This window comes from Variovorax saccharolyticus (genome assembly GCF_030316765.1).
In the GTDB taxonomy this organism is placed as follows: Bacteria; Pseudomonadota; Gammaproteobacteria; order Burkholderiales; family Burkholderiaceae_C; genus Variovorax; species Variovorax saccharolyticus.
In genome coordinates, this window is sequence record NZ_JASZYT010000006.1 from 55421 (window position 1) to 113091 (window position 57671).

Here is a 57671-nt window from a genome sequence, read left to right on the forward strand (position 1 = left end):
ACACGCCAGCGTGTGGCTCCACGGATGCCGGCGCAGCCGTGTCGGCCTCCGCCGCGCGCGCCAGCACGAACTCCAGCTGCCGCACCAGCGCGGCGTCGAGCGTTGCATAGGCCTGCAAGGCGAGCGAGCGCAGCCGCACCAGCCGGTTGTAGGCACCGACGAACCAGAACAGCGCGAGAGCGCCGCCGATCCAGAACGGCAGTGAATCGGGCATTCCGCTCATCGCGCGGGCCTCAATGAAAAAGCCCCCGATCCGCAGGCGGAAAGGGGGCTTTGCAATCCGGTCATGGCCGGAATGCTAACCAGTTATTCGCTGGCTGCACCTTCGCTGGCATCGACCGTGGTCGTGGTGGCTTCCTCGGTCGTGCTGCCGGCACCGGCCAGCTCGGCCGCTTCCGACTCGGCGATCGCGCGGCGCTCGGCCTCGTCCATCGCGTCCTTGACCTTGCGTGCCTGGTGGTACGCCATGCCGGTGCCCGCGGGAATCAGGCGGCCGACGATGACGTTTTCCTTCAGGCCGCGCAGTTCGTCGCGCTTGCCCATGATCGCGGCTTCGGTCAGCACGCGCGTCGTTTCCTGGAACGATGCGGCGCTGATGAAGCTGTCGGTCGAGAGCGATGCCTTCGTGATACCCAGCAGCAGGTTGGTGAACGTGGCGGGGATCTTGCCAGCGGCGCGCAGGGCGTCGTTGGTGTTGAGCATCTCGCTGCGTTCGACCTGTTCACCGGCGATGTAGTTGGTGTCGCCGACGTTCTCGACCACGACCCGGCGCAGCATCTGGCGAACGATCACCTCGATGTGCTTGTCGTTGATCTTCACGCCTTGCAAGCGGTACACGTCCTGCACTTCGTCCACGATGTAGCGCGCCAGTTCTTCCGAACCCAGCAGACGAAGGATGTCCTGCGGGTCCGCCGGACCGTCGACCACGCTCTCGCCCTTGTTCACCACCTGGCCTTCGTGCACCAGGATGTTCTTTTCCTTCGGCACGAGGTCTTCCCAGACGGTGCCTTCGGGGTCGGTGATCTGCAGGCGGATCTTGCCCTTGGTCTCCTTGCCGAACGACACGGTACCGGTCATCTCGGCCAGCATGCCCTTGTCCTTCGGCGAACGGGCTTCGAACAGCTCGGCCACGCGCGGCAGACCGCCGGTGATGTCGCGGGTCTTCTGGCCTTCGACCGGAATCCGCGCCAGCACTTCGCCGGGGCCCACGTCCTGGCCGTCACGCACCTGCACCAGCGCGCCGATCGGGAAGCCGATCGTCACCGAGTGATCGGTGCCGGGGATCTTGACCTCGGCGCCCGAGGCGTCGATCAGCTTCACTTGCGGACGCACGACCTTGGCAGCGCCGCGGCGCTTCGGGTCGATCACGACCAGGGTCGACAGGCCGGTGACTTCGTCCACCTGCTTGGCGACCGTGAGGCCTTCCTCGACGTTCTCGAACTTCGTCTTGCCGGCGAATTCCGTGATGATCGGGCGGGTCAGCGGGTCCCAGTTGGCGAGCACGTGGCCGGCCTTGATGGTCTGGTCGGCCTTCACTGCCAGGATGGCGCCGTACGGCACCTTGTGGCGTTCGCGCTCGCGGCCGTGCTCGTCATGGATGACGATTTCGCCCGAACGCGAGATCACGACCAGCTCGCCCTTGCTGTTGGTCACGTAGCGCATCGTGGCGTTGAAGCCGATCGAACCGTTCGACTTGGCTTCGACGCTCGAGGCCACCGCCGCACGCGACGCCGCACCACCGATGTGGAAGGTCCGCATCGTCAGCTGCGTGCCGGGTTCGCCGATCGACTGGGCGGCGATCACGCCGACCGCTTCGCCGTTGTTGACCAGGCCGCCGCGGCCGAGGTCGCGGCCGTAGCACTTGGCGCAGATGCCGAAGCGCGTGGCGCAGGTCAGCGCCGTGCGCACCTTGACTTCGTCGACGCCGTCGGCTTCGAGCGATTCGATCAGGTCTTCGTCGAGCATGTCGCCGGCGTTGGCCAGCACCGCACGCGTTTCCGGATGCAGCACGTCCTCGGCCGCGGTACGGCCCAGGATGCGGTCGCGCAGCGATTCGATCACTTCACCGCCTTCGACGATCGCGCGCATCACGGCACCGTCGTGGGTTCCGCAATCCTGCTCGATCACGACCAGATCCTGCGTCACGTCGACCAGGCGGCGCGTCAGGTAACCCGAGTTCGCGGTCTTCAGCGCCGTGTCGGCCAGACCCTTTCGGGCACCGTGGGTGGAGATGAAGTACTCCAGCACGTTCAGGCCTTCGCGGAAGTTCGCCGTGATGGGCGTCTCGATGATCGAGCCGTCCGGCTTGGCCATCAGGCCCCGCATGCCGGCCACCTGGCGGATCTGCGCGGCGGAACCGCGAGCGCCCGAGTCGGCCATCATGTAGATCGAGTTGAACGACTCCTGCTCGACTTCCTTGCCGTGGCGGTCGGTGACGGTCTGCTTCGACAGCTTGGCCATCATGACCTTCGACACTTCGTCGCCGGCCTTGCCCCAGATGTCGACCACCTTGTTGTAGCGCTCGCCGGAGGTCACGAGACCGGAGACGTACTGCTGCTCGATCTCCTTCACTTCCTTGGCCGAGCGGTCGATGATGCCGTGCTTTTCAGCGGGCACCAGCATGTCGTCGATCGCGATCGAGATACCGGCCTTGGTCGCCAGGCGGAAGCCGTTCTGCAGCAGCTTGTCGGCGAACACGACGGTCTCTTTCAGGCCGCACTTGCGGAACGAGACGTTGATGAGCTTGGAGATCTCCTTCTTCTTCAGCGCCTTGTTGATGTTCGAGAACGGCAGGCCCTTCGGCAGGATCTCGGACAGCAGCGCACGGCCCACGGTCGTGTCCACCAGCGAGGTCGACGGCGTGAACTCGCCCGTTTCCTTGTCCTTGGTGTACTCGGTGATGCGGACCGCCACCTTGGCGGTGAGCTCGACCACGTTGGCGTCGAGCGCGCGCTGGACTTCGCCGATGTCGGAGAAGACCAGGCCTTCGCCCTTGGCGTTGATGCGGTCGCGGGTCGTGTAGTACAGACCCAGCACCACGTCTTGCGACGGCACGATCGACGGTTCGCCGGAAGCCGGGAACAGCACGTTGTTGGAGGCCAGCATCAGGGTGCGGGCTTCCATCTGTGCTTCGACCGACAGCGGCACGTGGACGGCCATCTGGTCACCGTCGAAGTCGGCGTTGAAGGCCGCGCAGACCAGCGGGTGCAGCTGGATCGCCTTGCCTTCGATCAGGATCGGTTCGAAGGCCTGGATGCCCAGACGGTGCAGCGTAGGCGCACGGTTCAGCATCACCGGGTGTTCCTTGATCACTTCTTCAAGGATGTCCCAGACCACCGGCGTGCCGGATTCCACTTCCTTCTTGGCCGCCTTGATGGTGGTCGCGATGCCCATGGCTTCGAGGCGCGAGAAGATGAAGGGCTTGAACAGCTCGAGCGCCATCAGCTTCGGCAGGCCGCACTGGTGCAGCTTGAGCGTCGGGCCCACCACGATGACCGAACGGCCCGAGTAGTCGACGCGCTTGCCCAGCAGATTCTGGCGGAAGCGGCCGCTCTTGCCCTTGATCATGTCGGCCAGCGACTTCAGTGCGCGCTTGTTGGCGCCCGTCATGGCCTTGCCGCGACGGCCGTTGTCCAGCAGCGAGTCGACCGCCTCTTGCAGCATCCGCTTCTCGTTGCGCGCGATGATTTCCGGCGCCTTCAGTTCGAGCAAGCGGCGCAGGCGCGAGTTGCGGTTGATGACGCGGCGGTACAGGTCGTTCAGGTCGGAGGTCGCGAAGCGGCCGCCGTCCAGCGGCACCAGCGGACGCAGGTCCGGCGGCAGCACGGGCAGCACTTCGAGCACCATCCAGTTGGGCTTGATGCCCGACTTGCGGAAGGCTTCCAGCACCTTGAGGCGCTTGGAGTTCTTCTTGACCTTGACTTCGGAGCCGGTCAGGTCGCCGCGCAGCTTCTCGATCTCGCTGTCGATCTCGATGCCTTCGAGCAGGTCCTTGATGCCTTCGGCGCCCATCTTGGCGACGAACTCATCGCCGTATTCCTTGCGCTTCGCGTCGTAGTCGTCCTCGGACATGATGCCGAACTTCTTCAGCGGGGTCATGCCGGGGTCGGTGATCACGTAGGCTTCGAAGTACAGCACGCGTTCGATGTCGCGCAGGGTCATGTCGAGCACCAGGCCCAGACGCGACGGCAGCGACTTCAGGAACCAGATGTGGGCGCAGGGCGCGGCCAGGTCGATGTGACCCATGCGCTCGCGACGCACCTTGGTCTGCGTGACTTCGACGCCGCACTTCTCGCAGATCACGCCGCGGTGCTTCAGGCGCTTGTACTTGCCGCACAGGCACTCGTAGTCCTTGATCGGGCCGAAGATCTTGGCGCAGAAGAGACCGTCGCGCTCGGGCTTGAAGGTGCGGTAGTTGATCGTCTCGGGCTTCTTCACTTCGCCGAAGGACCACGAACGGATCTTCTCGGGCGAAGCCATGCCGATGCGGATGGCATCGAAATGCTCGTCCGGCGTGAATTGCTTGAACAGGTCGAGTAGCGATTTCATAAGACTCTTTCCCTTTTCAAATTAAGAACGCTCGAGCTCGATGTCGAGCCCCAGCGAACGAATTTCCTTGACCAGCACGTTGAACGATTCCGGCATGCCGGCTTCGATCGAGTGTTCGCCCTTGACGATGCTCTCGTAGACCTTGGTACGGCCCACCACGTCGTCGGACTTGACCGTGAGCATTTCCTGCAGCACGTAGGCGGCGCCGTAGGCTTCCAGTGCCCACACTTCCATTTCACCGAAGCGCTGGCCGCCGAACTGGGCCTTGCCGCCCAGCGGTTGCTGCGTGACCAGCGAGTACGGGCCGGTCGAGCGGGCGTGCATCTTGTCGTCCACCAGATGGTGCAGCTTCAAGAAGTGCATGTAGCCGACGGTGACCGGACGCTCGAACTGGTCGCCGGTGCGTCCGTCGTACAGGTAGGCCTGGGTGCGGGTATCGGTCAGGCCCTTCAGCTTGGCGATCTCGTCCGGGTAGGCGAGCTTCAGCATGCCGCGGATCTCGTCTTCCGAGGCGCCGTCGAACACCGGCGTGGCGAAGGTCGCGCCGCTCGACAGGTTGGCCGCCATCTCGAGCACGTCGGAGTCGCTCAGCTTGCCGAGGTCTTCCTTGCGGCCCGAGCCGTTGTACATCTCTTCGAGGAACTTGCGCAGCTCGGCCACCTTGGCCTCTTGCTGCAGCAGGTCGCCGATGCGCTGGCCGATGCCCTTGCCGGCCCAGCCCAGATGCACTTCGAGCACCTGCCCGACGTTCATCCGCGAGGGCACGCCCAGCGGGTTCAGGCAGATGTCGCAGGGCGTGCCGTCGGCCATGTGGGGCATGTCTTCGACCGGAACGATCTTCGACACCACACCCTTGTTGCCGTGGCGGCCGGCCATCTTGTCGCCGGGCTGCAGGCGGCGCTTGACGGCCAGGTAGACCTTGACCATCTTCAGCACGCCCGCGGGCAGCTCGTCGCCCTGCGTGAGCTTCTTGCGCTTTTCCTCGAACGCGAGGTCGAAGCTGTGGCGGGTCTGCTCGAGCGAGTTCTTGATCGATTCGAGCTGGGTCGCCACTTCGTCTTCCGCCGGGCGGATGTCGAACCAGTGGAACTTCTCGATCGACGACAGGTAAGCCTTGTCGAGCTTGGTGCCCTTGGCCAGCTTGTTCGGGCCGCCGTTGGCGACACGGCCGGTCAGCAGCTTCTCGATCCGGTCGAAGGCGTCGGCCTCGACGATCCGCAGCTGGTCGTTCAGGTCGAGGCGGAAGCGCTTCAGCTCATCGTCGATGATCTGCTGGGCGCGCTTGTCGCGCGTGATGCCTTCGCGGGTGAACACCTGGACGTCGATGACGGTGCCTTGCGAGCCCTGGTCGACGCGCAGCGAGGTGTCCTTCACGTCGGAAGCCTTCTCGCCGAAGATCGCGCGCAGCAGCTTCTCTTCAGGCGTCAGCGTGGTCTCGCCCTTCGGCGTGACCTTGCCCACCAGCGTGTCGCCCGGCTGCACTTCGGCGCCGACGTAGATGATCCCGGATTCGTCCAGGCGGTTGAGCTGCTGCTCGGCCAGGTTCGGGATGTCGCGCGTGATTTCCTCGGCACCCAGCTTGGTGTCGCGGGCCATCACCACCAGTTCCTCGATGTGGATCGAGGTGTAGCGGTCTTCGGCGACCACGCGTTCGGAGATCAGGATCGAGTCTTCGAAGTTGTAGCCGTTCCAGGGCATGAAGCCGATCAGCATGTTCTGGCCGAGCGCGAGCTCGCCCAGGTCGGTCGACGCACCGTCGGCCACGACGTCGCCCTTGGCGATCTTGTCGCCGCGCTTGACGATCGGACGCTGATGGATGTTCGTGTTCTGGTTCGAACGCTGATACTTGATCAGGTTGTAGATGTCGACGCCGACTTCACCGGCCGTGGCTTCGGCGTCGTTGACGCGAACCACGATGCGGGTCGCATCGACGTAGTCGACGATACCGCCGCGGGTGGCCGTGACCACGGTGCCCGAGTCGACCGCGGAGACGCGCTCGATGCCGGTACCGACGAACGGCTTTTCGGGGCGCAGCACAGGCACGGCCTGACGCTGCATGTTGGCGCCCATCAACGCGCGGTTCGCATCGTCGTGCTCCAGGAAGGGCACGAGCGAAGCAGCCACCGACACGATCTGCGCCGGCGACACGTCCATGTACTGAACGCGCTCGGCGCTCACCAGGATCGATTCGCCGGTTTCACGCGCCGACACCAGGTCGCCAGTGAGCTTGCCGTCCTTGTCCAGGGCCGCATTGGCCTGGGCGATGACGTACTTGCCTTCCTCGATGGCCGACAGGTAGTCGATGTCCATCGTGACCTTGCTGTCGACCACGCGGCGGTACGGCGTCTCGATGAAGCCGTATTCGTTCAGGCGGGCATACAGGGCCAGCGAGTTGATCAGGCCGATGTTCGGGCCTTCGGGCGTTTCGATCGGGCACACGCGGCCGTAGTGGGTGACGTGCACGTCGCGCACTTCGAAGCCGGCGCGTTCGCGGGTCAGACCGCCCGGGCCCAGGGCCGAGACGCGACGCTTGTGCGTGATCTCGGACAGCGGATTGGTCTGGTCCATGAACTGCGACAGCTGCGAGGCGCCGAAGAATTCCTTCAGGGCGGCCGAGATCGGCTTGCTGTTGATCAGGTCGTGCGGCATCAGCGGCTCTTGCTCCGCTTGACCCAGACGTTCCTTCACGGCCTTCTCGATACGGGCCAGGCCGGTGCGGTACTGGTTCTCGGCCAGTTCGCCGACGCAACGTACGCGACGGTTGCCCAGGTGGTCGATGTCATCGACTTCGCCGCGGCCGTTGCGCAGGTCGACCAGGATCTTGACCACGGCCAGGATGTCCTCGTTGGTCAGCACCATCGGGCCGGTCGATTCGTCGCGGCCGACCTTGGCGTTGAACTTCATGCGGCCGACGCGCGACAGGTCGTACGTGTCGGGGTTGTAGAACAGGCGCTGGAACAAGGCCTGCACCGCGTCTTCCGTCGGCGGCTCGCCGGGGCGCATCATGCGGTAGATGGCGACGCGGGCAGCGAATTCGTCCACCGTTTCGTCGATGCGGAGCGTCTGCGAGATGTAGGCGCCCTGGTCGAGTTCGTTGGTGTAGATCGCTTGCACGTCCTGCACGCCAGCGGTGCGCAGCTTCTTCAGCAGCGCTTCGGTCAGCTCGTCGTTGGCCTTGGCCAGGATCTCGCCCGAATCGGGGTCGATGATGTTGCGGGCCACGACACGGCCGACCAGGAAGTCTTCCGGCACGCTGATGTGCGTGGTTTCGGACTGCTCCAGCTCGCGCGTGTGGCGGGCCGTGACGCGCTTGTCCTTGGCGACCACGACCTTGCCGGCCTTGTCGGTGATGTCGAAGCGCGCGACTTCGCCGCGCAGGCGCTCGGAGACGAACTCCATCTGCGCGCCGCTGTCCATCAGGCGGAAGTTGTCGTTGACGAAGAAGTTCGCGAGGATCGATTCCGGGTTCAGGCCGATGGCCTTCAGCAGGATCGTGACCGGCATCTTGCGGCGACGGTCGACGCGGAAGTACAGCATGTCCTTCGGGTCGAACTCGAAGTCGAGCCACGAGCCGCGGTAGGGAATCACGCGGGCCGAGAACAGCAGCTTGCCCGAGCTGTGGGTCTTGCCCTTGTCGTGCTCGAAGAACACGCCCGGCGAACGGTGCAGCTGCGACACGATGACGCGCTCGGTGCCGTTGATGATGAACGAGCCCTTGTCGGTCATGAGCGGCACTTCGCCCATGTAGACCTCTTGCTCCTTGACTTCCTTGACCACCTTCGACTGCGAGGTCGACGACTCGCGGTCATAGATGATCAGCTGGACCTTGGCACGCACGGCCGAGGCGAAGGTGAGACCACGGGTCTGGCATTCGCGGACGTCGAAGGCGGGTTTCGCGAGGTTGTACTCGAGGAACTTCATCTCGACGAAACCGTTGTGCGAGACGATAGGGAACGCTGCGTCGAACGCGGCCTGGAGGCCTTCCACGGTCCGTTTCTGGGGCGCGATGCCGGCTTGCAGGAACGCGGTGTAGGCGTCCTTCTGCATCTGCAGCAGGTAGGGGATTTCGACGACGCTGTCGCGGTTACCGAAATTCTTTCGGATGCGCTTGCGTTCGGTGTAACTGTACGTGGACGTTTGGGCCATGAGAGCTCCGGAGCTTGAGATCTTCAGCGACGTGGTGAGGTGCGCGAGCACCACTCTCCTTGGCGGCTGGCCACTACCAGCCCTGGCGGACGGCGATGCGTTGCACATCGCCCGAACCAAGGGGGTCTTCTGCAGTCGGGGTCAGAAGACACTCAAAAAACCGCGCTGCTGCGGGGGCTTTTGGGTGCGCTCTGAAAGCGGCAAAGGCTGGAGGCGCCTCGCGGCACCTCCAGCCCTTCAGGGGGACTGAATTACTTCAGTTCCACCTTGGCGCCAGCTTCTTCCAGCTTCTTCTTGGCGGCTTCGGCGTCAGCCTTCGACAGGCCTTCCTTGACGGCCTTGGGAGCGGCTTCGACCAGGTCCTTGGCTTCCTTGAGGCCCAGGCCAGTGATTTCGCGCACGGCCTTGATCGCCGACACCTTGTTCGCGCCAGCTTCCATCAGCATGACGTTGAACTCGGTTTGCTCTTCGACCGCTGCAGCAGCGGCGCCACCGGCGGCTGCGGGAGCCGACATGGCTGCGGCGCTCACGCCGAACTTCTCTTCGATGGCCTTGACCAGGTCGTTGAGTTCCAGGACCGTCATGCTGTCGAGCGCGGTCAGAAATGCGTCTTTATCGAATGCCATTTTTGTTTCCTAACAATTGGGTTGAATGTTTCAAACGCAAGGCTCAGGCGGCCTGCGCTTCTGCGGCGGGAGCTTCCGCCGGTGCTTCGCCGCCACCGCGCTTCTCGGCCAGCGCCGCGAGCACGCGGGCGGTACGAGAGATCGGGGATTGCATCAAGCCCAGCAATTGCGCCAGCAGCACTTCCTTGGAAGGGATGTTGGCCAGTTGCTTCACGCCTTCGACGTCCAGGGCCTTGCCACCGAATGCGCCACCGCGAATCACCAACTTGTCGTTGGTCTTCGCGAAATCGGCCACCACCTTGGCGGCGGCCACAGCGTCTTCGGAGAAGCCATAGATCAGCGGGCCGGTCATCTGGTCGCCGACGATCTCAAACGCGCTACCAGCGACAGCACGGCGTGCCAGCGTGTTCTTCAACACGCTGAGGGTCACACCCTTGCTGCGTGCATCGGTACGCAGTTTGGTCATATCGGCCACCGTGATGCCACGGTATTCCGCCATCACGAGCGTTTGAGCTTTTGCGGCGAGGCTGGTCACATCACTGATGACCGCTTCTTTCTCACTGCGATTCAGACTCAAGGTCTACTCCTTTTCAATGCGATCCTGGGCGGGAGCCTCGGATCGCGCTTCATGCAGCGACCAACTGTTCGGAACAAAAACACAAATTCCTTGCAGTGGGGTCGCCATCTGCGCTGGCTGCCCGGCAAAGGCCGGGTGATTAAGTGCAGGCGACCTGCACACCAGCGGTCTTGGATGGCTCGAGGCAACCTGAAAAGCTGCCCCGACCCACCACATCCGCCTCACCGTTCGACCGGCGAGGCAAATCTCATATCAACGCTCTCAGCTCGCGGCGATGGTCTGCAGGTCCACGCGGACACCCACACCCATCGTCGAGGACACAGCCACCTTGCGCAGGTAGAGGCCCTTGCTCGAGGCCGGCTTGGCCTTGACCAGTGCTTCGACCAGCGCTGCCAGGTTGCCCTGCAGCTTGTCGGTGTCGAACGAACGACGGCCGATCGTGCCGTGAATGATGCCGGCCTTGTCGACGCGGAACTGGACCTGGCCAGCCTTGGCGTTCTTGACGGCGGTCGCGACGTCGGGCGTCACGGTGCCGACCTTCGGGTTGGGCATCAGGCCGCGCGGGCCGAGGATCTGGCCCAGCGTACCGACCACGCGCATCGCGTCCGGTGCGGCGATCACGACGTCGAAGGGCATGTCGCCAGCCTTCACCATCGCTGCCAGGTCGTCCATGCCGACGATGTCGGCGCCGGCGGCCTTGGCTTCTTCAGCCTTGGCGCCCTGGGCGAACACGGCCACGCGCTTGGTCTTGCCGGTGCCGTTGGGCAGCACGACGGCGCCACGCACGACCTGGTCCGACTTCTTCGCGTCGATGCCGAGCTGCACCGCGACGTCGATGGATTCATCGAACTTGGCGGTGGCGGCCTCCTTCACGAGACCGATCGCATCGGCCAGCGGGTACAGCTTGTTGCTGTCGACCTTGCCTGCGAGGGCTTTTTGCTTCTTGGTGACCTTGGTCATTTACACGCCCTCCACATTCACGCCCATCGAGCGGGCCGAGCCGGCGATGGTGCGAACTGCCGCGTCCAGATCGGCTGCGGTCAGGTCCTTCATCTTGGCCTTGGCGATTTCCTCGAGCTGTGCGCGAGTGATCTTGCCGACCTTGTCCGTGTGCGGACGTGCGGAACCCTTCTCGAGCTTGATGGCCTTCTTGATCAAGGTGATCGCCGGCGGCGTCTTGATGATGAAGGTGAAGCTCTTGTCGGCGAACGCGGTGATGACCACCGGCAGCGGCAGGCCCGGCTCGACGCCTTGGGTCTGCGCGTTGAACGCCTTGCAGAATTCCATGATGTTCAAACCGCGCTGGCCCAGAGCGGGACCGATGGGCGGTGACGGATTGGCCTTACCAGCTGGCACTTGCAGCTTGATGAAGCCGACGATTTTTTTCGCCATGCTTTTCTCCTTGCGGGTGATGACGCCTGGGCTTTTGCGGGCCTGGGCTCCCCGGGGTTAAACGACTCTTCTCAATTCAAGCCTGCACCGAGTCGAGGGGGCGCAGACCACACAAGTACAAGGCCAGGGCACCTGGCCTTGTTATCCTCTCGCCTCAGGTCTTTTCGACCTGAGCGAATTCGAGTTCGACGGGCGTCGCGCGGCCGAAGATCATGACCGACACGCGCACCTTGCTCTTCTCGTAATTGACTTCCTCGACCGTGCCGTTGAAGTCCGTAAACGGGCCTTCCTTGACGCGCACGAACTCGCCGACGATGAACTCCACCTTGTGGCGGGGCTTCTCGGTGCCTTGCTGCATCTGGCTCACGATGTCCTCGACTTCCTTCTGGGAAATCGGGGCCGGGCGGTTCTTGGCGCCACCGACGAAACCGGTCACCTTGTTGGTGTGCTTCACCAGGTGCCAGCTCTCGTCGTCCATGATCATCTCGACCAGCACGTAGCCCGGGAAGAAGCGGCGCTCGGTGGTGCGCTTCTGGCCGTTCTTGATCTCGACCACCTCTTCGGTCGGCACCAGGATGCGGCCGAACTTGCTCTGCATGCCGGCGCGGTTGATGCGCTCGAGGATGTTGCGCTCGACGGCCTTTTCCATGCCGGAATAGGCGTGCACCACGTACCAGCGCAGATCCGGGTTGGCGGCGGGCGCCAGCAGCGGATTGATTTCCGGCGTGGCTTCTGCTTCGACGGCTTCGTCAGTCATTATTTTCTCCAGCCCAGAATGAGGTCGAAAAACACCCATTCGAGCGTCTTGTCGGTGAGCCAAAGGAAGATGGACATGATCGCCACGAAGGCGAACACGTAAGCCGTCATCTGGATCGTTTCCTTGCGGGTCGGCCAGACGACCTTCTTGACCTCGCGCCACGAATCGCGGCCGAAGGCCCACAGCTGCCGGCCGCTCTCGGAGCTGGCAAAGGCACCCACGGCGGCAGCCAGGCCCACCAGCAAGGCGATCCACTGCACCACGGCGCCTTGGCGCGCGAGCAGATAGAACGCCACGATGGCGCCCACCGCCAGCACGACGGCCATCGCCAGCTTGGCTTTGTCCGCGTTGGTGCTCACGGTTTCGATTTGAGAAGTGGCCATCTTGGGCTATGTTCCTGCGGCCTTGCGGCCTTCAAATTCAATGCGTCGTCTCAGACGCCGAAGCCCGTCAGGACGTGACGGGCTTGTTTTGCGGGCCACCTAGGTGGCAGGGGCAGTAGGAATCGAACCTACAACCTTCGGTTTTGGAGACCGACGCTCTGCCAATTGAGCTATACCCCTGTGGAATCCCTGATCAGATGTCGAGGATCTTCGCCACGACGCCCGAACCCACGGTGCGGCCGCCTTCACGGATGGCGAAGCGCAGGCCTTCTTCCATCGCGATCGGGTTGATCAGCTTGACCGTGATCGACACGTTGTCGCCCGGCATGACCATTTCCTTGTCCTTGGGCAGCTCGATCGCGCCGGTGACGTCGGTCGTGCGGAAGTAGAACTGCGGACGGTAGTTGTTGAAGAACGGCGTGTGACGGCCGCCCTCGTCCTTCGACAGAACGTACACCTCGGCGGTGAAGTGCGTGTGCGGCTTGATCGAGCCCGGCTTGCACAGGACTTGGCCACGCTCGACTTCTTCGCGCTTCGTGCCGCGCAGCAGCACGCCCACGTTGTCGCCCGCTTGACCTTGGTCCAGCAGCTTGCGGAACATTTCCACGCCGGTGCAGGTGGTCTTGACCGTCGGGCGGATGCCCACGATTTCGATTTCTTCACCGACCTTGATCACGCCGCGTTCGACCGCGCCTGTCACCACCGTGCCGCGGCCCGAGATCGAGAACACATCTTCGACCGGCATCAGGAAGGTACCGTCCACGGCGCGCTCGGGCGTCGGGATGTAGGTGTCCAGCGCTTCGGCCAGCTTCATGATGGCTTGTTCGCCCAGGGGACCCTTGTCGCCTTCGAGAGCGAGCTTGGCCGAGCCATGGATGATCGGGGTGTCGTCGCCAGGGAACTCGTACTTGTCGAGGAGTTCGCGAACTTCCATTTCGACCAGCTCGAGCAGTTCGGCGTCGTCGACCATGTCGCACTTGTTCAGGAACACGATGATGTAGCCCACGCCCACCTGGCGCGCCAGCAGGATGTGCTCGCGGGTCTGGGGCATCGGGCCGTCGGCGGCCGAGCACACCAGAATCGCGCCGTCCATCTGGGCGGCGCCGGTGATCATGTTCTTCACGTAGTCGGCGTGGCCGGGGCAGTCGACGTGTGCGTAGTGGCGGTTGGCCGTTTCGTACTCGACGTGCGCGGTGTTGATCGTGATGCCGCGCGCCTTTTCTTCAGGAGCCGCGTCGATCTGGTCGTAGGCCTTCGCTTCGCCGCCGAACTTGGCCGACAGCACGGTGGCGATCGCCGCCGTCAGCGTCGTCTTGCCATGGTCCACGTGACCGATCGTGCCCACGTTGACGTGCGGCTTCGTGCGGGTGAATTTTCCTTTTGCCATTTTCTCGACTCCGAAAAATAACTAGATCAACACACTGACATGGGGTTGCAACCGGCCGGCTGCAACCCCAAAACTGGTGCCCATTGCGGGAATCGGACCCGCGACCTCTCCCTTACCAAGGGAGTGCTCTACCACTGAGCCAAATGGGCGATATCAAAAAACCTGCGCTTCACGCTGACCTGGACCTCTGGAGCGGGAGACGGGAATCGAACCCGCGTCATTAGCTTGGAAGGCTAGGGTTCTACCATTGAACTACTCCCGCATCGTGGCACCCATCCGGGATGCCGCAACGGTCACAGTCAAGCGCTCTGCAAAATCCATTTTTCGCTGGTGGAGAGGGCTGGATTCGAACCAGCGTACTCGTAAGAGGGCAGATTTACAGTCTGCTGCCATTAACCACTCGGCCACCTCTCCGGCGAACCTCGGAATATAGCACGAGTTTCGGGGTTGGTCGATCACAACCCGTCTACTCGGGCCGTTTCCCGAGAGCCTTAGATTCTCGCACGAAATCAGCCGCCTTCTGGCTCGGACCCCAACGATTCCGCCTCGCGCCAGGCGCGAGCCTGGCCGAAATGCCCGCAGCCGATGAAGGGCAGCGGGGGCCGCAGGGCCGACAACGGGGACGGATGGTTGGCGACCAGGACTTTGTGACGACTTGTATCTATCAGGGCGCGCTTGCTCTGGGCGTGAGCGCCCCACAGCATGAAGAGCACCGGGCGCTCGCGCTCCGCCACGTGGCGGATCACCGCATCGGTCAGGACTTCCCAGCCGCGGCCCGAATGGCTGGCCGCCTGCCCCTCTTCCACCGTCAGGCAGGTGTTGAGCAGCAGCACGCCGTGCGTGGCCCACTTCGCCAGGCTGCCGCCGGGGTTCGGAAAGGCCGGCGGTGGGGTGCCGAGGTCGCGCTCGAGTTCCTTGAAGATGTTGCGCAGCGAGGGCGGCAAGGGCACGCCCGGCGCGACCGAGAAAGCCAGGCCTTCGGCCTGCCCGCGGCCGTGGTACGGGTCCTGGCCGAGGATCACGACGCGGACGTCCTCGGGCGGCGTCAGTTCGAGGGCGCGCAGCGGCTTGGGCGGGAAGATGACGGCGCCGGCGTCGAGCCGCTCGCGCAGATAGCCCCGCAGCTTGGCGCCGACCGGAGCGGCGAAGAACGGGTCCACCAGCGGCTGCCAGCCCGCGGCGACCGGCCAGTCGGCAGGGTCCGCGGACAACAATTGGTCGGGCGGCCGGGCAATGCTCATCTGAATAGCTCGGCCAACGCCTCGCCCGGCTCGTCGGCCCGCATGAAGGCCTCGCCCACCAGGAAGGCATGGACACCAGCGGCGCGCAGCCTGGCGACTTCGTCGCGGGTCGAGATGCCCGATTCGGTCACCAGCAAGCGGTCGGCCGGCACTTTCGGCAGCAGGTCGAGCGTGGTCTGAACCGAGACCTCGAAGGTGCGCAGGTTGCGGTTGTTGACGCCAATCAGCGGCGTGCGCAGCTTCAACGCGCGATCGACCTCGTCGCCGTCGTGCGCCTCGACCAGCACCGCCATCCCGAGCCCGGCCGCGATCGCCTCGTAGTCGCGCATCTGGGCATCGTCGAGGCAGGAGACGATCAGCAGGATGGCGTCTGCGCCCATCGCCCGCGATTCGTAGATCTGATAGGGGTCGACGATGAAATCCTTGCGCAGCACCGGCAGGTCGCAGGAGGCGCGCGCCTGCTTCAGGTAGTCGACGCCGCCCTGGAAGAACTGGCGGTCGGTGAGTACCGACAGGCAGGCGGCGCTTACCTCGCCGTCGCCTTCGGCGTAGCTCTGGGCGATGTCGGCCGGAATGAAGTCGGCGCGCAGCACGCCCTTGCTCGGGCTGGCCTTCTTGACCTCGGCGATGACGGCGGCCGCGCCGGCGGCGATCTTGGCGCGCAGCGCGCCGACGAAGTCGCGCGTCAGCACGCGGCTCTCGGCATCGAAGCGCACCGCCTCGAGCGGACTTCGCTTCTTGGCCGCGGCGATCTCCTCGCGCTTGACGGCGACGATCTTGTCCAAAGTGTTCGACATCTGTTCTTCCTCCTCAGGCGGCCCCGGTGGCAGCGGCGAATTCGGCCAGCTTGGCCTTGGCCGCCCCGGAGTCGAGCGCGGCCCGGGCCCGCTCGACGCCGGCGGCGATCGAGTCGCTGACGTTGGCCGCGTACAGCGCCGCGGCGGCGTTCAGCACGACGATGTCGCGCGCCGGGCCCGGCTGGTTGTCGAGCACGTCCAGCAGCATCGCCTTCGACTGTTCAGGCGTCTCCACGCGCAGGCTGCGGTTGCTCGACATCGAGAAGCCGAAGTCCTCGGGGTGCAGCTCGTACTCGCGCACCTCGCCGTCCTTCAGTTCGCCGACCATGGTGGCGGCGCCGAGCGAGACCTCGTCCATGCCGTCGCGGCCATAGACCACCAGCGCATGCTCGGCGCCCAGGCGCTGCAGCGCGCGCACCTGGATGCCGACCAGGTCGGGGTGGAACACGCCCATCAGGATGTTCGGCGCGCCGGCCGGATTGGTCAGCGGACCGAGGATGTTGAAGATGGTCTTGATGCCGAGTTCCTTGCGCACCGGGGCCACGTTCTTCATCGCCGGATGGTGGTTCGGCGCGAACATGAAGCCGATGCCGACATCGGCGATGCACTTGGCGATCTGCTCGGGCTTCAGGTTGATGTTGATGCCCAGCGACTCGAGCACGTCGGCGCTGCCGGACTTGCTGCTGACGCTGCGCCCGCCATGCTTGCTGACCTTGGCGCCCGCCGCCGCGGCGACGAACATCGTGCAGGTCGAGATGTTGAAGGTGTGGGAGCCGTCGCCGCCGGTGCCGACGATGTCGACCAGGTTCGTGGTGTCCGCCACCGGCACCTTGGTCGCGACCTCGCGCATCACCTGCGCGGCAGCGGTGATCTCGCCGATGGTTTCCTTCTTGACGCGCAGGCCGGTGATCAGTGCCGCCATCATCACGGGCGAGCATTCGCCGCTCATGATGAGGCGCACGATGTGCAGCATCTCGTCGTGGAACACCTCGCGGTGCTCGACAGTGCGCTGCAGGGCTTCCTGGGGAGTGATGGCCATGGTGCTTGTCTCTCTAGTGGATGGCTGGCGGCGCCAGCGGTGAATCGGAAAGCGCGAGGCGAAGGCCGAAGCCTACGAACAGCGCGCCGGCGCCGCGCTGCAGCCAGTGCATGCCGCGCTGCACCAGGCCGACGCGGCGCGCGGTCCAGCCGGCCGCCAGCGCCCACGCAACGTTGACGAAGATCGCGTTGAAGTTGAACAGCACGCCGAGCAGGAAGAAGGCCAGCGCCTTGTCGTCGGTGCCGGGCGCGATGAACTGCGGCACGAAGGCCAGGAAGAACAGCGCCACCTTGGGGTTCAGGGCATTGGTCCAGAAGCCGCCGAGGAACACGCTCTTCGCGTTCGCCGGGACGGCCGCGGCCAGGGCCGGCGCGGCGCCCGAAGGCCGGGAAAACAGCATCCGCACGCCGACCCACAGCAGGTAGGCGGCGCCGACCCACTTGAGCACGGTGAAGGCGGTGCTGGAGGCGGCCATCAGTGCGCTCAGGCCCAGCGCCGCGGCGATGATGTGGACGAAGCAGCCGGCGGTGATGCCGAAGCCCGCCAGGATGCCGGCTCGCGCGCCCGAGCGCAGCGAATGGCTCACGATGTAGAGCACGTCGGGCCCCGGCGTGAGGTTCAGCAGCAGTCCGGCGGCGACGAACAGCAGCAGGGAATGGGCGTCAGGCACGGAAGAAGCTCCGGATCGCGCCGATCGCGCGGTCGATGCCGGCAGCGTCGACGTCCAGGTGGGTGGCGAAGCGCAGCCGGTAGAGGCCGGTGGCGAGCACGCCGTGTTCCTTCAGGTGGGCCAGCAGCTCGCCGGAGCGCGAGCGCGCCGCGCCCGTCAGGTCGACGAACAGCAGATTGGTCTGCGGCAGCTCGACCTGCAGGCCGTCGATGCCTTGCAGGCCTTGGGCCAGGCGCTGTGCCAGCGCATGGTCGTCGGCCAGGCGATCGACGTGGTGTTCGAGCGCATGGGAAGCGGCCGCGGCCAGCAGTCCGGCCTGGCGCATGCCGCCGCCCGCCATCTTGCGGATGCGGTGGGCGCGCGCAATGAACTCGCGCGAGCCGCACAGGGCCGAGCCGACCGGCGCGCCCAGGCCCTTGCTGAAGCAGACCGACACGCTGTCGAAGCAGCCGGCGATCCGCCGCGCCTCGTCGCGCACCGCCGTGCCGAGCGCGGCCGCCTGCGCGGTGGCGGCGTTGAAGAGCCGGGCGCCATCGAGGTGGCGCGCCAGCCCCTTGCCCTGCGCGAGTTGCGTGGCCTGCTCCACGTAGGCGAAAGGCAGCAGCTTGCCGCCCAGCGTGTTCTCGAGCGCCAGCAGCCGGGTGCGCGCAAAGTGGGCGTCGTCGGGCTTGATGGCGGCCTCGATCGCGTCCAGCGCCAGCGTGCCGTCGGGCTGGTTGTCGAGCGGCTGCGGCTGCACGCTGCCGAACACCGCCGCGCCGCCGCCTTCCCAGCGGTAGCAGTGCGCCTGCTGGCCGACGATGTACTCGTCGCCGCGCTGGCAGTGCGAGAGGATCGCGCACAGGTTGCTCTGCGTGCCGGTGGGCACGAACAGCGCCGCCTCGAAGCCCAGCAGCTCGGCGATCTGGCGCTGCAGCGCGTTGACGCTGGGGTCGTCGGCGAAGACGTCGTCGCCGAGCGGCGCCGCGAGCATGGCGGCGCGCATGGCGTCGGTCGGCTGGGTCACGGTGTCGCTGCGCAGGTCGACGACCTTGGACGAGGGATGGCTCATTGGCGTCACTCCAGGAAGTTCTTGAGCATCGCGTGGCCATGCTCGGTGAGGATCGATTCAGGGTGGAATTGCACGCCTTCGACGCGCACCGCATGGGCGAAGCCGGTGTGGCGCACGCCCATGATCTCGCCGTCGTCGGTCCAGGCGGTGAGCGCGAGCGTCTCGGGGCAGCTTTGGCGCTCGATCGCCAGCGAGTGATAGCGGTTGACGCTGAACTTCTCGGGCAGGCCGGCGAAGACGCCTTCACGGGTGGTCGTGATCTCGCTGGTCTTGCCGTGCATCAGCTGCTGGGCACGGATGATCTTGCCGCCGAAGGCAGCGCCGATCGCCTGGTGCCCGAGGCAGACGCCCAGAATCGGCAACTTGCCCGCGAAGGCCTGGATCGCCGCCACCGAGACGCCGGCCTCGGCCGGTGAGCACGGCCCCGGCGAGACCACCAGCCGGTCGACACCGCCGGCGATGCGCTCCTGCAGGCCCTCGAGCGTGATCTCGTCGTTGCGATGCACCTCGACCTCGGCGCCGAGCTCGCCGAAATACTGCACCAGGTTGTAGGTGAAGCTGTCGTAGTTGTCGATCATCAGGAGCTTCATGGCTTGACTCCGATCCGGTGCACGCCCTTCACCACCGGGAACACGTTGAAGTTGATCAGGAGGCCCAGCCTGAGCCCCGACAGCCGCACGGCCGCCTGGGCCTGCGCGCGGTGCAGGTCGGTCAGCGCATCGACCGCCCTGAGCTCGACCACCACCGACTGCTCGACCACGAAGGCGGCGCGGCAGACTTCGCCCAGCGAACGGCCCTTGTAGCTGGCCGCCACGGGCACGTCGCGCTGGAAACCGATCTCGCGCTCGGCGAGTTCGATCTCGAGCGCGGCCGCGTAGACCGCTTCGGGCAGGCCGGTGCCCAGCACCCGCTGCACCTCGACCGCGGCGCCGATGATCTCGTGGGAGAAGTCGTTGTTGTTCTCGTCGCTCATCATTCCAACCCTTCTTCGACCAACTCGGCAGCGCGCAGCAGCGCCCGCGCCTTGGCCTCGGTCTCTTTCCATTCGAGTTCGGGCACCGAGTCGGCCACCACGCCGGCCGCGGCCTGCACGTGCAGCATCTGGTCCTTGACGATGCCGGTGCGGATCGCGATCGCGACGTCCATGTCGCCGGCATAGCTGATGTAGCCGCAGGCGCCGCCGTAGAGGCCGCGCTTGGTCGGCTCGAGCTGGTCGATCAGCTCCATCGCATGCACCTTGGGCGCGCCCGTGAGGGTGCCGGCCGGGAAGGTGGCCTTGAGCACGTCGATCGCGGTCATGCCGTCCTTGAGCGTGCCTTCGACGTTGCTGACGATGTGCATCACGTGGCTGTAGCGCTCGACCGCGAAGGCCTCGGTCACCTTCACCGTGCCGGTCTTGGCGATGCGGCCGATGTCGTTGCGCGCCAGGTCGATCAGCATCACGTGCTCGGCACGCTCCTTGGGGTCGTTGATCAACTCGACCTCGGCCGCGCGGTCGAGCTCGGGCGAGGCGCCGCGCGGCCGGGTGCCGGCCAGCGGGCGGATCGTGATCTTCTGCTCGCCCTCGCCGGTGTGCTCCTGCCGCACCAGGATCTCGGGCGAGGCGCCCACCACGTGGAAGTCGCCCAGGTGGTAGTAGTACATGTAGGGCGACGGGTTGAGCGAACGCAGCGCCCGGTACAGCGACAGCGGCGACTCGGTGTAGCGCTTGCTGATGCGCTGGCCGACCTGCACCTGCATGAAGTCGCCGGCCGCGATCAGCTCCTTGGCGCGCTCGACCGCCGCCAGGTAGTCGGCCTTGGCAAAGCTGCGCTGCGCCGGGTGCGCCTGGCTGGCCTTCACCTGCGGCGCGCTGACCGAGTACTTGAGCTGGTCGCGCAGTTCGCGCAGCCGGCGCTTGGCATTGGCATAGGCCTCGGGCTGCGCCGGGTCGGCATAGACGATCAGGTAGAGCTTGCCCGAGAGGTTGTCGATCACCGCCAGCTCCTCGCACTGCAGCAGCAGGATGTCGGGGCAGCCCAGGGTGTCGGGGGGGCAGCTCTTCTCGAGCTTCTTCTCGATATGGCGCACGGTGTCGTAGCCGAAGTAGCCGGCCAGGCCGCCGCAGAAGCGCGGCAGGCCCGGACGCAGCGCCACCTTGAAGCGCTGTTGGTAGGCCGCAACGAAATCGAGCGGGTTGCCATGGGCTTTTTCCACGACTTTGCCGTCCGTTACAACCTCGGTCAGGGCGTCGGCGCCGAAGCCGCTGGCCCGCAGCAGCGTGCGCGCCGGCAGGCCGATGAAGCTGTAGCGGCCGAAGCGCTCGCCGCCCACCACCGATTCGAGCAGGAAGCTGTGCTTGCCGCTGTCCTTGGTGTAGGCCAGCTTGAGATAGAGGGAAAGAGGCGTTTCGAGGTCGGCAAAGGCCTCGACCATCAGCGGGATGCGGTTGTAGCCCTGCGCGCTGAGGCTCTTGAATTCGAGTTCGGTGATCACGGGTGGGGTCTCCGTCGGCCAGCGGACGCTTCGATGGTCGCTGGCGGGGTCATTCTGGTTGGCCGGTTCAGGTGAACTGAAGGCCGCGGGCGCACGGCGTGCGCCGTGCAATCAAACAGGCAACGACGATGGCGTGCGCCAAGGCCAGGCTCCCCGGCTGCCTTGACCTGTCTGAGTGACGTGATGAATGAACATGTGAATCGGGAGTTTAGCCCAGGGACAAGCCACATACAAAAAGATACATTGCGGTTCTTTAAAAAATTCCTGCGGCCTACGGAGACCCTGATGCCCTTCTTCCACCTGCGGCGCCTGCTCGCGCTGTCCACCCTTGCGCTCGCGTCCTTCGCGGCATCGGCCGCCCAGGTCGACGTGGCGGGGGTCAAGCTCGACGACACCCTCGACCTGCGCGGCAGCAAGCTGCTGCTGAACGGCGCCGGCGTGCGCTACAAGGCGGTGTTCAAGGTCTACACCGCGGGGCTCTACCTGAGCAAGAAGGCCGACACGGTCGAGGACGTGCTGGCCGCGCCAGGGCCCAAGCGAGTGACCATCACGATGCTGCGCGACATCGATGCCAACGAGCTCGGCAAGCTGTTCACGCGCGGCGTCGAGGACAACTCGCCCAAGAGCGAGATGTCGCAGCTGATCCCCGGCCTGCTGCGCATGGGCCAGATGTTCGCGGACCAGAAGATGCTGAAGGCCGGCGACGGCTTCACGGTCGACTGGATCCCGGGCAGCGGCAGCCTGGTCACGGTGCGCGGCGTGCCGCAGGGCGAGCCGATCAAGGAGCAGGCCTTCTTCAATGCGCTGCTGCGGATCTGGATCGGGCCGACGCCCGCCGACTACAAGCTCAAGGACGCGCTGCTGGGCAAATCATCCTGAGCGCCCAGTTCGAGCAGCGAGTCGACGAAGCCGTCGGCGTCGACGCCGCGCACCGGCTCGCCGTGGTTGTAGCCGTAGCTGACGAGGACCACGGGACAGCCGGCGGCGCGCGCCGCCTTGGCGTCGTTGCTCGAATCACCCACCATGAGGGTGCGCGCCGGCACTGTGCCTAGCGCCTCGCAGGTCTTCAGCAGCGGCAGCGGATCGGGCTTCTTGCGCTCGAAGGCATCGCCGCCGAAGACCTGCTCGAAGTAGGCGTCAAGGCCCTTGGTGGCCAGCAGCGGCAGGGCGAAGGCGGTCGGCTTGTTGGTCAGGCAGGCCAGGCGCAGGCCTCGTTTCTGCAAGGCGGCCAGCCCTTTGGCGACGCCTTCGTAGACCTCGGAATGCTGGCCGTTGATCGCCAGGTAGTGGTGCTGATAACGCGCCCAGGCGCGCTCGTAGAGCGCATCCTCGGCGCCGACATGGCGCAGCACCGACTGGATCAGATGCTCCGAACCCTTGCCGACCATGGTCTCGACGCGGGCCGCATCGACCGCCGGCAGCGCCAGGTCGTCCAGCATGAGGTTCAGGGCGACGACGAAGTCGCCAAGCGTGTCGACCATGGTGCCGTCGAGGTCGACGATCGCGGCGTCGAAGTGGGAAAGGTCGATGCTTTGGGAGTTCACGCGACGGATGATAGGTGGAGCGACCATGATGTCTGGAGCAGTTCAATCCCCGGCAGGCGCTTGAAGCAGCTCTCGCGCGCGTTGGGCCACCAGGCAGGACGGTCGCGGACATCGAGAAGATCACCATCCGCACGCACGAGGCCTGCATCCGCATCATCGACAAGCAGGGCCCGCTGAACAACGAGGCAGACCGCGACCACTGCATCCAGTACACCGCCGCATCGACGAGGACCCGGCGCTGGTGGCGAGCTTCGCGGAACGCCAGCGGCTGGTCGGCAAGCCGGTGCTGGACGCGCTGGAAGAGAAGTACGCGGTCTAGGCTTCGGTCACGGTCTGGGCCGCGACCACCGCCTCGGTGCGGTTGCGCACGTTGAGCGCGCGAAAGATCGCCGCCAAGTGGATCTTGACCGTGCCTTCGCTGATGCCGAGCGCACGCCCGATCAGCTTGTTGGGCTTGCCTTGCGACAACAGCTGCAGCACTTCGACCTGGCGCTCGGTCAGCACGTTGCGCAGGTGCTCCAGGGTCTGGGCCGCCGCCGCGGACGAGCCGCGCGGCAGGGCCTCGCCGGCCGGGCCCGCGCCGGCGATCCCGGCGACCACGCCGGGCGGCAGCGAGGACAGCATCATCGGCGGCACGTAGACGCCGCCGGCCAGCACCAGGCGCACCGCCGAGAGCATGACTTCCGGCGAGTAGGCCTTGGGAATGAAGCCCAGCACGCCGCGCTCGAGTGCGCTGCGCATCACGGCGGGGTCTTCGTAGCCCGAGAGCACGATGACCGGCACCACGGGATGGCGGCGCCGGATCTCGTCGATGTGGGCCTGGCCCTCGGCACCGGGCATGTTCAAGTCGATCACGGCCAGGTCGAGGTCATCGGAGGCCCCGGCGAGCAACTCGTCGACGCTCATGGCCAGGACGAAGTCGATGCCGGCCTCGAGTTCCGACAACTTGGCCTTGACCGCCTCGATGACGAGCCGGTGGTCGTCGGCGATCAGGATTTTCATGGGTTTTCCCAGCGTGATGGGTGAGTGGAGGCAGGCCGACGATAACGGTGAAAGAGACGCACATCAAGGCGCAATTTGCTCCCCGAACGACATAGCTCCCAAGCGATATGGCGCCGCCATGCGGCAATGAAAGAATGTTTCATATCCAAAAACGACCGGGGACATGGGCATGTGCCATCGAGGCGGGTGCGACCGCAGAGCTCCTCCGATCACCCTCGACGCCTAGCCGCGGGCGCTGAATGGCTCGCCTGCTCGACTGCTTTTCCAGCCTCGTCACCTTCGGACTGGCGCTGGATGCATCGATCGCGGCGGGCCGGGCCGAGCCCGACTGCGAGACCGCCCGCCGCGAGGCGCTCGACCTGCTGGCGCAAGCCCGGGAGGCCGCCCGGGCGCTCGGGCAGCCGGCCCCGGCGATCGAATCGGCCCGCTTCGCGATGGTCGCCTGGATCGACGAGATCCTGGCGCGGCATCCCGATTGCAAGGCCCGCGAGGGAACGCCGCTGCAGCAGCAGTTGTTCAATTCCAACAACGCGCACACCGAGTTCTTCCATCACCTGTCGGCGCTGGCGGCCGGCGACGACGAGGTCCGCGAGGTCTACTGGCATGCGCTGGCGCTGGGGTTCAAGGGCCAGTACTACTTCGAGCACGGCGATGGCGGCGAGCTCGGCAAGCTCAAGTCCCTGCATGGCGAGCAGCTCGCGCTGCGGCCGGCCCGGCTCGACGGCCTGGCGCCGGAACGCATCACGCCGCAGCCCTACGGCGTGCCCGATCCGCCCGGCCCGCGCGACCCGCAGTGGCGAGAACGCGCCTTCCTGCGCGCCGGCGCTGCGCTGGCCTTGCTGCTGCCGCTCGCCTACCTGCTCTGGTTCGTGCTGGCCAGCCCGCAGGAGACGACGCCGACCCTGGCCCAGCGCGTCGACCGGCAGCTCCAGACCTATGCCTGTGCCGACCTCGTCGCCACGGTGGCGCCGGACGGCTCGACCCGGATCCAGGGCTTCGTCTCGCAACCCGAGGAGATGGCCCAGGTGCAGCGCGACCTGCTGGCCCTGCCGGGCGTGAGCGCCGCCGAGGTCGACCTCCAGCTTCGGATCTGGCCGCATTGCGAGGTGCTGGCGCTGCTGAAGCCCTACCAGGCGCGCAACCGCGACAAGGCCCTGGGCCTGTCCATCGCCACCCCCACGGCGCCGAACGGCCGCCTGCGGGAAGGCGACCCGGTGCTGATCGAGGTCGTGAACGCGCAGCGAGAGGGCTACCTGTGGGTCGACTACTACACGGCCGACGGCGCCGTGATGCACCTCAACGCCGGGCCGGTGCAGTTGCGGCTGCGCGCCGGCGAGGCCATCCAGCTCGGCCGCGCCATCCCGTCGAGCTGGCTGGTCGCCCCGCCCTTCGGCACCGTGCTGGTGACTGCGCTGTCCTCGCCCATGCCCTTCGCCGAGGCGGCCGACCGGCCGCCTTTCGAACTGGCATCGGCCTATCTCCAGCGCCTGCGCGAATCGTTGGCCGAAGGCGAGTTCGGCGCCCGGGTGATCGCCGAGGTCGTCTTCCTTCAAACCGTGCCGCGCTGAACGCGCTTGCCCGATGAACGCCGAGCTCCCCCTGCCGCCTCATTTCTGGAGCCTGCTGGCGCTGTGCCTGCTGGCCCTCCTGGCGCTGTGGTGGTTCCTGCTGGCCTCCGGCCGAACAGGACGGCGTCGCCGGCTGCGACAGCGCATCGCGGCGCTCGACGCCCAGGCCGCGCCGCCTGCGCCCCTGGACCTGATCGGCATGCAAGAAGCGATGGCCCGCGCCCGCCGCGCGGCGCAGCATGCTCCGGCGCCGCAGGCGCTGCGCCACTCGCTCTACGCGATCCCGTGGTTCATGTTCCTCGGGGACGCCCCGGCCCGGCTGCCGGGCCTGCTGGGGGGCGCTGGCGCGGCCGCCCCCGTGCCCGGCAGCGACGACAGTTTCTGGCGCTGGCACTTTCTGCATTCGACGATCGCGATCGAGATCGGTCCGGCAGCCCTGGGCGATGCGGCCGACCCCCGCGAACGCGGCCGCTGGCACCGCGCCCTGCTCGAACTGGCGGAGCGGCGCGAGCGCCTGCCGCTCAACGGCATCGTGGCCTGCGTCGCGGCCGCGACGATGCTCGGCGAAGCCGGCGCCGCAGAAGCGCTGGCGACCCGGCTGCGCCAGCGCGTCGACGAAGTGGCCGAGCAGCTGCGCGTCCAGTTGCCGGTGTACCTGGTCGTCACCGGGCTGGAGCAGCTGGAAGGCTATGCGGCGATGCGCGACGCGCTGCCGGCGGACGCGCTCGAACAGGCGCTGGGCCACCGCCTGGCGGACCACGGGCCGGCCGCCCTCGATGCCGGCGCCCGGCTCGACGACATCTTCGGCCTGCTGGCCGCGCAGCTTCACGCCGTGCGCATGGCGCTGCTGCGCGACCAGCAGGACCCGTCGCGCCGGCGCGCCATCCACGTCTTCATCGAGCAGCTCCGGGCCCTGCAGCCCGGCTTGCGCGTGGTGGCGCTGCGGCTGTTCGCCGCGCCGCGCGGCCCGCGCGCGCCGCGCTGGCGCGGGCTCTACCTGACGGCCGCACCGTCGGCGACGGTCGGCGGCGCCTTCATCGACGACCTGTTCGAGCGCTTCCTGCCGGCGGACCAGCCGCTCGCCAGCTGAGGCGCGGACCGGTCACTCGTCGTCACGCACCCGGTGCTGGCCCATCAGGGTCTGCTGGGTGGCCGGCGGCACCGCCTCGTAATGCGACAGCGCGATGGTGTAGCGGCCCTGGCCGCTGGTCAGCGCGTTGAGCCGCGACTGGTAGCTGGCCAGCTCCGACATCGGCACCTGGCCCCTTACCACGACCGTGCCGGCGCCGCCGTTCGCGGTGCCCGTGACCAACCCGCGCCGCGAGGACAGGTCGCCGGTGACGTCGCCGATCGCGTGGTCGGGCGCCGCGATCTCGATCTGCACGATCGGCTCGAGCACGATCGGCCGCGCCGCCCGGATCGCGGCCATGAAGGCCTTGCGCCCGGCGGTGGCGAAGGCGATGTCCTTGCTGTCGACGCTGTGGTGCTTGCCGTCGTGCACCACCACCCGGACATCGACCACCGGGTAGCCGGCGATCGCACCCGACACCAGCACCTCGCGCACGCCCTTCTCGACCGCCGGGATGAACTGGTACGGGATCGCCCCGCCCTTGACCTCGTCGGCGAACTCGAAGCCGCTGCCGCGCGCCAGCGGTTCGATGCGCAGGAAGACCTCGCCGAACTGGCCGGCGCCGCCGGTCTGCTTCTTGTGGCGGTGGTGGCCCTCGGCCGGCGCGGTGACCGTTTCGCGGTAGGCGATGCGCGGCGGCCGGGTCTCGACCTCGAAGCGGTAGACCTCGCGCAGCCGCTCGAGCATCACGCGCAGGTGCAGCTCGCCGAGGCCGTAGATGATGGTCTCGTTGGTGGCCACCACGTGCTCGACGCGCAGGCAGGGGTCCTCGGCGACCAGCTTGCCGAGGATCTCCCAGGCCCGCTGTTCGTCGCCGTGGCGCTTGGGCTCGACCGCGAGGCCATGCACCGGCACCGGGAAGGCCAGCGGCGCCAGGTGCACGTGGTCGTCCTCGGCGGCGTCGTGCAGCACGGCGTCGAAGTGGATCTCCTCGACCTTGGCAACCGCCACGATGTCGCCCGGCAGCGCCCGCGCCACCTCGACATGGTCCTTGCCCTGCAGCATGAACAGGTGGCCGACCTTGAAGGGCTTGCGGCCGTCGCCGATGTAGAGCTGGCTGTCGCGCGTGACCGTGCCCTGGTGGACCCGGAAGATCCCGAGCTTGCCCACGTAGGGATCGACCGTGACCTTGAAGACATGGGCCAGCACGTGCAGCGACGGGTCGGGCCGGGCCTGCATGGGCTCGGCCGCGGCGCCCTCGCCGAGCAGGAAGTCCGGCGGATTGGCCTCGGTCGGATCGGGCAGCAGCTTGACGATGACGTCGAGCAGCTCCTGCAAGCCGGCGCCGCTGCGCGCCGAGACGAAGCAGACCGGGATCAGGTGGCCCTCGCGCAGCGCCTGTTCGAGCGGCGCGTGCAGCTCGGCGGCATCGACGTCGCCTTCGGACAGGTAGCGGTCGACGAAGGCCGCATCGACCTCGACCACCTGCTCGACCAGTGCCCGGTGCGCGTCCTCGACGCTGCCGATGTCGGACTCCCCCTCGCGGTTGAAGAAGCAGTCGACCACCTGCGTGCCGCCTGCGGCCGGCAGGTTCAGCGGCAGGCATTCGCGCCCGAAGGCGGCCTGGATCTGCGCCAGCAGGCCGGCCAGGTCGACGCCCTGGGTGTCGATCTTGTTGACGATCACCATCCGCGCCAGGTGCCGCTCGGCGGCATAGGCCATCATGCGCAGCGTCATGGGCTCGATGCCGTTGGCGGCGTTGACGACCACCGCCGCGGTTTCGACCGCTTCCAGCGGCGGCAGGCTCTGGCCGAGGAAGTCGGCCCCGCCCGGCGTGTCGATGAAATGCACCCGCGTGCCGGCGTGCGCCAGGTGCATCACCGAGGCATTGAGCGAATGCTGCATGCGGCGTTCGAGGGGATCGTGGTCGCTCACGGTGCTGCCGCGCTCGACGCTGCCGCGGGCGCCGATCGCTCCGGCCTTGTGCAGCAAGGCCTCGGCGAGAGAGGTCTTGCCGGCGGCGGAGGCGCCGACGAGCGCCAGGGTTCGCACCGCTTCCATTTCGGCCGTCTGGCCGTTCGATCGGCTTGGCATGGGCTGTCTCCTCGGCGCCTGGGCGCGTCGGGCAGCGTACGGGATCGGACGCCGCGACGCAAGCCGGACAGCGCTTGACCGAGAATGGCGCCCATGGGACCGCTGACCGATTCATCTTCCGACGGCACGGCCTACGGGCGCCGCGAGTTCCTGGTCGTCAAGATTCCGGTGGTCGAGAACGTGGACGACCGCTGGCACCAGCGCGAGGAACGCATCGACGAAGCGCTGCGCGCGCGCGGCCTCGGCTCGGTACTCGGCTGGGGCGACTCGCTCGGCGAGCCGACCTCCCGCGGCCGGCGCCGGGTCGCGTTCACCCGGGTCGACATCGACATTTCGGACATCGCCGCCGGACGGTCCCTGCTGCAGTCCGCGCTGGCCGCGATCGGCGTGCCGCCGGGCACGGAGATCCACTATTCGATCGGGCGCGTCCGCTACGCCGACATCTATGCGCCGCCCGAATGGCTGCTGGAACGGCCGCAGGACTGAGACCTCGCGGGACAGACCAACAAACTGCGCAGCAGTTTTTGCTCTGTCCTCGACTGATCAAACCTCGCGGGACAGACCAAACCGCGGACCGCCACCCTACTCGCGCAGCGCCGCCACCTGCTCCGCATAGGCGCTCTCGATGCGCTGCAGCCGGGTCTCGCGCGCCGCCTCGCTCACCCATTGCGCATTGAGCGCGCTCTGCCGCGCCAGTTGGTACTGCAGGCGGGCGGCCGGCAGCAGCGCCTTGTTGTCGGCCGCCGCATAGCCCAGCGACGCCCGCAGCGCCTTCAGAACCTCGCGCTGGGACTCGGCCCGCGATCCCTGGCCGCGCCCGTAGCCGACCAGGAAGACGCGCAGCTTCTTCTGCAGCTCCGGCGGCAGGTCGCGGCGCACCACGACTTGGGCCGGCGGCGTCGGCTCCGACTCCCAGACCACCTGCAGCCGCTCGGCCTCGGCCGGGAACTGCTCGCGGAAGCGCTCGAAATCGGTGGTGTTGTTGGTCGCCACGTCGGCGTCGCCGTTGGCCACCGCCAGGGCCGTGGCCTGGTGGGTGGCGACGATCTCGCTCTTGAAGCGGGTCTCCATCGCGATCCGGTTCGGCAGGAACAGCTGGACCTGCGGCAGGATGAAGCCCGAGACCGAGCGGCTGTCGCCGCGCGCCAGCCGCCACTGCTCAGGACGGGCGAGCAGGTCCTCGAGCGAGTTGCGCGGGCCGGCCTTGCGCACCAGCAGCACGGCGCGATGATCGGGCGTGCCGCCGTGCCGCTGCACCTGGGCCAGCACGTTCATGCGGCGCTGGGAGACGGCGTCGAGCGCCAGCTGGGCCGACAGCAGGCTCAGGTCGACCTGGCCGCGCCGGATGGCCTCGCCCAGCGATTCGTAGGTGGTGGCCGAATGCACCGTCACCGGCCGGCCGATGGCGCGGCTGAGCTCGGCCAAAAGTGGCGTCCAGCTTTCGCGCGACTCGACCACGCCGCCGACCGGCAGCACGCCAAACCGCAATTCGGGCAGCGGCAGCGGCCGGACGGGCTGGGCCCCGGCCGCCGCATGCCGGGCCAGCACGGCGGCCAGCGCCAGGCGCGCGACCCCTCGCCTCAGCATGGGCTCACGGCGCGCCCGCGCGCAATGCCGCCACCTGCTCGGCATAGGTGGTCTCGATGCGCTGCAGCCGCGCCTGGCGCGCCGCCTCGTTGACCCACTGCGAGGTCATCGCGCTCTGCCGTGCCAGCTGGTAGGCCAGCTTGGCGGCCGGCAGCAGCGAGCTGTTGTCGGCCGGCACGAAGCCGGCCAGGTCGTGCAGCGATTTCAGCACCGCGCGCTCGCTGTCGCCGCGCGGGCTCTTGCCGCGCGCGTACTCCACCAGGAAGAGCTGCACCTTCTTCTCGAACTCGGGCCCGTAGTCGCGCCGGATGACGATCTGCGCATGCGGGATCAGCTCCGACTCCCAGATCACCTGCAGCCGGTCGGCCTCGGCCGGGAACTGCTGGCGGAAACGCTCGAAATCGGCCGTGTTGTTGGTGGCGACATCGGCCTCGTCGTTGGCCACCGCCAGCGCCGTCACCTGGTGCGTGCCCACCAGCTCGCTGCGAAAGCGGGTCTCCATCGCGATGTGGTTGGGCAGGAAGAGCTGCAGCTGCGGCACGATGAAACCCGACACCGACCGGCTCTCGCCGCGCGCCAGGCGCCATTTCTCGGGCTCGGACAGCAGGTCCTTGAGGTTGCTCCTGGGGCCGCTCTTGCGCGCCAGCAGCAGCGCGCGGTAGCCCGGCAGCCCGTCGTGGCGCGTGACCTGCGCCAGCACCTTCATGCGGCGCAAGGTCACGGCATCGAGCGCCATCTTGCCGGACAGGAAGGCCATGTCGACCTGGTCGCGCTGGATCGCCTGCTCCAGGGCCTCGTAGGAAGTCACCGAGAGCATCGTGACCGGGCGGCCGATGGCGCGCCGCAGGTCGGCCAGCAGGGGCTCCCAGTCGTTGCGCGACTCGAAGGCCCCGCCCAGCGGCAGGATGCCGAAGCGCACGGCGCCTGCGCCGGCCACGGCATCGGCCGCGCCGGCCGGCGGCGCCGTCTGCGCCGTCTGCGCCGCCGCCACCAGCTGCCAGCCGAGCAGCAGCGCAAGGCCCGCGCGCACCACCGCGCGCCGGAACCGATCCGGTCGGGCGGCCACGAGAACACGGGGAACGCGCAAGGCGCAACGGACAGGAACCTGCATCTTTCTGGAACGCATGGGCCAGACTCGCCCGAACGGGCTGGTCAAACGAGCGCTGTCTACAACACAATTAGAAACCAACTTAAGCATTAGACGTGTCATTTTCCTCAACCCATGCGCATTTGTGGGCCGACCGATGGCTGATCGCCACAGCCAACCCCGCTCTTCGATGAGCTGGTCGTTCCGCGCGCTGCGCCTGCTGGCGGGCCTGACGCTGGCCCAGCAGCTGGTGCTGCTGGCCCTCTTGCCGGCCACCATCGCGACCCTGGGCGCGATCGCGGTGCTGACGCGCCAGCACCTGTCGAACCTGACCGAACTGATGCGCGCCAACGCCCAGACCGTGGCGCTGCAGGTCGCCACCGTGGCGCAGTCGCAGATGCAGCACATGGACCGCCGGGCGCTGCAGCGCACCGCGCAGTCCGGCAGCTACCAGCCGCATGTGCAGCAGGTGCAGATCTGGTCGGAGGAAGGCGAGATCGTCGCCAATTCGGAAACCGTGGACCGGCAGCGCGGCGAGGGCTTGCAGGTGGTGGCGCCGATCACCGGCGACGACGGCAGGCAGCACGGCAAGGTGATGGTCGAGATGAGTCTGGACGCGGTGACGAGCGCCAAGCGGGCGGTCTGGTTCAACGTCGTGATGGTGCTCGGCGCCAGCCTGGCCGGGGTCGGGCTGGCCGGCTGGTGGGCGGCGCGGCGCATCAGCGCGCCGATCCAGGCGCTCGGCGAGGCGGTCGACCGGCTGGGCGCCGGCGAGGATGCGCAGGTCGAGGTCGAGGGCACGGCCGAAGTGCGGCGGCTGCAGCACGGCTTCAACCTGGCGGCGCGTGCGCTGCTGGAAAGCCGCAACCAGCTCGAGAGCCGCATCGTGCACGCCACGGCCGAGCTGGCCAGCAAGAACCAGCAGCTCGAGGTCGCCAGCCAGGCCAAGACCCGGCTGCTGGCCGCCGCCAGCCACGACCTGCGGCAGCCGCTGCACGCGCTGACCCTGTTCTCGGACGGGCTGGCCAACGGCGAGACCGATCCGGTGCGGCTGCAGCGCATCGGCCACATCCGCGAGTGCGTCGAATCGCTGGACCGGCTGTTCTCGGAGCTGCTGAACCTGTCGCAGCTGGACGCCGGGGTGCTGCAGCCGCAGTGGACCGATTTCGCGCTCGACACGCTGTTCGACGAGATCAGCCGCAATTTCCGTGCGGTGGCCGAGCAGAAGAACCTGCGGCTGGTGGTCCGCAAGACCGACGCCTGGGTGCGCTGCGACTACGTGATGCTGTCGCGCATCCTCAACAACCTGGTGTCGAACTCGCTGCGCCACACCAGCGAGGGCGGCATATTGGTCGGCGCCCGGCGGCGCGGCCGGTCGATCCGCGTGGAGGTCTGGGACACCGGCGTCGGCATCGCGCCCCATCACCAGTCGCGGGTCTTCGAGGAGTTCTACCAGGTCGACCAGGGGCGGCAGGGCGGCCGCGACCAGCGCGGGATGGGCCTGGGCCTGGCCACCGTACAGCGGCTCGCGGCCCTTCTCAACACCCGCGTCGAGCTCAGTTCGCGGCTCCTGAAAGGCACTTGCGTGCGGGTCCCGGTGCGGGCCGCGGAGCCCGCGCCGATGCTGGCGCCGGTGCTCGCACAGCCGCTCGGCATGGCGGTCGAGCCCGACACCAGCCTGGCCGACGTGCTGGTGCTGGTGATCGACGACGAGCGCACCATCCTCGAGGGCCTGCAGGTCGTGCTGACCAACTGGGGCGCGCAGGTGATGGCCGCCCAGAGCCGCTCCGAGGCGCTGGCGCTGGCCGACACCTGGGACCGCCCTCCCGACGTGGTGGTCAGCGACCTGCTGCTGCAGGCCGGCGACAACGGGCTCGACGTGATCGCCGCGCTGGAGCGCCATCCGCGCGGCATCGGGCCGTCGACCGCGCGCCTGCTGGTGACCGGCGAAACCAAGCCGGACCGCCTGCGCGAAGTCGCCAGCGCGGGAGTCGCGGTGCTCTACAAGCCGGTTTCGCCGCGCGTGCTGCGCCAGGCCATCCAGGCGCAGCTGGCCGCGGCGCATGGCGCCCTCGCGCCCGTCGGCTGAGCGCCCCCGAGGGCGGCCCGGCCGCGCTTCGGGCCGCGGCCCGACACCGCGTCGGCGAAAACCGTACGTCGTCCGGCATAGACCGAGAGGCTGCGGAATCCCGCCCTCCCGGCCCACAATGCAGAAGGCCGCAGGAGGACATAAGCCCTCTGCCTTATCGCGCACAAACAGCCGCCTTCGTACATTGGATGCCTCACCCCTGCGAATGCAGTCCATGCTTGCGAACCGTTTTCCCCCGCTGCCTCGATGGCAGCGCGTCCTGTCGACCCTGGCCTGTGCAGCCTGGCTGTGCGGCAGCGCGCAGGCCGCCGGCCTCACGGTGCTGATGGCCGACGAGACGGCCGCCCACACCGAGTTCGTCCGCCAGTTGCGCGAAACGCAGGACGCCGGCAACCGCTTCCATCTGGTCCACCTGGCGGCTGGCGAGCGCGCCGTCGAAGAGGCCGCGGGGAGCGCGGCGCCGGACGGCATCACGATGGCCGTCGGCATGAGCGCCGCCCGCTCGGCGATCGCCAGTCCGGGCCAGGACCCGCTGGTGCTGGCGATGCTGAGCCGGCTCGACTACGAGAGCCTCAGGGGCACGGCCGCCCTGCGTCGCCCGGAGCGCCAGATCGGCGTGCTCCTGCGCGAGCCGGCCATGGCCGACCAGCTGGCGCTGATCGATGCCGTGATGCCCACCAAGCGCCGGCTCGGCATCGTCGCCACGGCCGAGTCGGAGCCGATCGTGAACGAGTTGCTGCGCGCCGGCCTGGGCTGGGACCTGCAGGTCGAATACGCGCCGGATGCCAAGTCGCTCGCCACCGCGCTGCGCCTGCTGGTGCCGCGCAGCGACGCCCTGCTGGTGCTGCCCGACAAGATCGGCGACAGCCAGGCCGCGACGCTGACGGTGCTGCGCGCCGGCGCCGGCGCCGGCCTGCCGGTGTTCGGCACCAGCGACGGCCTGGTGCGCTCCGGCGGCCTGGCCGCCGCGGTATCGACGCCGAGCCAGCTGGCCCAGCAGGCGCGGGGGCTGGGCCACAAGCTCGCTGCGGCCGGCAGCGCGCCCGGCGTGCGGATCGAAGCCGCGACGCCGGCGACGGTGCGCGTCAATGCCACCGTCGCGCGCGGACTCGGCCTGCGGCTGCCCGACGAACGCGAGTTGACTGCACGCGTGAGCAGCATCCGATGAGCACCGCCCGGCCGCCCGCTGGCGCTCGCACGGAGGTCGCCTCGTGACCGCTCCCAGCCATCGCCTGGCCGTCCCTGCCCCCATCGTCCGGTCCGGCAGCGATGCGCCGGCCCCGGCAAGCCGCGCCCTGGTGGTCGGCGCCAGCCTGCAGCGCGACCTGTTCCGGCTCGGCGTGGTGCCGTGCGCCGCGGTCGCGCTGGCGCTCACCGGCTGGTTCACCCACAGCCGCCTGAGCACGCTGGAAACCGCCTTCGACGCCGAAGGCGAGGCGGTGGCGCGCCAGGTGGCCGCGATGTCCGACCTGAGCCTCTATGCGGGCGACCTGCCGGCCCTGCAGAACGTCGCCAACGCCGCCCTGCGCGGCGGCCAGGTGACGCGCGTCGAGATCAGCAACAGCGCCGGCGTCTACGTCACGGCCGGCCCCAAGACCGCCCCCCTGGCACAGCTGCGCACCTTCACCGCGCCGGTCACGCTGCGCGAAGCCTCCCGCGCCAGCGCCTTCGCACCGGCCGGCTCGACGGTGGCCGGCGAGACGCCGATCGGCCTGGTCCAGACCTTCCGCGACACCACGGCCTACGACCGCGAGCGCACCCGTTCGCTGATGGCCGGCATCGGCATCGCGATGATCGCGCTGCTGGCCGCCTGGGCCTGGGTGCGGCATACGGCGCGCGCCGTCGCCCAGCCGCTGCGCCGCATCTCGCGCACCGTGGCGGCCCTGGAGGCGGGGCGCTTCGACGCCCGCTGCAACGTGGTCGCCGAGGACGAGGCCGAGCGCGGCCCGGCCGAACGCGCGCGCCGCGCCCAGCATGAGTTCGCCAACCTCGCGCACGACATCAACCGCCTCGCCGAGCGGCTGCAGCGCAACCGCCAGCAGAGCGAGGAGCGGGTGCGCGAGGCCACGTCGGTCGCCCTGCAGCGCATGGCCGAGGCCGAGCAGGCGGCGCTGTCGCGGGCCCGCTTCCTGGCCGCCGCGAGCCACGACCTGCGCCAGCCGCTGCACGCGATGGGCCTGTTCATCGACGGCCTGCTGCCGACCGCCTCGCCGGTACAGCGGCCCGCGGTGCTGCGCCTGCAGGAGGCGACCGACTTCATGGGCGTGCTGCTCGACGACCTGCTGGAGATCTCCAGACTCGACGCCCAGGTGCTGACGCCGGCGATCGGCGGCGTGTCGCTGGCCGCGCTGTTCGACCAGCTGGAGGCCCAGCACGCCGCGGCCGCGGCCGCCGCCAGGGTGCGGCTGCTGTGGCGCGACCGCGGCCTGGCGGTGCGCAGCGACGCCGCGCTGCTGCTGCGGATCGTCGGCAACTTGGTCAGCAACGCGGTGCGCCACACGCCGTCCGAGGGCACGGTGCTGGTGACGGCGCGGCGCCGCAACGGCGCGGTGCGGATCGAGGTGCGCGACAACGGCGTCGGCATCGCGCCGATCCACCAGGCCCGCATCTTCGAGGAGTTCTACCAGGTGTCGAACACCGAGCGCGACCGGCGCCAGGGCTTCGGCCTCGGCCTCGCGATCTGCTCGCGCATCGCCGCCCTGCTCGGCAGCCGCATCTCGGTGCGCTCCGCGCTGCAGGCCGGCAGCACCTTCGCGATCGAGCTGCCGGTGGCGAGCCCGCGCGACGTCGCGCCGGTGGCGGCGGAGGCACCCGCGTCCGCACCGCTGGCCGGCCTCCACTGCCTGGTGGTGGACGACGATCCGGCGATCCTCGACGGCAGCCGCACGCTGCTCGCGCAATGGGGCTGCCTGGTCGAATGCACCGCCACCCGCGACGGCGCCCTGGCCCGGCTCGGCGCCGACGGTGCCCACTTCGACGTCGTGCTGTGCGACCTGCAGCTGGCGCACGACGAGGACGGCATGGAAGTCATCGACGCGGCGCGCCGGCTGCAGCCGGAGGCGCTGCCGGTGCTGGTCTCCGGGGCGACCGGGCCCGAAGCGCTGCGGCGGCTGCGCCAGGGCGGCGTGATGCTGCTCACCAAGCCGGTGGCGCCCGCCAAGCTGCGCGCCCTGCTGGCGACTCGCCGAAGCGCCGTGCCGGCCTGAACGCCGCGCGGTGGCGCGGCGAGAATGAATTCCAAAGCACTCTTTTTGTATCCATTTGTTGGCTGCTGGTGACATCTCCCTGTAAAGCTGCGCGCGTCTTCGCCGCGTGTCGGGGTATTTGTTGCGCCCTATTGCTACTATTTGTGTCTTTATAGGCTGATCCGCCGGATGCGGAAGAACGAGCGGGACACATGGAACCGATGCACTGGGAGTACATGGGCGCGCTGGGCGGCGTGATCGGCATCGGCTGGCTGGTCGTGGTGCCGATGTACCGCGGCTGGGCTCACCTCAACGACAAGATGACGGCGCGCGTGAAGCGCAGCATCCACCTGATGTCCGAATACGAGGACTGCGAGACCCGCCCGTGCGGGGCTGCTCAGACCGGATTCATCGTGGCGCCGAGCCCGAGGCGCACCGACTCGCCGTCCACCACCACCCCATAGCCCAGCCCGTCGGCCAGGGCCTGCAGCGCGACCGGGTCGATCGCGAGCGCACGCGGCGCCCGGTGGGCGCCGGCGATCGGCTCGACCGGCGCCGCCACGCCGAGGCCGGCGATGAAGCGCAGTGCATCGTCGCCCTCGGCCTCGATCCGGATCTCGCCCAGGCCCGGCACGCTGTCGTGCAGGTAACCGAGCGCGCCCAGCGCCATGTAGCGCAGCGCGGCGGCGGCGGCGAAGCGCGGCTCGTCTTCGGCCGCCGCGAGCGACTCGTCGATCTTCAGGCCGATGCCGTTGAGCTCGAAGGCGACCCGCATCAGCGAGGCGCACTGGGCCACCAGCGCGCTGCGCGTGATGCCGTCGTCGTGGGTGGCGAGCTCCCAGTCGCGCAGCGATCGCACGCCGCTGGCGAGCGCCGCCACCTGGTCCTCGATCTGCGTCATGCGCTCGACCCAGGCGGCCGTGTCCACGGCGGTGTTGGCAGCCAGCTGGCGCTTGAGCAGCAAGGTGCTCATCCGCATCACCGACACCGGCGCCGCCATCTCGTGGCGCAGCGCCGGCAACGCGCGGGTCAGCAGTTCGTGGCGCACGCCGGCCGCCATCCAGCTGCGCGCGCCGGGTGAAGACTTCATCCCGCGAGCGGCCGCGCGAGGATGCGGTCGAGGACGTCGAAGTCGATCGGCTTCTGCAGGTGGTGGTCGAACAGACCGGCGGCGTTGCTGGCTTCGTCGGCCGAGTAGCCCGAGATCGCCACCAGCAGCGGCGGCTCTCCGCGGGCGGCGGCGCGCAGCTGGCGAGCCACCTCGGTGCCCGGGAAATCGGGCAGCGTCAGGTCGACCAGCGCAGCGTCGAAGTGCTCGCCGGCAGCCACATCGAGGGCTTGCCTGCCGGTGTAGGTGCAGCGCGCCGTGTGGTCCTGCAGCACGAGCAGTTCCTGCAGCAGGTCCGCCGCGGCCTGGTTGTCGTCGACGATCAGGACGTTCACTTGCAAATCTCCGCCAATGCAAAGCTCCAGAGTATCGTGCGCGCTCTTCGGATGCCGGTGTAGGACGCGACCCCGGGGCAAGGCGCGGTTTCAGCCCGACCGCGGCCCGGCCCCGAGGGGCAGCGAGACGCTGAAGGTCGCGCCTTCGCCCGGCGCGCTCTCCAGCGTGATCTCGCCGCCGTGCGAGCGCACGATCTGGCGCGCGATGAAAAGCCCCAGCCCGAGGCCTGCGGCCTGCTTGCGGCTTTCATCGGTGCGCTCGAACTGCTCGAAGATCCGCGCGTGGTCTGCCGCCGCGATGCCCGGACCGTGGTCGCGCACGCTCATCAGCGCCATGTCGCCGTCCAGCCGCACGCCGACCTCGATCGGCTTGCCGCCGCCGTAGCGCAGCGCGTTGGTGATCAGGTTGGTCAGCACCTGCTCGATGCGGAACTCGTCCCACACGCCCGGCACGCTGGCGGGCGCCTCGAAGCCGATCGGCGGCCCCACCGCCTCGGCCTGCTGGGCCAGGCTCTCGACCACGCCGCGCGCCAGCTGCGCCAGGTCGACCGGCCCGGGCTGGATCGACAGCGCGCCGCTGCGCATGCGCGTGACGTCGAGCATGTCGTCGATCAGGCGCACCATGTTCTGGATCTGCCGCTGGTCGCGCTCGACCATCGCCGGCAGCCGATCGGGCGCGAAGGGCGCCGTGTTGTTGCGCGACAGGTGCAGCTTGCGCACCTGGGTCTCGAGGAACAGGGTATTGAGCGGCGTGCGCAGCTCGTGCGACACCATCGACATGAAGTCGTCGCGCATGCGCACCGCGCGCTCCAGCTCGCGCTGGGTGCACTGCAGCTGCTGCACCAGCGCCTCCTGCTGGCGGTGCGAGGCGGCCAGGGCATCGATCTCGTGCTTGAGCGCCTTGCGGTGCCGGTAGAGGTCGACGAAGACGCTGACCTTGCTGCTGACCATCTGGGCGTCCAGCGGCTTCTGCAGGAAGTCGACCGCGCCGCTCTCGTAGCCCTTGAAGGCGTAGTTCATCTCGCGGCCGGCGGCGCTCACGAAGATGATCGGGATCTGGCGCGTGCGCTCGGTGCCGCGCATCATCTCGGCCAGCTCGAAGCCGTTCATTCCCGGCATCTGGACGTCGAGGATCGCGAGCGCGAACTCGTGCTCCAGCAGCAGCGCCAGCGCCTGCTCGGCCGACGATGCCTGGTACACCGACCGCCCCGGGCCGCGGATCAGCGCCTCGAGCGCCAGCAGGTTCTCCGGCAGGTCGTCGACGATCAGCAGCTTGCTTTCGACATCAATGGGCATGGGCGGAATCCAGTTGCAGGAGAAGCGCGCGGATGTCGCGCAGGGGGAGCACGAAATCGGGCGCATGGGCGGCGATGGCCGCGCGCGGCATGGTCGGCACGAGGGCTTCTGCCGGGTCCTGGACGACGGTCAGCCCGCCGGCCTCGTGGATGCGCAGCAGGCCCGCCGCGCCGTCTTCGTTGGCGCCGGTCAGCAGCACGCCGACCAGCGTCGGCCCGTAGGCATCGGCGGCCGAAGCCATCAGCACGTCGATCGCCGGCCGCGAGAACAGCACCGGCGGCTCGCAGCTCAAGGAGAAGGTGCGGTCGCGCTCGATCGACAGGTGGTAGCCCGGCGGCGCGAAATAAAGCGTGCCGGGCGCCACCGGCGCCTTGTCCTCGGCCTCTTGCACGGGGAACGGCAGCCGGTGGCGGAAGACCTCTGCCAGCCGGCTCTCGTGGCCTTCCGGCAGGTGGATCACCACCGTGGTCGGCAGCCACCAGTGCGCCGGCAGATTGCCCAGCAGCGTGATCAGCGCATCGACGCCGCCGGCCGAGGCGCCGACCACGACCGCCTCGATGCGGCGAGAGTCCCCCGAGCTCATAACGAAACCTCCGTGCTGCGCACTGCGGTGCGAGCGCCTTCGGGCGGCCGGGCGGCGCTCATGCCACCTTCCGGTAGACGCGCTCGGCCCGCGACAGCACCTCGAAGCGCTCGGCATAGCCCGAGAAGTCGATGCTCTCCTTGGCGCCCAGGCCGAGAAAGCCGCGGTGGCACAGCGACTCGTGGAACAGGCCCAGCGCGCGGTCCTGCAGCTGCCGGTTGAAGTAGATCAGCACGTTGCGGCAGGACACCAGGTGGGTCTCGGCGAATACGCTGTCGGTGGCCAGGCTGTGGTCGGCGAAGATCACGTCGGCGCACAGCGAGGGGTCGAAGCGCGCCGCCTCGTAGGCCGCCGTGTAGTAGTCCGAGAAAGCCCGCCGGCCGCCCGCGCGCTGGTAGTTGGCGGTGTAGCCGCGCACCGATTCCAGCGGAAAGATGCCCTGGCGCGCCTTTTCGAGCGACGCCGGGTTGATGTCGGTGGCATAGATGCGCGTGCGCTCGAGCAGGCCTTCCTCGCGCAGCAGGATGGCCAGCGAGAACACCTCCTCGCCGGTGCTGCAGCCGGCCACCCAGACCGTCAGCGACGGGTAGGTGTGGAGCATCGGCACCACCTGCTGGCGCAGCGCCAGGAAGTAGGCCGGGTCGCGGAACATCTCGCTGACCGGGATCGTGAGGTACTGCAGCAGCTGCGCGAACAGCGCCGGGTCGCGCAGCACGCGTTCCTGCAGCGCCGAGATGCTCGCCAGCCCGAGCTGGCCCAGCGCATACTGCACGCGGCGCTTCTGCGACGCGCCGGTGTAGTCGCGAAAGTCGTAGCTGTACTTGAGGTAGATGGCCTCCATCAGCAGGCGCAGCTCGATCTCGGTGGCGCTGGGTGGATGCAGCGCGCGCAGTTCGGGATTGGCCTTCACAGCCGCTCCATCTTGGGCATCCACACCCGCAGCAGCGAGAACAGGCGGTCGAGATCGACCGGCTTCGCCAGGTAGTCGTTGGCGCCGGCCGCCAGGCACTGCTCCTGGTCGTCCTTCATGGCCTTGGCCGTGACCGCGATCACCGGCAGCTTCGCGAAGCGCGGGTCCTGGCGCAGGCGGCGCGTGGCTTCGAGGCCATCCATCTCGGGCATCATGACGTCCATCAGCACCAGGTCGATGTCGCGCACCTGGTCGAGCTTGTCGAGCGCCTCGCGGCCGTTGCGGCCGATCTCCACGGCGGCGCCGCGCTGCTCCAGCGCGCTGGTCAGGGCGAAGATATTGCGCACGTCGTCGTCCACCAGCAGGATGCGGCGGCCCTCGAACACGCGGTCGCGGCCGCGCGCGGTCTTCAGCATGCTCTGGCGTTCGCTCGACAGGTCGGCCTCGACCTTGTGCAGGAACAGCGTGACCTCGTCGAGCAGGCGCTCGGGCGAGCGCGCGCCCTTGATGATGATCGAGCGCGAGTAGCGCAGCAGCTCGGCCTCCTCGTCGCGCGTGAGATTGCGCCCGGTGTAGACGATCACCGGCGGGAACGAGACGATCTCCTCGGTCGCCATGCGCTTGAGCAGCTCGCTGCCCTGCATGTCGGGCAGGCGCAGGTCGGTGATCATGCAGTCGAACACGCGGCTGCGCAGCAGCGCCAGCGCCTCCTCGCCCGACTCCACGGCGGTGATCACCACATCGTCGTCGGCGATCAGCTTCACCACGCTCTCGCGCTGCAGCGCGTCGTCCTCGACCAGCAGCACCGCCTTGACCTTCTGCGTCAGCTTGTCCTCGAACTTGCGGAACACCTCGGTCAGCTGCTCGCGCGAGGTCGGCTTCAGCGCGTAGCCGATCGCGCCCATGTGCAGCGCGGCCTCCGCGTTGTCCTGGGCCGACACCACGTGCACCGGGATGTGCCGCGTGTGCGGATCGTCCTTGAGCCGCTGCAGCACGCCGAGGCCGGGGCTGTCGGGCAGGCGCATGTCGAGCAGGATCGCGTCGGGCAGGAACTGGGTCGCGAGGCTGAAGCCGTCGGCCGCGCCGTGCGCGACCAGGCAGCGGTAGCCGAGTTCGTGCGCGAGGTCGTAGAGGATGTGGGCGAACTGCGGCTCGTCCTCGATCACCAGCACGCGGCGCGCCTGGTCGCGCGGCAGGGCCCGGTCGTCGGCGAACTGGGGCGCGGGGACCGGCGCCGCCGCCGGGGCCTTCGGAGCCGGCGGCAGCTCGGCGCGCGGGCGCACCGGTGCGGGCGAGGGCCTCGCGGCGGGCCTGGCCTCGGCCTGCGCATCGGCCTGCGGCGCCCGCGCCGGCAGCTGCAGCGTGAAGGTGCTGCCGGTGCCGGGCACGCTGTGCACGGCCAGCGTGCCGCCGAGCAGCCGGGTGAGGTCGCGCGAGATCGACAGGCCCAGGCCGGTGCCGCCATAGCGGCGGCTGGTGGTGCCGTCGGCCTGGCGGAAGGCCTCGAAGATCACGTCCTGCTGGTCGGCCGGGATGCCGATGCCCGAGTCGGTCACCGCGAAGCTCGCCCCGCCGTCGGCCGTGCCGGACACGGTCAGCGCCACCTCGCCGCGGTCGGTGAACTTCAGCGCATTCGACAGCAGGTTCTTGAGGATCTGCTCGACCCGCTGCCGGTCGGTGACCAGCGAGGCCGGCGCGTCCGGCCGGATCTCGAGCCGGAAGCCCAGCTGCTTCTGCGCCGCCAGCCGGCCGAAGCTCATCTCGAGGCTCTCGCCAAGCTTGGCCGGCGCCACTTCCTCGGCCACCACCTCGAGCTTGCCGGCTTCGACCTTGGCGATGTCGAGGATGTCGTTGATCAGGACCAGCAGGTCGTTGCCCGACGCGTAGATCGACTCGGCGAACTTCACCTGCTCGGCATCGAGGTTGCCGCGCGGGTTGTCGCCGAGCAGCTTGGCCAGGATCAGGGCGCTGTTGAGCGGCGTGCGCAGTTCGTGCGACATGTTGGCAAGGAACTCCGACTTGTAGCGGCTCGCGCGTTGCAGCTCGTCGGCCCGCTCCTCCAGGTCGCGCTGGGCCCGGCGCAGGGCGGCATTGCGCTGGTCCAGTGCCTCGGTGCGCTCGGACAGCTGGCTGTTGGTCTGCTCCAGCTCGGCCTGCTGGTTCTCCAGCGTGGCCTGCGAGGCGCGCAGGGCGCGCGACTGCTCCTCGAGCTCCTCGTTGGCGGTGCGCAGCTCTTCCTGCTGCACCTGCAGCTCCTCGTTGAGCTGCTGGGTCTCGGCCAGCGCGTCCTGCAGCTGCTGGCGATAGCGCACCGCGCCGACCGCGCTGCCGATGCCCGGGCCCACCAGTTCGAGCAGCTGCATGCTGCGCTCGCTCGGCGCCTGCGGCAGGGCGAGCTCGATCACGCCGTTGACGATGCCGTCGTTCTGTACCGGCAGCAGCACCGCGGCGGCCGGCGCCATCTCGCCCAGGCCCGAATTGACCCGGAGGTAGTCGGCCTGCACCGGCTCGACCCGCATCAGCCGCCGCTCGGACGCCGCCTGCCCGACCAGGCCCTCGTTCGGCGCGATCACCTGCGGCGAGGCCTCGGCCGCATTCGAGAAGCCATAGCTCGCGACCCGGTGCAGCGCGCCATGCCGCTCGCGCAGGTACATCGCGCCGACCAGGCTGCCGATGTGGCGCGAGAAGAAGGCCAGCACCTTGCGGCCCATCTCCTGCGCGCTGAGCTCGCCGACCAGCTCGTTGCCCAGTTCGGTCTGGGCGCCGCGCAGCCAGGCCTGCCGCTGCAGCACCTCGGCATGCGCCGCCTGTTCGCCAAGCACCGCGTCGTAGCTCTCCGACAGGCGCAGCAGCTGGCGCCGGCCGAAGAAGGCCAGCAGGCCGGTGGAGATCAGCGTGAACAGCACGAACAGCACGACGATCGCGATGCTGGTGCTGTTGACCTCGCTGTTGCGCTGGAAGCGCAGGTTGCGCTCGGCATCGATGAAGGCCGCGAAGCTGGCGCGCATGTCGTCGGTCAGGCGCTTGCCGCGCCCAAGGCTCACGGCCTGCTGGTAGTCGCCGCCGCTGCGCCGCAGCGCGATGGTCTCGCGGGCGAAGTCGTTCCAGGCGTCCTGCAGCGCGGCGATGCGATCGATGCGGGCGCTCTGCGCGGGGTTGTCCGCCACCAGCGCCTTCAAGGCACCGAAGTCGTTCTTCACCCGGGCCAGGGCGCTGTCGTAGGGCTCCAGGAAACTCTCGTCGCCGGTGATCAGGAAGCCCCGCATGCCGGTCTCCATGTCGATGCTGCGGCGCTGCAGCTCGGTCGCGTTGCCGGTCACGCGGTCGGTGTGCTCGACCCAGCCGACCACCGACAGCAGGTAGACGATCAGCCCGACGAAGACCATCGCGCCGATCACTCCCCCGATCAGCGGCAGCTTCAGGTTGCGGCCGAGCAGGCGCTGGAATTCCTCGGGGTCGATCGCGGAAGGAGTTTTCATGAGGCGGTGGGTGGGCAAAGCAAAACCCGCCTAGCCTGCCAGAAGCCTGGCCGCAGCCCTGTCGGATAAGACCGCGAAATGGTCTGGACCGGCACACCGCGCTACGCTCCGGCCATGAACATCTTCGACGAGCCCAAGATCGATTGCCACAACCACATCTTCGATCCGCAGCGCTTCCCCTACGCCAGCGACACTCACTATCGCCCGAGCGGCCAGGAGTCCGGCTCGGCCGATCTCTTTCTCGCGGTGCTCGATGCGCATGGCGTGCAGAAGGCGCTGGTGGTCGGTCCCAACTCGGGCTACGGCACGGACAACCGCTGCCTGCTCGATGCGATCGCGCGCAGCGCCGGCCGCTTCAAGGGCATCGCGGTGGTCGACAACGGCATCGCGCTCGACGCGCTTGCGGCGCTGCAGGCGCAAGGCATCGTGGGGGTGGCGTTCAACCCGTCCTTCCTCGGTGTCGCGTACTACCTGCAGGCCGGCGAGCTGCTGAAGAAGCTCGAGCGGCTCGGCATGCTGCTCCAGGTGCAGGTCGAGCGAGACCAGTTGCCGGCGCTGATGCCCCTGCTGGACGTCGCGCCGCGGCTGCGCCTGCTGATCGACCATTGCGGCAAGCCGCAGGTGGAGGCCGGCCTGCGCCAGCCCGGCTTCGCGGCGCTGCTGGAACTGGGGCGCTCGGGGCGCGCCGTCGTCAAGCTCTCGGGTTTCGCGAAATTCTCGCAGCAGCCCCATCCGCACGAGGACGCCTGGCCCTTCGTGCAGGCGCTGGTGGACGCCTTCACGCTCGAACGCTGCGTCTGGGGCTCCGACTGGCCCTACCTGCGGGCCACCGAACGCATCGACTACGGCGTTCAGCTGAAGCTCGTCGAGCGGCTCTTTCCAGACCCGGCCGAGCGGCGCAAGCTGCTGTGGGAGACGCCGCTGCAGCTGCTGGCAGGCGCCTGAGGCTCAGGCCGGAACAGCGTCGACGTTGGCCCGGTCCCAGTGCCGGTGCTTCGCGATCGCGGCCACGAAGTCCTGTGCCACCTGGTGCGCCGCGGTCGCGTCGCCGAGGTTGGTGACTGGCGTCGGCGCCACCACGACGCCCGCCGGCGCGGCCTTCGGGTCCTCGCCGATGCCCAGCGAGGCCAGCAGCTGCACCCCTTCGCCCACGGTGCAGATCGCCTTGCAATGCTTGTAGGCCTCGAGCACGAAGTGCACCGCATCGCCGTTCTGGGCCAGGGCCCGGACGCCTTCGGCTCCCGCCGGCACCAGCACCGCATCGAACATCACCGAGGGCGTGTTGACGAAGGTGACGTCGACCTCGAGCTGGCGCTTCGAGGCGCTGGCGATGGTGCCCAGCCGGGGCCCCACCACCTTGCACTGGGCGCCGGCCTGCTCGATCCCTTCGCGGATCACCTTCAGCGAGGCCGAGTCGATGCCGTCGGCCACCAGGATCGCGACCTTGCGCGTCTTGACCGATCCGCCGCCGGTGTCGGCCATGCTGAGCGCCGGCGACTCGTCGATCGGCATCGTGAATCGGTGCTCGCGAAAGCCCGCGCGCCCGGCCGCCGCCTTGGCATCCGGCGGCTTGATGCCCAGCACTTCGGCCACGCGCCGAGCCAGCTTCTCGTCGACGTGCGCGAGGTTGTCGACCATCCGCTGGCGCACCGCCGGCACCTCGACCTTCGACAGTTCGAAGCGGAAGGCCGCGATGATGTGCTCCTTCTCGGGTGCGGTCTGGCTGTTGAAGAACAGCCGCGCCTGGGTGAAGTGGTCATCGAAGGACGGGCTGCGCCGGCGCACCTTCGGCGGCTCCAGGGCCTCCGGAAACGACTGGAAGCCCGCGCTGGCGCCATCGACCCGGAACTCCTTGCCGTCGCCCAGCGAGTTCGGCTCGTAGGCCACCTGGCCGCGCGCGATCGTCTGCCGGTGCATGCCGTCGCGCTGGAAGTTGTGGAAGGGGCAGACGCCCTTGTTGATCGGCAGTTCGTGGAAGTTGGCGCCACCGAGCCGCGAGATCTGCGTGTCGGTGTAGGAGAACAGGCGCCCCTGCAGCAGCGGGTCGTTCGAGAAGTCGATGCCCGGCACCACATGGCCCGGATGGAAGGCCACCTGCTCGGTCTCGGCGAAGAAGTTGTCCGGGTTGCGGTTCAGCACCATGCGGCCGATGCGCTGCACCGGCACCATCTCCTCGGGGATCAGCTTGGTCGGATCGAGCAGGTCGAAGCCGAAGGCATGCTCCTTGTCCTGCGGGATCATCTGCACGCCGAGCTCCCATTCGGGGAAATCGCCGGCCTCGATCGCCTCCCACAGGTCGCGCCGGTGAAAGTCGGCGTCCTTGCCGGCGATCTTCTGCGCCTCGTCCCAGGCCAAGCCGTGGATGCCGAGCTTGGGCTTCCAGTGGAACTTCACGAAGTGGCTCTCGCCGCGGGCATTGATGAAGCGGAAGGTGTGGACGCCGAAGCCCTCCATCATGCGCAGGCTGCGCGGAATCGCGCGGTCCGACATCGCCCACATCAGCATGTGGGTGGTCTCGGGCATCAGCGAGGCGAAATCCCAGAAGGTGTCGTGGGCGCTCGCCGCCTGCGGCATCTCGTGGTGCGGCTCCGGCTTCACGGCGTGGACCAGGTCCGGGAACTTCATCGCATCCTGGATGAAGAACACCGGGATGTTGTTGCCCACCAGGTCGTAGTTGCCTTGCTGCGTATAGAACTTGACCGCGAAGCCGCGCACGTCGCGCACCGTATCGGCCGAACCGCGCGAACCCGCGACGGTCGAAAAGCGCACGAAAACGGGCGTCTTCACCGCCGGGTCCTGCAGGAACTCGGCCGCGGTGAACTGCGACATCGACTTGTAGACCTCGAAATAGCCGTGCGCCGCCGAGCCCCGCGCATGCACCGCGCGCTCCGGAATGCGCTCGTGGTCGAAATGCGTGATCTTCTCGCGCAGGATGAAGTCTTCCAGCAGCGTCGGGCCGCGCACGCCGGCCCGCAGGGAATTGTGGTTGTCGGGAATCTGCAGGCCCTGGTTGGTGGTCAGCAGGGCGGCGTTGTCGCTGGTGAAGGTGTCCAGCTGCTCCTGCTTGGCCTGGCTGCCATCGCCCTGCTTGGGGCGACGGCCCGCGGCCGCCTTGTGGGGTGAGGTCATCTCGATTTCCTTGGGTTGCAGACAAGCGGAGCGCACGGCTGAGCGCCTGGTCATAGCTTAGGCTCGGGGCCTGCCCGCGGACCGTAGTGACGGTACGCTCTCGCCTGTCGGCGCGGCGAGTGGTGCGCGGTAGGACCGCACCGACGGCCTCAAGCCATGGCCTACGCGCGTTTGCGCGCACCCGCCCACAGGGTGCGACGATGCGATTGCCTACGATGGACCGCGCAAGCCGGCATCAAACCTGCTTCAACTGCATCTCCCCACCCAAAGGTCTGCCCGCCATGCTCATCAGAATCGGTTTCGACATCGAGCTCGGCGTCACGGCGCCGACCGCCCTCATCTACATGCTCCAGCTGCATCCTTCGCGCGCAGCCGATCTGCAGGGCATGGAGAACCTCACGATCAGTCCGCCGCTGCGCACCGACCACTACACCGACAGCTTCAATAACCACTGCGCCCGCGTGGCGGTTCCACTGGGCGTGAACCGGGTACGGCTGCGCAACGAGGCCGTGGTGTTCGACACCGGCTGGCCGGACCCGGTGTCGTACGGCGCGATCGAGCATGCACCGGCCGACCTGCCGGTGGAAACCCTCCAGTTCCTGCTGCCCAGCCGCTACTGCGAGGTCGACAGCGAGCTGCTGCAGTTCGCCTGGGCGCAGTTCGGCGGCGTGCCGCAAGGCTGGCAGCGCGTGCAGGCGATCTGCGACTTCGTGCACCGCCACCTGCGCTTCGACTACCAATGCGCACGCGCCACGCGGACCGCACTGGAGGCCTTCCGCGAAAGAGTCGGCGTTTGCCGGGACTTCACGCAGCTGGCCATCACGCTGTGCCGCTGCATGAACATCCCGGCCCGCTACGTCACGGGCTATCTCGGCGACATCGGCATTCCGCCGGTGCCCTATCCGATGGATTTCAGCGCCTGGTTCGAGGTCTACCTCGGCGACCGCTGGCACACCTTCGACGCCCGCCACAACACGCCGCGCATCGGCCGCGTGGTGATCGCGCGCGGCCGCGACGCGGCCGACGTTCCGATCACGATGGTGTTCGGCCTCAACACGCTGGAGCGCTTCGAAGTGACCACCGACGAAGTGCTCGCGGTCGCCGCCTGAGCATCGTTGCGCGAACCCGCCGGACTGTTTTGGCGTACGCTCCGTTGATGTGCCGAAACCGGAAAGCGACATGAAACGACTGGGCCTGACTTCGAAGGTGGCGACTCTGGCGCTGGCGGGCCTCGCGACCCTGACGCCGGCGGCCGCCCAGCGCAACGATGCGGCCTTCGAGAGCGATCGACGCTTCTGCGCCAGCGGCCGCTCGGGCATGGACTTCAACAGCTGCATGTGGCAGATGCAGAACCAGCGCAACAGCGGCTGGAACCGCAACAGCAACAACGGTTGGGGCAACAACAATGGCTGGGACAACAACAACGGCTGGAACAACGGCAACAACGGCTGGAACGACAACGGCTGGAACAACAACAACGGCTGGCAGAACCAGCAGCCTGGATGGCGCGCGCCGCCCTCGTCGATGCCCCGCTTGAGCGACATGCAGCAGCGCGCCCTGGACAACTGCGTCCTGCTGCAGCGATCGGAGCAGGCCCGATGCCGCGCCACGGTGCTGTCCACCGTGCGCTAGCCCTGCTGGCGGCCGGCACGCTGTGGGCCGGCCCGGCGATCGCGCAGGCGGATCGCTCGATGCTGATGGACGTCGCGATCGCCTATGTGCTGGGCAAGTCCTCGGACCACCGCTACGCCGCCGTGCTCGATTTCTCGGAGCACTCGAGCCGGCCACGCTTCTACGTGATCGATCGCAGCAGCGAGCAGGTCGTGCAGAGCTTTCATGTCGCCCACGGCATAGGCTCCGAAGGTCCCGACGACGACGGCTATGCGGAGACTTTCTCCAACGTTCCCGACAGCGAGACCAGCAGCCTGGGCCTGTACCTCACCGGTGCCACCTACATCAGCGGCCAGCCCGGGCACGGCCTGTCGATGCGGCTGCACGGCCTGTCGGAAAGCAACAGCCTGGCGTTCGAGCGCCTGATCGTGATTCACGGCCACTCCTACATGGATCCGGACCTGGTCCAGGCGCAAGGCAAGGCCGGGCTCAGCGAAGGCTGCATGGTGTTCTCGGCCGGCGACCGCGACACCGTGGTGCGCATGCTCAGGGGCGGCGCGCTGATCTACGCGGTGAAGAACCTCGAAAGCCTCGAGGATTGAGCCGAGCGCCTCAGGGCGGCGCGTAGCCCAGCCGCTTCATCGCGGGGCCGAGCGCCCGGCCGCTCTTGTCGAACTCGGCCCAGGGCTGGTTGCCCGTGGCGAGCCGGCGCGAGATGTTCTGCACCGTCCATTGCGACGCGCTCTCGAGTTCCGGCAACTCGTCCCAAGCCAGCGGCACCGACACGCCGAGGCCGGGCCGCGAGCGCGCCGACCAGGCGCTGACCGTGGTCGCGCCGAAGCCATTGCGCAGGTAGTCGACGAAGATCTTGCCGACCCGGTTGCGCGGGCCGCTCTTGGCGACGAAGCGATCGGGAATGGTGCTCGCCAGGTGCTGCACGACCGCCTGCGAGAAGCCCTTGACCGCGTCCCATCCGTAGTGCCGCCTGATCGGCACCAGCACGTGCAGGCCCTTGCCGCCGCTGGTCTTCAGGAAGGCCGGCAGGCCGAGCTCGGTCAGCAGGGTCTGCACCAGCAGCGCCGCTTCCTGCATCCGGGCCCAGGGCACGCCCTCGCCGGGGTCGAGGTCGAAGGTCATGCGATCGGGCGTGTCGATGGCCTTCGAGGTGGCGTTCCAGGTGTGCAGCTCGATCACGTTCATCTGCGCTGCCGACAGCAGTCCGCGCGCCGAGTCGATCTGCAGCAGCGGATCGTGGTCGCGGTCGAGCGCGGGGTCGAGCAGCTTCACGCCGGGCATCTCGCTGTGCTGCGCATGCTTCTGGAAGAACAGCTCGCCGCCGATGCCCTCGGGCGCACGCACCAGCGACACCGGCCGGCCTTTGAGGTGCGGCAGCATGAGTGGTGCCACCCGTTCGTAGAAGGCGACCAGTTCGCCCTTGGTGACGCCGCTCTTCTTGTCGATCACGCGCTCGGCGTGGGTGATGCGCAGGGCCATGGACTTCGTCGCTCCTTGGGTCGTGTCGCCGCCGCGGCCGGTCGATGCGGGCTCGGGCGGCTCGGCCAGCTCGCGCCGGATCTGCGCCGCCGGCTTGTCGCTGCGCAGACCCTGGAACACCGAATGGCGAATGCGGCCCTCGCGCGTCCACTCGCCGAAGGACACCTCGCACACCAGCACCGGCTTGACCCACTGTGCCGCGACACCGGCGGGTCTTTCGTTGAAGGGGCACTGCTCGCTGGCCTGCTCGTCGAGCCGGGCCTTGATGTCGGCCAGCCGGCTTTCGTCGAATCCGGTGCCGACATTGCCGCAGTAGCTCAGCCCGCCGGCGTCGTCGTGGACGCCGAGCAGCAGCGAGCCGAAGCCCGAGCGCGAGCCCTTCGGCGCGGTATAGCCGCCGATCACGAACTCCTGCCGGCGCTGGTTCTTGAGCTTGATCCAGTCGGGCGAGCGGCGCGACACGTAGGCCGAGCCCCTGCGCTTGCCGACGATGCCCTCGAAGCCCAGCTTCGCCGACGAGGCGAGCAGGTCGCGCGGCGCGGCGTCGAAGGCCTCGCTGAGCCGCAGCTGCGCCGGCGGCCGGCTGCCGAGCAGGCGCGCCAGACGCTCCCGGCGCTCCTCGAGCGGCAGCGAGCGCAGGTCCAGCCCATCGAGAAAGGGGGCATCGAACAGCCAGTAGGCGATCTTCGACGTGGCACCGCGGTCGAAGGCGTTCTGCAACGCCTGGAAATCGGGTGCGCCGTGCTCGCCGGCAACCACGATCTCGCCGTCCAGCCACGCGGACTTCGTCTTCAGCCTCGCCAGCGCCTTCGCCAGCGTCGGCAGCTTCGCGGTCCAGTCGTGGCCGTTGCGCGTGATGCATTGAACCCTGTCGCCGTCGATGCGCGCCAGCAGGCGATAGCCGTCGAACTTGAGTTCGTAGAGCCAGTCGCCGGGCCTGGCGGGCGGCCCCGCAGCGAGCGTCGCCAACTGCGGCGCCAGCGCAGCCGGCAACGCCGCCTTGCGCCCCGCGCTCGTTGCAGTCGCGGCACTCTTCGCGCTCTTCGCGCTCTTTGCGCTCTTCGCAGGGCTCTTGCCGGCCGGTCCGCCCGGCGCGACCGGCGGCGGCGGATGGTCCACGTCGCGGCCACTCAGCACGCTGTCGGGCTCGGCCTCGACGACGTCGTAGTCCGCCAGCAGCCGCACTTCGGCATCTCTCTCCTTGATCAGCAGCCACGGCACCTGCTTCTCGCCCTCGCTGCGCATCCGCACCAGGGTCCAGCGGCCGCGCAGCTTGCGGCCGCGCAGCTCGAACTTGAGCTTGCCCTCGGCCAGCCCCTGCCGCGCATCGCCTTCGGCCACCCACTCGCCCCGATCCCAGACGATCACGGTGCCGGCGCCGTACTGCTTGGGCGGGATGGTGCCTTCGAAGCTGCCATAGGAGATCGGGTGGTCTTCGACCTGCACCGCCATGCGCTTCACGGCCGGATCCAGACAGGGCCCCTTGGGTACCGCCCAGCTCTTCAGCGTGCCGTCGAGCTCGAGCCGGAAGTCGTAGTGCAGATGGCTCGCATGGTGCTTCTGGACGACGAAGGAGAGCGAGCCGCGGCCGGACTTGCCGCCGGTGCGCGGTTCGGGTGTCTTCTTGAAGTCGCGCTTGCCGTGGTACGGCGCCAGGGCTTCGCGTGCTCGGGAGGCTGCGGGCATGGGGTTCTCCAGGCTGGCACCTTAGTGTGCGCCGGAGAACCCGACTGTAGGAACTGGCCCCGATCCGGAGGCGCCGGGCCTCAGGTCTTCTTCGCGACCAGCGTCAGGATGTCGTAGCTCGCCACCAGGTCGCCGTCCTGGTTGGTGACTTCGACGTCCCAGGCGACCACGCCCTGGCCGACGCCGTTGGCGTCTTTCTTGTTGCGGTCGATCTTGCGCTTGCAGGTGAGGCGGGCGCGGATCGTGTCGCCGATGCCCACCGGCTTGATGAAGCGCAAGGTGTCGAGCCCGTAGTTCGCCAGCACCGGCCCGGGCGCCGGCGAGACGAACAGGCCGGCCGCCGCCGACAGCACGAAGTAGCCGTGCGCGATGCGCTTGCCGAACGGGCTTTCCTTGGCCGCGACCTCGTCGAAGTGCATGTAGAAGTAGTCGCCCGAGATGCCGCCGAAGGCCACGATGTCGGCCTCGCCGACGGTGCGCCGGTGCGTCAGCAGCGAGTCGCCGATGGCGAGGTCCTCGAAGTGCTTGCGGAACGGGTGCAGCTCGGATTCATTGAGCTTGGCGCCGCGCATGTACTCGCCGGTCACGGCAGCGATCATGCTCGGCGAGCCCTGCAGCGCGGCGCGCTGCAGGTAGTGCTTGACCGCGCGCAGTCCGCCCAGCTCTTCGCCGCCGCCCGCGCGGCCCGGGCCGCCGTGCTTGAGGAAGGGCAGCGGCGAACCGTGGCCGGTCGATTCGGCCGCGGCCTCGCGGTCCAGCACCAGCAGGCGGCCGTGGTGCGCGGCGGCGATCGGGATCGCGCGCGCCGCAGTCGCCGGGTCCTTGGTGACCAGCGTGCCGACCAGGCTGCCGCGGCCGCGCGCAGCGAGCGCCAGCGCCTCGTCGAGGCCGTCGTAGGCCATCAGCGTGCTGACCGGGCCGAAGGCCTCGATGTCGTGCACCGCGTCGTTGCCGAGCGGATCGCGCGCCAGCAGCAGGGTCGGCGAGAAGAACGCGCCCTCGGCCACGCCCTCGCCCTGCGGCGCGAAGCCGTCGCGCTCGCCATAGACCAGTTCGGCGCCCTGCATCAGCAGGCGCACGCGCTCGGCGACGTCGGCCTGCTGCGCATGCGAGGCCAGCGCGCCCATGCGCACGTCCTCGCGCGCCGGGTCGCCGACCACGGTCTTGGCGAGCCGCGCACGCAGCTTCTCGGCCACCGCGTCGACGTGCTGGCGCGGCACGATCGCGCGCCGGATCGCGGTGCACTTCTGGCCCGACTTGACCGTCATCTCGCGCGCCACCTCCTTGACGAAGAGGTCGAACTCCTCGTCGTCGGGTGACACGTCGGGCGCCAGGATGGCGCAGTTGAGCGAGTCGGCCTCGGCATTGAAGGGGATCGACTGGCGCACGACGTTCGGATGCACGCGCAGCTTGGCGGCGGTGTCGGCGGAGCCGGTGAAGGTCACGACGTCCATGCCGTCGAGCCGGTCGAGCAGGTCGCCGGTGCTGCCGATCACCAGCTGCAGGCTGCCCTCGGGCAACAGGCCCGAGCGGTGCATGAGGCGCACCAGCGCCTCGGTCAGGTAGCTGGTCGAGGTGGCCGGCTTGCCGATGCAGGGCATGCCCGCGAGGAAGCTCGGCGCCCATTTCTCGAGCAGGCCCCAAACCGGGAAGTTGAAGGCGTTGATGTGGACCGCGACGCCGCGCCGCGGCACCAGGATGTGGGTGCCTGCGAAGCCGCCCTTCTTGCCGAGCGGCATGGCCGGGCCTTCGTGCACCAGGTTGCCGGAAGGCAGCTCGTTGCCGCCGATGCCGGCGTAGGCTGCCAGCGTGCCGGCGCCGCCCTCGATGTCGATCCAGCTGTCGGCACGCGTGGCGCCGGTGTGGGCCGAGATCGCGTAGAGCTCTTCCTTGTGCTCGGCCAGGTACTTGGAGAGCGCGCGCAGGCGCTGGGCGCGCTGCTGGAAGTCCATCGCCAGCAGGTTCGCGAGGCCGACCGTGCGCGCGTGGGCCAGGGCTTCGCCGAAGTCGATTTCCTCGGCATGCGTGCTGGCCACCGGACGGCCGTTGATGGCGCTGCGCAGCGCCTGCGCACCCTGCGCGCCGAGCCAGCGGCCGCCGATGAAGCTTTGAAGGATTTGAGTCATAGAGTTCTCCAGGAAGGAAGAGACGAGGCCGGCGCCGGGCAAGCGACTACACGAAGTGAGGGAGCGTGGGGGTCACGTCACGGCGTTCTTGTTGCCGAGGCCGAGATAGGTGTCGATGATTCGCCGGTCGTGCAGCAGCTCCTGCGCCGGGCCGGTCAGCGCCACGGCGCCGGTCTCCAGCACATAGCCGCGGTCGGCCACCTGCAGCGCGGCGCGCGCGTTCTGCTCGACCAGCAGCACCGACACGCCGTGCGCGCGCAGCGACGACACCACGTGCAGCACCTCGCGCACGATCAGCGGCGCCAGGCCCAGCGAAGGCTCGTCGAGCATCAGGAGACGCGGCCGCGCCATCAGCGCGCGGCCGATGGCCAGCATCTGGCGCTCGCCGCCGGAGAGCGTGCTGGAGAGTTGTTCGCGGCGCTCCTTGAGGCGCGGGAAGATCGCGAAGACCTCCTCCATGCGCTCCTTCTGGTCGCGGCGGCCGGTGCGCCAGCGGTAGAAGCCGCCGAGCAGCAGGTTGTCCTCGACCGACATCTCGCCGAACAGCTCGCGCCGCTCGGGCACCAGCGCGACCCCGCGCGCGACCATCGCCTCGACGCTGGGCCGCGCGATGCGTTCGCCCGCCAAGCTCAGGCTGCCGCTGGACGGCAGCAGGCCCATCGCCGCGCACAGCAGCGTGGTCTTGCCGGCGCCGTTGGGACCGATGACGGTGACGATCTCGCCCTCGTTCACCTGCAGCGCCACCTGGTGCACCGCCTCGACCGCGCCGTAGGCGACGCTGAAATCCTGGAGTTGGAAAAGGGAAGTCATGCCGCTGCCGCGAGAGGTTCGTCGCTGCCGCCCAGGTAGGCGTCCAGCACACGGGGGTTGGATTGCACCTGGGCCGGCGTGCCCTCGGCGATGACGGCGCCGAACTCGAGCACCGTGATGCGGTCGGCCAGGTTCATGACGAATTCCATGTCGTGCTCGACCACCAGGATGCCGAGGCCTTCGGCGCGCAGCTGCGACAGCAGTTCGGCCAGCGCCTGCTTCTCGAGATGGCGCAGGCCCGCGGCCGGCTCGTCGAGCAGCAGCGCGGCCGGCTGGCCGGCCAGCGCGCGCGCGATCTCGACCACCCGCTGCTGGCCCAGCGCCAGCGAGGCGGCCGGCGCGTCGGCATGGGCGCCGAGGCCGCAGCGTTCGATCTGCCGGCGCGCCTCGGCCAGCAGCGCGGCCTCTTCGGCACGATCGAGCCGCAGCATCGAGGCGATCCAGCCGCGGTGGCCGCGCCGGTGGGCGCCCAGCGCGACGTTTTCGAGCACGCTGCGATTGCCGAGCAGCCGCACATGCTGGAAGGTGCGGCCCAGGCCGCGCGCCGCGAAGTCGCGCGAAGGCTTGCCGGTCATCGCCTCGCCGAGCAGGCGGACTTCGCCCTCGGTCGGGTCGTCGACGCCCGAGATCATGTTGAAGAAGGTGCTCTTGCCGGCCCCGTTCGGGCCGATCAGCGCATGCACCTCGCCGGCCTTGAGCGTCATCGCGACCGCGTTGTTCGCGACCAGGCCGCCGAAGCGCTTGGTCACGCGGTCGGCCTCGAGCAGCAGCTGGCCGGCGGCCGGCAGCTTGCGGCTGTCCAGCGCCGTGATCGCACTCGCGGGCTTCACCGGCTCGGGCTTCAGGAAGCGGCCGCTCACGCGGGCCAGCGTCGGCCAGAGCCCTTCGGCGAAGCGCTGCAGCACGAACAGCATCAAGAGGCCGAAGACGATCACCTCGAAGTTACCGCTGGCGCCCAGCAGCTTCGGCAGGATGTCCTGCAGCTGCTCCTTGACCAGGGTGATCAGCGTCGCGCCGAGCACCGCGCCCCACAAGTGGCCCGAGCCGCCGACCACCGCCATGAACAGGTACTCGATGCCGATGTTGATGTTGAACGGCGTCGGGTTCACGAAGCGCTGCATGTGCGCGTAGAGCCAGCCCGACAGCGCCGCCAGCAACGCGGCCAGCACGAACACCTTGACCCGGTAGCGCGCCGTGTCGACGCCCATCGACTCGGCCATCACGCGGCCCGACTTGAGCGCGCGCACCGCGCGTCCCTCGCGCGAGTCGAGCAGGTTGTGCAGCGCCCAGAGCGCCAGCAGCAGCACGCCCCAGATCACCGGTCCCAGGGCGCGTGGCGACGCCAGCGAGAAGCCGAAGACCGTCAGCGCCGGCACGCCGGTGATGCCCGTCTGGCCGCCGAGGAACTCGAGGTTGCCGAACAGGAAGTAGAGGCTCAAGCCCCAGGCGATCGTGCACAGCGGCAGGTAGTGGCCCGAGAGCTTCAGCGTGATCGCGCCGAGCCCCCAGGCGACGACGAAGGTCAGCGCCATGCCGAACAGCAGGCCGACCCAGGGCAGCAGCGCCGGCGGCACGATGCCGCCGAGCGCCGCCGCGGCCGCCGGCGAGGTGCAGACCCAGGCCGTGGCGTAGGCGCCGACGGCGACGAAGGCGGCCTGGCCGAAAGAGGTCATGCCGCCGACGCCGGTGAGCATCACGAGCCCGGCCGCGACCAGCGAATAGAGCGCGATGTAGCTGAACACCGTGACGGTGAAGTCCGGCAGCCAGGGCCAGGCCAGCGCCAGCGCGGCGATGCAGATCAGGGTGAGGTGGCGGCGGGTCATTCCTCGTCCTCCACATGACGGCTGCGCAGCGAGCGCCACCAGAGGACGGGAATGATCAAGGTGAACACCAGCACCTCCTTGAAGGCGCTGGCCCAGAACGATGAGAAGGCCTCGAGCTGGCCCACCAGCAGGGCGCCGACCAGCGCGATCGGGTAGCTCGCGAGCCCGCCGACGATCGCGGCGACGAAGCCCTTGAGGCCGATCAGGAAGCCGGTGTCGTAGTAGACCGTGGTCAGCGGCGCGATCAGCAGGCCCGAGACCGCACCGATCAGCGCCGCGAGCGCGAAGCTCAGGTCACCCGACAGGTCGGTCGGAATGCCCATCAGCCGGGCGCCGACCCGGTTCATGGCGGTGGCGCGCAGCGCCTTGCCGACGATCGAGCGTTCGAAGAAGAGGAACATCAGCAGCACGAGCACGAAGGCGACGCCCACCACCACCAGCGACTGGCCGCTGATGGGCACGCTGCCGATGTCGAAACGCGCCTCGGAGAAGGCCGGCGTGCGCGAGCCCTCGGCGCCGAAGAACAGCAGGCCGAGGCCGACCAGCACGCCGTGCAGCGCGACCGAGACGATCAGCAGGATCAGCACCGTGGCATCGGCCAGCGGACGGTAGGCCAGCCGGTACAGCAGCGGGCCCAGCGGCGTGATGAGGAACAAGGTGGTCACCGCCTGCAGCGCGAGCGAGCTCGGTCGCAGGCCCAGCGCCAGGCCGGCGGCGATCACGGGGAACAGCACGGTCCACACCAGCGTCGATTTCCAGTCGACCGTGGCGCCGCGCTTCCAGCGCCAGGCTTCGACCACCAGCGTCATCGCGGCCAGGGCGACCAGCAGCCACAGCGTGGCCGGCACGCGCCCGGCGGTCAGCGCCGCCATCGACAGAGCGCCGAAGGCCACCAGTTCGCCCTGCGGGATGAAGATCACCCGCGTGACGGAAAACACCAGCACCAGGGCCAAGGCCATCAGTCCGT

General features: G+C 68.4%; 47 protein-coding genes, 4 tRNA genes and 2 pseudogenes (2 of these 53 running past the window's edge). 14 read left to right on the forward strand and 39 right to left on the reverse strand.

The window, feature by feature from the left end; translation table 11 throughout:
* The 22 genes from QTI45_RS18780 to trpE form a co-directional block, all read right to left on the reverse strand.
* On the reverse strand, positions 1-214 hold the beginning of the coding sequence (locus QTI45_RS18780) for a LemA family protein (RefSeq protein WP_286371957.1). 374 nt of this gene lie to the left of the window's left edge; only the first 214 of its 588 coding nucleotides appear in the window; the start codon lies at positions 212-214; its stop codon lies off the left edge, out of view.
* A gap of 92 nt (positions 215-306) precedes the next feature.
* Positions 307-4548 (reverse strand): DNA-directed RNA polymerase subunit beta', encoded by a 4242-nt coding sequence (gene rpoC, locus QTI45_RS18785; RefSeq protein WP_286371958.1) that lies wholly within the window; start codon positions 4546-4548, stop codon positions 307-309.
* Between the two features lie 21 nt (positions 4549-4569).
* Positions 4570-8694 carry a DNA-directed RNA polymerase subunit beta gene (rpoB, locus tag QTI45_RS18790; RefSeq protein ID WP_286371959.1) on the reverse strand — a complete coding sequence of 1375 codons (4125 nt, stop codon included), beginning with the start codon at positions 8692-8694 and terminating at the stop codon, positions 4570-4572.
* A gap of 251 nt (positions 8695-8945) precedes the next feature.
* A complete protein-coding gene (gene rplL, locus QTI45_RS18795; protein ID WP_286371960.1) occupies positions 8946-9320 on the reverse strand; it encodes a 50S ribosomal protein L7/L12 in 375 nt (124 codons plus the stop codon).
* 43 nt (positions 9321-9363) lie between these two features.
* On the reverse strand, positions 9364-9897 hold the full coding sequence (rplJ, locus tag QTI45_RS18800; RefSeq protein ID WP_286371961.1) for a 50S ribosomal protein L10: 534 nt from the start codon (positions 9895-9897) through the stop codon (positions 9364-9366).
* A 261-nt stretch (positions 9898-10158) separates the two neighbouring features.
* Positions 10159-10857 carry a 50S ribosomal protein L1 gene (gene rplA / locus QTI45_RS18805; protein WP_286371962.1) on the reverse strand — a complete coding sequence of 233 codons (699 nt, stop codon included), beginning with the start codon at positions 10855-10857 and terminating at the stop codon, positions 10159-10161.
* A complete protein-coding gene (gene rplK / locus QTI45_RS18810) occupies positions 10858-11289 on the reverse strand; it encodes a 50S ribosomal protein L11 (protein ID WP_007831051.1) in 432 nt (143 codons plus the stop codon). It lies immediately after the preceding gene.
* A gap of 154 nt (positions 11290-11443) precedes the next feature.
* Positions 11444-12046 (reverse strand): transcription termination/antitermination protein NusG, encoded by a 603-nt coding sequence (nusG, locus tag QTI45_RS18815; protein WP_286371963.1) that lies wholly within the window; start codon positions 12044-12046, stop codon positions 11444-11446.
* Entirely contained in the window at positions 12046-12429 is a 384-nt protein-coding gene (gene secE / locus QTI45_RS18820) for a preprotein translocase subunit SecE (RefSeq protein WP_286371964.1), read from the reverse strand. The genes nusG and secE overlap by 1 nt, the downstream gene beginning before the upstream one ends.
* 104 nt (positions 12430-12533) lie before the next feature.
* Positions 12534-12609, reverse strand: a tRNA-Trp gene (locus QTI45_RS18825).
* Between the two features lie 13 nt (positions 12610-12622).
* A complete protein-coding gene (tuf, locus tag QTI45_RS18830; RefSeq protein ID WP_286370942.1) occupies positions 12623-13816 on the reverse strand; it encodes an elongation factor Tu in 1194 nt (397 codons plus the stop codon).
* A gap of 74 nt (positions 13817-13890) precedes the next feature.
* A tRNA-Thr gene (locus tag QTI45_RS18835) sits at positions 13891-13965 on the reverse strand.
* A 39-nt stretch (positions 13966-14004) separates the two neighbouring features.
* A tRNA-Gly gene (locus tag QTI45_RS18840) sits at positions 14005-14078 on the reverse strand.
* Positions 14079-14144: 66 nt separating this feature from the next.
* Positions 14145-14230: transfer RNA gene (locus tag QTI45_RS18845), tRNA-Tyr, on the reverse strand.
* Between the two features lie 95 nt (positions 14231-14325).
* Positions 14326-15057, reverse strand: a complete 732-nt coding sequence (locus QTI45_RS18850; RefSeq protein ID WP_286371965.1) for a uracil-DNA glycosylase — start codon at positions 15055-15057, stop codon at positions 14326-14328.
* Entirely contained in the window at positions 15054-15854 is an 801-nt protein-coding gene (gene trpC / locus QTI45_RS18855) for an indole-3-glycerol phosphate synthase TrpC (RefSeq protein WP_286655509.1), read from the reverse strand. Before trpC ends, QTI45_RS18850 begins: the two co-directional genes overlap by 4 nt.
* Before the next feature lie 13 nt (positions 15855-15867).
* Positions 15868-16893 carry an anthranilate phosphoribosyltransferase gene (trpD, locus tag QTI45_RS18860; protein ID WP_286655510.1) on the reverse strand — a complete coding sequence of 342 codons (1026 nt, stop codon included), beginning with the start codon at positions 16891-16893 and terminating at the stop codon, positions 15868-15870.
* 13 nt (positions 16894-16906) lie between these two features.
* A complete protein-coding gene (locus tag QTI45_RS18865) occupies positions 16907-17563 on the reverse strand; it encodes a LysE family translocator (protein WP_286655511.1) in 657 nt (218 codons plus the stop codon).
* Positions 17556-18614 carry a low-specificity L-threonine aldolase gene (ltaE, locus tag QTI45_RS18870; RefSeq protein ID WP_286655512.1) on the reverse strand — a complete coding sequence of 353 codons (1059 nt, stop codon included), beginning with the start codon at positions 18612-18614 and terminating at the stop codon, positions 17556-17558. Before ltaE ends, QTI45_RS18865 begins: the two co-directional genes overlap by 8 nt.
* A gap of 5 nt (positions 18615-18619) precedes the next feature.
* The gene (locus QTI45_RS18875; RefSeq protein ID WP_286655513.1) at positions 18620-19204 is read right to left on the reverse strand and encodes an anthranilate synthase component II; all 585 of its coding nucleotides are present in this window, start codon (positions 19202-19204) and stop codon (positions 18620-18622) included.
* A complete protein-coding gene (locus QTI45_RS18880; RefSeq protein ID WP_286655514.1) occupies positions 19201-19587 on the reverse strand; it encodes a GxxExxY protein in 387 nt (128 codons plus the stop codon). Before QTI45_RS18880 ends, QTI45_RS18875 begins: the two co-directional genes overlap by 4 nt.
* Entirely contained in the window at positions 19587-21089 is a 1503-nt protein-coding gene (trpE, locus tag QTI45_RS18885; protein ID WP_286655515.1) for an anthranilate synthase component I, read from the reverse strand. The genes QTI45_RS18880 and trpE overlap by 1 nt, the downstream gene beginning before the upstream one ends.
* Before the next feature lie 285 nt (positions 21090-21374).
* Between trpE and QTI45_RS18890 the strand changes: the two genes are divergently transcribed.
* Positions 21375-21968 (forward strand): chalcone isomerase family protein, encoded by a 594-nt coding sequence (locus QTI45_RS18890; RefSeq protein ID WP_286371973.1) that lies wholly within the window; start codon positions 21375-21377, stop codon positions 21966-21968.
* On the opposite strand, the gene QTI45_RS18895 is transcribed toward QTI45_RS18890, so the two are convergent.
* Positions 21929-22660 (reverse strand): phosphoglycolate phosphatase, encoded by a 732-nt coding sequence (locus tag QTI45_RS18895; protein ID WP_286655516.1) that lies wholly within the window; start codon positions 22658-22660, stop codon positions 21929-21931. The two genes, QTI45_RS18890 and QTI45_RS18895, sit on opposite strands and share 40 nt — an antisense overlap.
* A gap of 65 nt (positions 22661-22725) precedes the next feature.
* Between QTI45_RS18895 and QTI45_RS18900 the strand changes: the two are divergent.
* Positions 22726-22854: pseudogene (locus QTI45_RS18900) on the forward strand (hypothetical protein); the annotation flags it as partial.
* Positions 22851-22952 (forward strand): annotated as a pseudogene (locus QTI45_RS18905) (carboxyvinyl-carboxyphosphonate phosphorylmutase); the annotation flags it as partial. The pseudogenes QTI45_RS18900 and QTI45_RS18905, both read left to right, overlap by 4 nt.
* Here QTI45_RS18905 and QTI45_RS18910 read toward each other — a convergent pair.
* On the reverse strand, positions 22949-23635 hold the full coding sequence (locus tag QTI45_RS18910; RefSeq protein ID WP_286371975.1) for a LuxR C-terminal-related transcriptional regulator: 687 nt from the start codon (positions 23633-23635) through the stop codon (positions 22949-22951). The pseudogene QTI45_RS18905 and the gene QTI45_RS18910 sit on opposite strands and share 4 nt — an antisense overlap.
* A 239-nt stretch (positions 23636-23874) precedes the next feature.
* Between QTI45_RS18910 and QTI45_RS18915 the strand changes: the two genes are divergently transcribed.
* Entirely contained in the window at positions 23875-25203 is a 1329-nt protein-coding gene (locus QTI45_RS18915) for a DotU family type IV/VI secretion system protein (RefSeq protein WP_286655517.1), read from the forward strand.
* Positions 25204-25216: 13 nt separating this feature from the next.
* The gene (locus tag QTI45_RS18920; protein ID WP_286655518.1) at positions 25217-26293 is read left to right on the forward strand and encodes a type VI secretion system protein; all 1077 of its coding nucleotides are present in this window, start codon (positions 25217-25219) and stop codon (positions 26291-26293) included.
* Between the two features lie 12 nt (positions 26294-26305).
* Here QTI45_RS18920 and fusA read toward each other — a convergent pair whose 3' ends face one another.
* The gene (gene fusA / locus QTI45_RS18925) at positions 26306-28366 is read right to left on the reverse strand and encodes an elongation factor G (protein ID WP_286655519.1); all 2061 of its coding nucleotides are present in this window, start codon (positions 28364-28366) and stop codon (positions 26306-26308) included.
* Between the two features lie 93 nt (positions 28367-28459).
* Here fusA and QTI45_RS18930 point away from each other — a divergent pair, with 93 nt between their 5' ends.
* Positions 28460-28852: a hypothetical protein gene (locus QTI45_RS18930; RefSeq protein WP_286655520.1), complete on the forward strand. Its 393-nt coding sequence runs from the start codon at positions 28460-28462 to the stop codon at positions 28850-28852.
* A gap of 96 nt (positions 28853-28948) precedes the next feature.
* Here the strand turns inward: QTI45_RS18930 and phnD (QTI45_RS18935) are convergent, their stop codons facing one another.
* Positions 28949-29953, reverse strand: coding sequence for a phosphate/phosphite/phosphonate ABC transporter substrate-binding protein (gene phnD / locus QTI45_RS18935; protein WP_286655521.1), 1005 nt, complete (start codon positions 29951-29953; stop codon positions 28949-28951).
* 4 nt (positions 29954-29957) lie between these two features.
* A complete protein-coding gene (gene phnD / locus QTI45_RS18940) occupies positions 29958-31019 on the reverse strand; it encodes a phosphate/phosphite/phosphonate ABC transporter substrate-binding protein (protein WP_286371981.1) in 1062 nt (353 codons plus the stop codon).
* 211 nt (positions 31020-31230) lie between these two features.
* Here phnD (QTI45_RS18940) and QTI45_RS18945 point away from each other — a divergent pair, with 211 nt between their 5' ends.
* From QTI45_RS18945 to QTI45_RS18960, 4 genes are all read left to right on the forward strand, one after another.
* Positions 31231-33129, forward strand: coding sequence for an ATP-binding response regulator (locus QTI45_RS18945; protein WP_286371982.1), 1899 nt, complete (start codon positions 31231-31233; stop codon positions 33127-33129).
* Positions 33130-33343: 214 nt separating this feature from the next.
* Positions 33344-34297, forward strand: coding sequence for an ABC transporter substrate binding protein (locus QTI45_RS18950; protein ID WP_286371983.1), 954 nt, complete (start codon positions 33344-33346; stop codon positions 34295-34297).
* A gap of 43 nt (positions 34298-34340) precedes the next feature.
* A complete protein-coding gene (locus QTI45_RS18955) occupies positions 34341-36335 on the forward strand; it encodes an ATP-binding response regulator (protein WP_286371984.1) in 1995 nt (664 codons plus the stop codon).
* 191 nt (positions 36336-36526) lie between these two features.
* The gene (locus tag QTI45_RS18960; protein WP_286371985.1) at positions 36527-36778 is read left to right on the forward strand and encodes a hypothetical protein; all 252 of its coding nucleotides are present in this window, start codon (positions 36527-36529) and stop codon (positions 36776-36778) included.
* Here the strand turns inward: QTI45_RS18960 and QTI45_RS18965 are convergent.
* The 6 genes from QTI45_RS18965 to QTI45_RS18990 all read right to left on the reverse strand — a co-directional run bounded on the left by QTI45_RS18965 (position 36712) and on the right by QTI45_RS18990 (position 44025).
* Positions 36712-37404 carry a hypothetical protein gene (locus QTI45_RS18965; protein ID WP_286371986.1) on the reverse strand — a complete coding sequence of 231 codons (693 nt, stop codon included), beginning with the start codon at positions 37402-37404 and terminating at the stop codon, positions 36712-36714. The genes QTI45_RS18960 and QTI45_RS18965 overlap by 67 nt on opposite strands.
* On the reverse strand, positions 37401-37757 hold the full coding sequence (locus tag QTI45_RS18970) for a response regulator (RefSeq protein ID WP_286371987.1): 357 nt from the start codon (positions 37755-37757) through the stop codon (positions 37401-37403). Before QTI45_RS18970 ends, QTI45_RS18965 begins: the two co-directional genes overlap by 4 nt.
* A 90-nt stretch (positions 37758-37847) precedes the next feature.
* Positions 37848-39053, reverse strand: coding sequence for a hybrid sensor histidine kinase/response regulator (locus QTI45_RS18975; RefSeq protein ID WP_286371988.1), 1206 nt, complete (start codon positions 39051-39053; stop codon positions 37848-37850).
* Entirely contained in the window at positions 39043-39636 is a 594-nt protein-coding gene (locus QTI45_RS18980) for a chemotaxis protein CheB (protein WP_286371989.1), read from the reverse strand. Before QTI45_RS18980 ends, QTI45_RS18975 begins: the two co-directional genes overlap by 11 nt.
* 58 nt (positions 39637-39694) lie before the next feature.
* On the reverse strand, positions 39695-40546 hold the full coding sequence (locus QTI45_RS18985) for a CheR family methyltransferase (protein ID WP_286371990.1): 852 nt from the start codon (positions 40544-40546) through the stop codon (positions 39695-39697).
* Complete coding sequence (locus QTI45_RS18990; protein WP_286371991.1) at positions 40543-44025, reverse strand: response regulator; 3483 nt, start codon at positions 44023-44025, stop codon at positions 40543-40545. Before QTI45_RS18990 ends, QTI45_RS18985 begins: the two co-directional genes overlap by 4 nt.
* A gap of 114 nt (positions 44026-44139) precedes the next feature.
* Between QTI45_RS18990 and QTI45_RS18995 the strand changes: the two genes are divergently transcribed.
* Positions 44140-44970, forward strand: coding sequence for an amidohydrolase family protein (locus QTI45_RS18995; protein WP_286371992.1), 831 nt, complete (start codon positions 44140-44142; stop codon positions 44968-44970).
* Between the two features lie 3 nt (positions 44971-44973).
* Here QTI45_RS18995 and katE read toward each other — a convergent pair whose 3' ends face one another.
* Positions 44974-47154 (reverse strand): catalase HPII, encoded by a 2181-nt coding sequence (katE, locus tag QTI45_RS19000; RefSeq protein ID WP_286371993.1) that lies wholly within the window; start codon positions 47152-47154, stop codon positions 44974-44976.
* Between the two features lie 281 nt (positions 47155-47435).
* Between katE and QTI45_RS19005 the strand changes: the two genes are divergently transcribed.
* The 3 genes from QTI45_RS19005 to QTI45_RS19015 all read left to right on the forward strand — a co-directional run bounded on the left by QTI45_RS19005 (position 47436) and on the right by QTI45_RS19015 (position 49367).
* A complete protein-coding gene (locus tag QTI45_RS19005; protein ID WP_286655522.1) occupies positions 47436-48263 on the forward strand; it encodes a transglutaminase-like domain-containing protein in 828 nt (275 codons plus the stop codon).
* 70 nt (positions 48264-48333) lie between these two features.
* Positions 48334-48786: a hypothetical protein gene (locus tag QTI45_RS19010; RefSeq protein WP_286655523.1), complete on the forward strand. Its 453-nt coding sequence runs from the start codon at positions 48334-48336 to the stop codon at positions 48784-48786.
* Positions 48753-49367 (forward strand): murein L,D-transpeptidase catalytic domain-containing protein, encoded by a 615-nt coding sequence (locus QTI45_RS19015; RefSeq protein WP_286371996.1) that lies wholly within the window; start codon positions 48753-48755, stop codon positions 49365-49367. Before QTI45_RS19010 ends, QTI45_RS19015 begins: the two co-directional genes overlap by 34 nt.
* A gap of 10 nt (positions 49368-49377) precedes the next feature.
* On the opposite strand, the gene ligD is transcribed toward QTI45_RS19015, so the two are convergent.
* From ligD to QTI45_RS19040, 5 genes are all read right to left on the reverse strand, one after another.
* On the reverse strand, positions 49378-51945 hold the full coding sequence (gene ligD, locus QTI45_RS19020; protein WP_286655524.1) for a DNA ligase D: 2568 nt from the start codon (positions 51943-51945) through the stop codon (positions 49378-49380).
* An 80-nt stretch (positions 51946-52025) separates the two neighbouring features.
* Positions 52026-54071 (reverse strand): phenylacetic acid degradation bifunctional protein PaaZ, encoded by a 2046-nt coding sequence (paaZ, locus tag QTI45_RS19025; RefSeq protein WP_286655525.1) that lies wholly within the window; start codon positions 54069-54071, stop codon positions 52026-52028.
* A gap of 72 nt (positions 54072-54143) precedes the next feature.
* Entirely contained in the window at positions 54144-54881 is a 738-nt protein-coding gene (locus QTI45_RS19030; protein ID WP_286371999.1) for an ABC transporter ATP-binding protein, read from the reverse strand.
* Positions 54878-56704: a branched-chain amino acid ABC transporter ATP-binding protein/permease gene (locus tag QTI45_RS19035; RefSeq protein WP_286655526.1), complete on the reverse strand. Its 1827-nt coding sequence runs from the start codon at positions 56702-56704 to the stop codon at positions 54878-54880. The genes QTI45_RS19030 and QTI45_RS19035 overlap by 4 nt, the downstream gene beginning before the upstream one ends.
* Positions 56701-57671: the 3' portion of a branched-chain amino acid ABC transporter permease gene (locus QTI45_RS19040; protein ID WP_286372001.1), read on the reverse strand. It continues 58 nt past the right edge of the window; only the last 971 of its 1029 coding nucleotides appear in the window; its start codon lies beyond the right edge, outside the window — the gene reads right to left on this strand; its stop codon occupies positions 56701-56703. Before QTI45_RS19040 ends, QTI45_RS19035 begins: the two co-directional genes overlap by 4 nt.

Coding starts and splice junctions, on each gene's coding strand:
- QTI45_RS19015 (WP_286371996.1), top strand. CDS start 48,753: ATGCCGCGCCACGGTGCTGTCCACCGTGCGCTAGCCCTGCTGGCGGCC.
- rplL (WP_286371960.1), bottom strand. CDS start 9,320: ATGGCATTCGATAAAGACGCATTTCTGACCGCGCTCGACAGCATGACG.
- QTI45_RS18850 (WP_286371965.1), bottom strand. CDS start 15,057: ATGAGCATTGCCCGGCCGCCCGACCAATTGTTGTCCGCGGACCCTGCC.
- QTI45_RS18980 (WP_286371989.1), bottom strand. CDS start 39,636: ATGAGCTCGGGGGACTCTCGCCGCATCGAGGCGGTCGTGGTCGGCGCC.
- QTI45_RS18915 (WP_286655517.1), top strand. CDS start 23,875: ATGGCTCGCCTGCTCGACTGCTTTTCCAGCCTCGTCACCTTCGGACTG.
- QTI45_RS18965 (WP_286371986.1), bottom strand. CDS start 37,404: ATGAAGTCTTCACCCGGCGCGCGCAGCTGGATGGCGGCCGGCGTGCGC.
- phnD (WP_286655521.1), bottom strand. CDS start 29,953: ATGCTGAGGCGAGGGGTCGCGCGCCTGGCGCTGGCCGCCGTGCTGGCC.
- trpC (WP_286655509.1), bottom strand. CDS start 15,854: ATGTCGAACACTTTGGACAAGATCGTCGCCGTCAAGCGCGAGGAGATC.
- trpD (WP_286655510.1), bottom strand. CDS start 16,893: ATGGCCATCACTCCCCAGGAAGCCCTGCAGCGCACTGTCGAGCACCGC.
- katE (WP_286371993.1), bottom strand. CDS start 47,154: ATGACCTCACCCCACAAGGCGGCCGCGGGCCGTCGCCCCAAGCAGGGC.
- paaZ (WP_286655525.1), bottom strand. CDS start 54,071: ATGACTCAAATCCTTCAAAGCTTCATCGGCGGCCGCTGGCTCGGCGCG.
- QTI45_RS18945 (WP_286371982.1), top strand. CDS start 31,231: ATGAGCTGGTCGTTCCGCGCGCTGCGCCTGCTGGCGGGCCTGACGCTG.
- rplK (WP_007831051.1), bottom strand. CDS start 11,289: ATGGCGAAAAAAATCGTCGGCTTCATCAAGCTGCAAGTGCCAGCTGGT.
- nusG (WP_286371963.1), bottom strand. CDS start 12,046: ATGACTGACGAAGCCGTCGAAGCAGAAGCCACGCCGGAAATCAATCCG.
- QTI45_RS19030 (WP_286371999.1), bottom strand. CDS start 54,881: ATGACTTCCCTTTTCCAACTCCAGGATTTCAGCGTCGCCTACGGCGCG.
- QTI45_RS19005 (WP_286655522.1), top strand. CDS start 47,436: ATGCTCATCAGAATCGGTTTCGACATCGAGCTCGGCGTCACGGCGCCG.
- rplA (WP_286371962.1), bottom strand. CDS start 10,857: ATGACCAAGGTCACCAAGAAGCAAAAAGCCCTCGCAGGCAAGGTCGAC.
- QTI45_RS18930 (WP_286655520.1), top strand. CDS start 28,460: ATGGGACCGCTGACCGATTCATCTTCCGACGGCACGGCCTACGGGCGC.
- QTI45_RS18960 (WP_286371985.1), top strand. CDS start 36,527: ATGGAACCGATGCACTGGGAGTACATGGGCGCGCTGGGCGGCGTGATC.
- QTI45_RS18975 (WP_286371988.1), bottom strand. CDS start 39,053: ATGCCCATTGATGTCGAAAGCAAGCTGCTGATCGTCGACGACCTGCCG.
- QTI45_RS18920 (WP_286655518.1), top strand. CDS start 25,217: ATGAACGCCGAGCTCCCCCTGCCGCCTCATTTCTGGAGCCTGCTGGCG.
- ltaE (WP_286655512.1), bottom strand. CDS start 18,614: ATGAGCCATCCCTCGTCCAAGGTCGTCGACCTGCGCAGCGACACCGTG.
- QTI45_RS18875 (WP_286655513.1), bottom strand. CDS start 19,204: ATGAAGCTCCTGATGATCGACAACTACGACAGCTTCACCTACAACCTG.
- fusA (WP_286655519.1), bottom strand. CDS start 28,366: ATGCCAAGCCGATCGAACGGCCAGACGGCCGAAATGGAAGCGGTGCGA.
- QTI45_RS18895 (WP_286655516.1), bottom strand. CDS start 22,660: ATGGTCGCTCCACCTATCATCCGTCGCGTGAACTCCCAAAGCATCGAC.
- QTI45_RS18890 (WP_286371973.1), top strand. CDS start 21,375: ATGCCCTTCTTCCACCTGCGGCGCCTGCTCGCGCTGTCCACCCTTGCG.
- QTI45_RS18995 (WP_286371992.1), top strand. CDS start 44,140: ATGAACATCTTCGACGAGCCCAAGATCGATTGCCACAACCACATCTTC.
- QTI45_RS18950 (WP_286371983.1), top strand. CDS start 33,344: ATGCTTGCGAACCGTTTTCCCCCGCTGCCTCGATGGCAGCGCGTCCTG.
- rpoB (WP_286371959.1), bottom strand. CDS start 8,694: ATGGCCCAAACGTCCACGTACAGTTACACCGAACGCAAGCGCATCCGA.
- secE (WP_286371964.1), bottom strand. CDS start 12,429: ATGGCCACTTCTCAAATCGAAACCGTGAGCACCAACGCGGACAAAGCC.
- QTI45_RS18990 (WP_286371991.1), bottom strand. CDS start 44,025: ATGAAAACTCCTTCCGCGATCGACCCCGAGGAATTCCAGCGCCTGCTC.
- rpoC (WP_286371958.1), bottom strand. CDS start 4,548: ATGAAATCGCTACTCGACCTGTTCAAGCAATTCACGCCGGACGAGCAT.
- QTI45_RS19010 (WP_286655523.1), top strand. CDS start 48,334: ATGAAACGACTGGGCCTGACTTCGAAGGTGGCGACTCTGGCGCTGGCG.
- QTI45_RS18880 (WP_286655514.1), bottom strand. CDS start 19,587: ATGAGCGACGAGAACAACAACGACTTCTCCCACGAGATCATCGGCGCC.
- QTI45_RS18910 (WP_286371975.1), bottom strand. CDS start 23,635: ATGAAAATCCTGATCGCCGACGACCACCGGCTCGTCATCGAGGCGGTC.
- ligD (WP_286655524.1), bottom strand. CDS start 51,945: ATGCCCGCAGCCTCCCGAGCACGCGAAGCCCTGGCGCCGTACCACGGC.
- tuf (WP_286370942.1), bottom strand. CDS start 13,816: ATGGCAAAAGGAAAATTCACCCGCACGAAGCCGCACGTCAACGTGGGC.
- QTI45_RS19035 (WP_286655526.1), bottom strand. CDS start 56,704: ATGACCCGCCGCCACCTCACCCTGATCTGCATCGCCGCGCTGGCGCTG.